At 71.2% G+C, this 42285-nt stretch carries 34 protein-coding genes and 2 tRNA genes (1 of these 36 cut by a window edge); 21 read left to right on the forward strand and 15 right to left on the reverse strand.

All coding sequences use genetic code 11. The features are described 5' to 3' along the window. Window positions 1-701: the 5' portion of a YncE family protein gene (locus AC07EG_RS32460; protein WP_478257049.1), read on the reverse strand. It extends 295 nt beyond the left edge of the window; 701 of the gene's 996 nt are visible here — the first part of the coding sequence; its start codon is at window positions 699-701; the stop codon falls past the left edge of the window. Between the two features lie 96 nt (window positions 702-797). Next, a complete protein-coding gene (locus AC07EG_RS32465; RefSeq protein WP_478257050.1) occupies window positions 798-1763 on the reverse strand; it encodes an aldo/keto reductase in 966 nt (321 codons plus the stop codon). Between the two features lie 85 nt (window positions 1764-1848). On the opposite strand from AC07EG_RS32465, the gene AC07EG_RS32470 reads away from it, so the two are divergent. Genes AC07EG_RS32470 through AC07EG_RS32485 form a run of 4 tightly spaced genes read left to right on the forward strand, consistent with a single transcriptional unit; the run spans window position 1849 to window position 6530 of the window. Beyond that, window positions 1849-2898: an LLM class F420-dependent oxidoreductase gene (locus AC07EG_RS32470; RefSeq protein WP_478257051.1), complete on the forward strand. Its 1050-nt coding sequence runs from the start codon at window positions 1849-1851 to the stop codon at window positions 2896-2898. Window position 2899: 1 nt separating this feature from the next. Next, window positions 2900-3739 carry an undecaprenyl-diphosphate phosphatase gene (locus AC07EG_RS32475; protein ID WP_478257052.1) on the forward strand — a complete coding sequence of 280 codons (840 nt, stop codon included), beginning with the start codon at window positions 2900-2902 and terminating at the stop codon, window positions 3737-3739. 29 nt (window positions 3740-3768) lie between these two features. Further along, window positions 3769-4482, forward strand: a complete 714-nt coding sequence (locus tag AC07EG_RS32480; protein ID WP_478257053.1) for a histidine phosphatase family protein — start codon at window positions 3769-3771, stop codon at window positions 4480-4482. Beyond that, window positions 4479-6530 (forward strand): M3 family metallopeptidase, encoded by a 2052-nt coding sequence (locus AC07EG_RS32485; RefSeq protein ID WP_478257054.1) that lies wholly within the window; start codon window positions 4479-4481, stop codon window positions 6528-6530. The genes AC07EG_RS32480 and AC07EG_RS32485 overlap by 4 nt, the downstream gene beginning before the upstream one ends. A 164-nt stretch (window positions 6531-6694) precedes the next feature. Here AC07EG_RS32485 and AC07EG_RS32490 read toward each other — a convergent pair whose 3' ends face one another. The 6 genes from AC07EG_RS32490 to AC07EG_RS32515 all read right to left on the reverse strand — a co-directional run bounded on the left by AC07EG_RS32490 (window position 6695) and on the right by AC07EG_RS32515 (window position 19781). Further along, window positions 6695-7684 (reverse strand): malate dehydrogenase, encoded by a 990-nt coding sequence (locus AC07EG_RS32490; RefSeq protein ID WP_478257055.1) that lies wholly within the window; start codon window positions 7682-7684, stop codon window positions 6695-6697. A gap of 49 nt (window positions 7685-7733) precedes the next feature. Next, the gene (locus AC07EG_RS32495; protein ID WP_478257056.1) at window positions 7734-9848 is read right to left on the reverse strand and encodes an FUSC family protein; all 2115 of its coding nucleotides are present in this window, start codon (window positions 9846-9848) and stop codon (window positions 7734-7736) included. Further along, window positions 9830-13063 carry a GH92 family glycosyl hydrolase gene (locus tag AC07EG_RS32500; protein WP_478257057.1) on the reverse strand — a complete coding sequence of 1078 codons (3234 nt, stop codon included), beginning with the start codon at window positions 13061-13063 and terminating at the stop codon, window positions 9830-9832. Before AC07EG_RS32500 ends, AC07EG_RS32495 begins: the two co-directional genes overlap by 19 nt. A gap of 62 nt (window positions 13064-13125) precedes the next feature. After that, complete coding sequence (locus tag AC07EG_RS32505) at window positions 13126-17436, reverse strand: GH92 family glycosyl hydrolase (protein ID WP_478257058.1); 4311 nt, start codon at window positions 17434-17436, stop codon at window positions 13126-13128. Between the two features lie 217 nt (window positions 17437-17653). Then, window positions 17654-18961, reverse strand: coding sequence for a M20/M25/M40 family metallo-hydrolase (locus tag AC07EG_RS32510; protein WP_478257059.1), 1308 nt, complete (start codon window positions 18959-18961; stop codon window positions 17654-17656). Next, window positions 18954-19781, reverse strand: coding sequence for a M55 family metallopeptidase (locus tag AC07EG_RS32515; protein ID WP_478257060.1), 828 nt, complete (start codon window positions 19779-19781; stop codon window positions 18954-18956). The genes AC07EG_RS32510 and AC07EG_RS32515 overlap by 8 nt, the downstream gene beginning before the upstream one ends. Before the next feature lie 169 nt (window positions 19782-19950). On the opposite strand from AC07EG_RS32515, the gene AC07EG_RS32520 reads away from it, so the two are divergent. The 5 genes from AC07EG_RS32520 to mptB are packed head-to-tail and all read left to right on the forward strand — an operon-like array spanning window position 19951 to window position 26943. Next, window positions 19951-21780, forward strand: coding sequence for an ABC transporter substrate-binding protein (locus tag AC07EG_RS32520; RefSeq protein ID WP_478257061.1), 1830 nt, complete (start codon window positions 19951-19953; stop codon window positions 21778-21780). A 12-nt stretch (window positions 21781-21792) separates the two neighbouring features. After that, window positions 21793-22821, forward strand: a complete 1029-nt coding sequence (locus tag AC07EG_RS32525) for an ABC transporter permease (protein ID WP_478257062.1) — start codon at window positions 21793-21795, stop codon at window positions 22819-22821. Then, a complete protein-coding gene (locus tag AC07EG_RS32530; RefSeq protein WP_478257063.1) occupies window positions 22818-23732 on the forward strand; it encodes an ABC transporter permease in 915 nt (304 codons plus the stop codon). Before AC07EG_RS32525 ends, AC07EG_RS32530 begins: the two co-directional genes overlap by 4 nt. Further along, entirely contained in the window at window positions 23729-25408 is a 1680-nt protein-coding gene (locus AC07EG_RS32535) for a dipeptide ABC transporter ATP-binding protein (protein ID WP_478257064.1), read from the forward strand. Before AC07EG_RS32530 ends, AC07EG_RS32535 begins: the two co-directional genes overlap by 4 nt. A 14-nt stretch (window positions 25409-25422) precedes the next feature. Continuing rightward, window positions 25423-26943, forward strand: coding sequence for a polyprenol phosphomannose-dependent alpha 1,6 mannosyltransferase MptB (mptB, locus tag AC07EG_RS32540; protein WP_478257065.1), 1521 nt, complete (start codon window positions 25423-25425; stop codon window positions 26941-26943). Between the two features lie 103 nt (window positions 26944-27046). On the opposite strand, the gene AC07EG_RS32545 is transcribed toward mptB, so the two are convergent. Together AC07EG_RS32545 and AC07EG_RS32550 are read right to left on the reverse strand one after the other, a co-directional pair. Next, window positions 27047-27454 carry a TIGR03668 family PPOX class F420-dependent oxidoreductase gene (locus AC07EG_RS32545; RefSeq protein ID WP_478257066.1) on the reverse strand — a complete coding sequence of 136 codons (408 nt, stop codon included), beginning with the start codon at window positions 27452-27454 and terminating at the stop codon, window positions 27047-27049. After that, window positions 27438-28034, reverse strand: a complete 597-nt coding sequence (locus AC07EG_RS32550; protein WP_478257067.1) for a pyridoxamine 5'-phosphate oxidase family protein — start codon at window positions 28032-28034, stop codon at window positions 27438-27440. Before AC07EG_RS32550 ends, AC07EG_RS32545 begins: the two co-directional genes overlap by 17 nt. A 124-nt stretch (window positions 28035-28158) precedes the next feature. On the opposite strand from AC07EG_RS32550, the gene AC07EG_RS32555 reads away from it, so the two are divergent. Continuing rightward, window positions 28159-28944, forward strand: coding sequence for a squalene cyclase (locus tag AC07EG_RS32555; protein WP_478257068.1), 786 nt, complete (start codon window positions 28159-28161; stop codon window positions 28942-28944). 10 nt (window positions 28945-28954) lie between these two features. Here AC07EG_RS32555 and AC07EG_RS32560 read toward each other — a convergent pair whose 3' ends face one another. Further along, a complete protein-coding gene (locus AC07EG_RS32560; RefSeq protein WP_478257069.1) occupies window positions 28955-29863 on the reverse strand; it encodes a S66 peptidase family protein in 909 nt (302 codons plus the stop codon). Next, window positions 29860-31809, reverse strand: a complete 1950-nt coding sequence (locus AC07EG_RS32565) for a prolyl oligopeptidase family serine peptidase (RefSeq protein ID WP_478257070.1) — start codon at window positions 31807-31809, stop codon at window positions 29860-29862. Before AC07EG_RS32565 ends, AC07EG_RS32560 begins: the two co-directional genes overlap by 4 nt. A 161-nt stretch (window positions 31810-31970) precedes the next feature. On the opposite strand from AC07EG_RS32565, the gene AC07EG_RS32570 reads away from it, so the two are divergent. Continuing rightward, on the forward strand, window positions 31971-32546 hold the full coding sequence (locus AC07EG_RS32570; RefSeq protein WP_478257104.1) for a DUF3090 domain-containing protein: 576 nt from the start codon (window positions 31971-31973) through the stop codon (window positions 32544-32546). Continuing rightward, window positions 32530-33348 (forward strand): SCO1664 family protein, encoded by an 819-nt coding sequence (locus tag AC07EG_RS32575; RefSeq protein WP_478257071.1) that lies wholly within the window; start codon window positions 32530-32532, stop codon window positions 33346-33348. Before AC07EG_RS32570 ends, AC07EG_RS32575 begins: the two co-directional genes overlap by 17 nt. Window positions 33349-33597: 249 nt before the next feature. Here the strand turns inward: AC07EG_RS32575 and AC07EG_RS32580 are convergent, their stop codons facing one another. Further along, window positions 33598-34401, reverse strand: coding sequence for an SDR family NAD(P)-dependent oxidoreductase (locus AC07EG_RS32580; protein WP_478257072.1), 804 nt, complete (start codon window positions 34399-34401; stop codon window positions 33598-33600). 87 nt (window positions 34402-34488) lie between these two features. Here AC07EG_RS32580 and AC07EG_RS32585 point away from each other — a divergent pair, with 87 nt between their 5' ends. From AC07EG_RS32585 to AC07EG_RS32600, 4 genes are all read left to right on the forward strand, one after another. Then, window positions 34489-35022, forward strand: coding sequence for a TetR/AcrR family transcriptional regulator (locus tag AC07EG_RS32585; RefSeq protein WP_478257105.1), 534 nt, complete (start codon window positions 34489-34491; stop codon window positions 35020-35022). A gap of 51 nt (window positions 35023-35073) precedes the next feature. Next, window positions 35074-35877 carry a DUF3097 domain-containing protein gene (locus AC07EG_RS32590; protein ID WP_478257073.1) on the forward strand — a complete coding sequence of 268 codons (804 nt, stop codon included), beginning with the start codon at window positions 35074-35076 and terminating at the stop codon, window positions 35875-35877. Between the two features lie 76 nt (window positions 35878-35953). Then, on the forward strand, window positions 35954-36382 hold the full coding sequence (locus AC07EG_RS32595) for an NfeD family protein (protein ID WP_478257074.1): 429 nt from the start codon (window positions 35954-35956) through the stop codon (window positions 36380-36382). A 146-nt stretch (window positions 36383-36528) separates the two neighbouring features. Next, window positions 36529-37839, forward strand: coding sequence for an SPFH domain-containing protein (locus tag AC07EG_RS32600; RefSeq protein ID WP_478257106.1), 1311 nt, complete (start codon window positions 36529-36531; stop codon window positions 37837-37839). A 46-nt stretch (window positions 37840-37885) separates the two neighbouring features. On the opposite strand, the gene AC07EG_RS32605 is transcribed toward AC07EG_RS32600, so the two are convergent. After that, entirely contained in the window at window positions 37886-38641 is a 756-nt protein-coding gene (locus AC07EG_RS32605) for an SGNH/GDSL hydrolase family protein (RefSeq protein ID WP_478257075.1), read from the reverse strand. Window positions 38642-38856: 215 nt separating this feature from the next. Here AC07EG_RS32605 and AC07EG_RS32610 point away from each other — a divergent pair. Further along, a tRNA-Arg gene (locus tag AC07EG_RS32610) sits at window positions 38857-38929 on the forward strand. Window positions 38930-38943: 14 nt separating this feature from the next. Further along, window positions 38944-39015 (forward strand) — tRNA-Arg (locus AC07EG_RS32615). A gap of 13 nt (window positions 39016-39028) precedes the next feature. Here the strand turns inward: AC07EG_RS32615 and AC07EG_RS32620 are convergent. Beyond that, on the reverse strand, window positions 39029-39547 hold the full coding sequence (locus tag AC07EG_RS32620; protein ID WP_478257076.1) for a CGNR zinc finger domain-containing protein: 519 nt from the start codon (window positions 39545-39547) through the stop codon (window positions 39029-39031). Between the two features lie 312 nt (window positions 39548-39859). On the opposite strand from AC07EG_RS32620, the gene AC07EG_RS32625 reads away from it, so the two are divergent. From AC07EG_RS32625 to AC07EG_RS32635, 3 genes are read left to right on the forward strand one after another with little or no spacing between them, the layout of a single operon-like run. After that, complete coding sequence (locus AC07EG_RS32625; protein ID WP_478257077.1) at window positions 39860-40051, forward strand: hypothetical protein; 192 nt, start codon at window positions 39860-39862, stop codon at window positions 40049-40051. Between the two features lie 34 nt (window positions 40052-40085). Further along, window positions 40086-41639 (forward strand): MFS transporter, encoded by a 1554-nt coding sequence (locus tag AC07EG_RS32630; protein WP_478257078.1) that lies wholly within the window; start codon window positions 40086-40088, stop codon window positions 41637-41639. 28 nt (window positions 41640-41667) lie between these two features. Beyond that, window positions 41668-42264 carry an NADPH-dependent FMN reductase gene (locus tag AC07EG_RS32635; RefSeq protein ID WP_478257079.1) on the forward strand — a complete coding sequence of 199 codons (597 nt, stop codon included), beginning with the start codon at window positions 41668-41670 and terminating at the stop codon, window positions 42262-42264. Window positions 42265-42285: the final 21 nt, after the last annotated feature.

Below are 42285 nucleotides of genomic sequence, written 5' to 3' on the forward strand. Positions count from 1 at the left end.
TCGGTGACCAGCACCCGCCCGTAGCGGTCGGTCACCGCGTTCGTGGCGCCGTCACCGGCCCGCAAGCCCTCCTTGACCGCGCCCGCCGCGAGGTCCACCTCGAACAACGCGGTGCGCAGCCGATCCAGCACCACCGTGGTGCCGCCCGCGTCGAGCACGTCGTCGGCGCTGTAGAGCTGGCCGGTCGCGGTCTGGCTGACCCGGTCGCCGTCGAGCACCTCGACCGCCTTGCGATCGCGGACCGCGACCAGGGTCTGGTCCCCGCGCGGTTCGGCGGCGGCGGGCTGCCCGGCGACCGGGACCGTGGTGACCGCGCCGTCGGCCGGGTTCACCCTGGCCAGCGCGCTCGCGCCGGGCAGGGTGGCGAGCAGCCGGTCACCGGCGGGGGTGAGCTGCTCGGCGGGCGCGGGCAGGGCCACCGCACGCGGCGCCTCGGTGAGGTCGGCGAGGTCGTACAACTGCAGCGACGGCGGCTCGGCCAGCGCGACGGCGAGCACCCCGCCGACCACGGCCGTGGCGGCCACCGGAGCCGAGGGCAGCACCCGCCCGGCCGGTTCGGCACCGCGGGCGGGGGAGGGGGCGGCGGTCGCGGCCACCGGGTTCGCCACCAGCTGCAGGTCGTCGGACTGGTCGCTCCCCGTGGCGCAGCCGCTCAACACCAGCGTGACGACCAGGGGCGAAGCGACAAGCAACCGGCGCAAACCGAATCCTCCCGACACAGAGTTCAACACGTCCAGCATCCCGTAAGAACCACGGCACGTCACGCGCCTGTCACCTAACAGACACCTCGAGGCGAATCAGTGCGGCCATCGCTCCGGGTAACCGGTCTCGATCGAGCTGACGTCGTCGAGCGCGGACCGGATGGCCGGCGGCAGGGTGAGCCCCTCGGCGCTCAGCGAGCCGGAGAGCTGACCGGTGTCGCGGGCCCCGACCACCGGCGCCACCACCCCCGGCCGGTCCCGCACCCAGGCCAGCGCGACGGCCAGCGGTGAGGTGCCCAGCCCCTCGGCCGCGGTCACCACGGCCTGCACGATCCGCGCGGCCCGATCGGTGCGGTGCTGCTCGACGTAACCGGCGTAGGCCGGGGAGGCACCGCGGGAGTCGGCGGGCGTGCCGGTGCGGTACTTGCCGGTCAGCACCCCGCGCCCGAGCGGCGCCCACGGCAGGACGCCGATGCCGTGGTGCTGCGCCGCGGGCATGACCTCCCGCTCGATGCCGCGCTGCAGCAGCGAGTACTCCATCTGCGTGGAGACCAGCCGGACCCCCGACGGCCGCGCGGCCGCGGTGGCCAGCTGCCAGCCCGAGTAGTTCGACACCCCGGTGTAGCGGACCTTGCCGCTGCCGACCGCGTACTCCAGTGCGGACAGGGTCTCCTCGATCGGCACCGCGGAGTCCCAGGCGTGCAGCTGCCACAGGTCGATGTGGTCGACGCCGAGCCGGCGCAGCGAGCCGTCGAGCGCGGTGAGCAGCGCCCCGCGCGAGGCGCCGCCGCCGAACGGCCCGTCACCGCGGCGGGCGACCGCCTTGGTGGCCAGCACGACGTCGGTGCGCGGCACCAGGTCACCGAGGAGGGAGCCGAGCACCCGTTCGCTCTCGCCGTCGCCGTAGATGTCGGCGGTGTCCACCAGCGTGCCACCCGCGTCCACGAAGGCCACCAGCTGGTTGGCGGCTTCCTCCGCGTCCGTGCCGCTGCCCCACGACATGGTGCCCAGGCCCATCCTGGACACTCTCAGGCCGGACGCACCGAGCTGCCGGTTCTCCATTCGCGCAGCCTAGCCAACCGGGCGCCGCGGACCTTTACGAAGGCGCGTGTCGCGGTGATCATCCCCCGGTTTAGGGTCGGGCCCCGTGCGCTTGGGACTGAACCTCGGATATTGGGGCGCCGGCAACGACGCGGCCAACCTCACACTCGCCAAACACGCCGACGAACTGGGCTACGCCGTGGTCTGGGCCGCCGAAGCCTACGGCTCGGACGCCCCGACCGTGCTGGCCTGGATCGCCGCGCAGACCTCCCGGATCGACGTCGGCAGCGCGGTGCTGCAGATCCCGGCGCGGACGCCGGCCACCACCGCGATGACCGCCGCCACCCTGGACACGCTCTCCGGTGGCCGGTTCCGGCTCGGCCTCGGCGTGTCCGGGCCGCAGGTGTCCGAAGGCTGGCACGGGGTGCGCTTCGCCTCGCCGCTGGGCCGGACCCGCGAGTACGTCGACATCGTGCGGGCGGCGCTGCGCCGCGAGCGCGTCCGGTACGACGGCGAGCACTTCCGGCTGCCCCTGCCGGACGGGCCGGGCAAGGCGCTGGCGCTGACCGTGCACCCGGTGCGCGAGCACATCCCCGTCTACCTGGCCGCGATCGGCCCGAAGAACCTGGAGCTGACCGGGGAGATCGCCGACGGGTGGCTGCCGGTGTTCTTCTCCCCGGCCCACGCCGAGGAGCACCTGGAGCACCTGCGGGCCGGTGCGGAGAAGGCCGGGCGCTCGCTCGCCGACCTGGACATCGCGCCGACCGTGCCGCTGGTGGTCGGCGACGACTGGACCGCCTGCGCCGACGCCGTGCGCTCGTACGCCGCGCTCTACCTCGGCGGCATGGGCAGCCGGGACAAGAACTTCTACAACCAGCTGGCCCGCCGGATGGGTTACCGGGCCGAGGCGGCCGAGGTCCAGGAGAAGTACCTGGCCAAGGACTACGCCGGGGCGATGGCCGCGGTGCCGCTGGAGTTCCTCGACGCCACCGCGCTGCTGGGCCGAAAGGAGCGCATCGCCGAGAAGATGGCCGCGTTCGCCGAAGCCGGGGTGACCACGCTCACCGTGGCGCCGTACGACGCCGACGCCGACGCCGACGCCCGGCGGCACGCGCTGGACGTGGCCGCCGAAGCGGTCGAGCTGGCGGGGAGCTGACGTGGGCTGGTTCGAAGCACTGGTGCTCGGCCTGGTCCAGGGCCTGACCGAGTTCCTCCCGATCTCCTCGAGCGCGCACCTGCGGGTCACCGCCGCGCTGGCGGGCTGGGACGACCCCGGCGCCGCGTTCACCGCGGTCACCCAGATCGGCACCGAGCTGGCGGTGGTGCTGTTCTTCGCGAAGAAGATCGGCCGGATCCTCACCGGCTGGTTCTACTCGCTGTACAAGCCGGAGTGGCGCGACGACCCGGACGCCCGGCTCGGCTGGCTGATCATCGTCGGCACGCTGCCGATCGGCGTGCTCGGCCTGCTGCTGCAGGACCAGATCGACAGCTCCTTCCGCGACCTGCGGATCACCGCGACCATGCTGATCGTCTTCGGCGTGGTCCTGTGGCTGGCCGACACCTACGGCAAGAACGAGCGCACGCTGGACCACCTGACCGTGAAGCACGGGCTCGCCTTCGGCTTCGCGCAGGCACTGGCGCTGATCCCGGGCGTGTCGCGCTCGGGTGGCACCACCAGCGCCGGGCGGCTGATGGGGTACCAGCGCCCGGAAGCGGCGGAGTACTCGTTCCTGCTCGCGCTGCCCGCGGTGTTCACCTCCGGCCTGTTCAAGCTGAAGGACGTCGGCGGGGAGAACAGCCCCGAATGGGGACCGACCATCCTGGCCACCCTGGTCGCCTTCGGCGTGGGCTACGTGGTGATCGCCTGGCTGATGAGCTACATCAAGAAGCGCAGCTTCCTGCCGTTCGTGGTCTACCGGATCGTGCTGGGCCTGGTGCTGTTCGGGCTGGTCTTCGGCGGGGTGCTCGACCCCAACGCGGGTCCGGCCGGGCACTGACTGGCACTGACGTCCTCTAGGCTGGCGCCGTGGGCACTGTGATCCTCCTGCGGCACGGCCGCTCGACCGCGAACGGCTCGGGTGTGCTGGCCGGGCGCACCCCGAAGGTCGGCCTGGACGAAACCGGCCGGGCGCAGGCCGGGGCGCTGGCCGCGCGCCTGGCCGGGGTGCCGCTGTCCGGGCTGGTCGTCTCGCCGATGCTGCGCTGCAAGCAGACCGTGGCGCCGCTGGCCGCCGCGCAGGGGCTGGACCGGGTGGTCGACGCCCGGTTGTCCGAAGTGGACTACGGCGAGTGGACCGGGCGGGCGATCAAGGACCTGGTGTCCGAACCGCTGTGGCGGGTGGTGCAGGCGCACCCGTCGGCCGCGGTGTTCCCCGGCGGGGAGGGCCTGGCCGCGATGCAGGCCAGGGCGGTCGAGGCGGTGCGCGAACACGACGCCCGGATCACCGCGGCTCACGGCGACCACGCGGTCTGGCTGCTGTGCAGCCACGGCGACGTGCTCAAGTCGCTCATCGCCGACGCGCTCGGGCAGCACCTGGACTCGTTCCAGCGGATCGTGGTCGACCCGGGGTCGATCTCGGTGATCACCTACACCGAGACGCGCCCGTTCGTGGTCAAGGTCAACGACAACGGCGGTGACCTGAGCGGACTCGTGCCGCCGAAGCCGAAGCGGGGTAAGAAGGGTAAGAAGTCCTCCGATGCCGTCATCGGGGGCTCGACTGGTCGAAAGGGCCGCGCATGATCTCTCCGGACAACCCGTTCGCCGGTCCCAGCGAGCTGCCCTACGGCCTGCCGCCGTTCGACCGGATCGACGCCGAGCACTACCGCCCCGGGTTCGAGGCGGGCATCGCCGAGCACGTGGCCGAGGTGACCGCGATCGCGGACAACCCGGAACCGCCGACCTTCGACAACACCGTGGTCGCGCTGGAGCGGGCCGGGGAGCTGCTGGGCCGGGTGATGCTGGTGTTCGCCAACCTGACCTCGTCGGACACCACCCCGGAACTGCAGCGGATGCAGGCCGAGTTCGCGCCGAAGCTGTCCGCCCACCGCGACGCGATCCACCTGAACAAGAAGCTGTTCGCGCGCATCACCGAGCTGTTCGAGAAGCGGGACTCGCTCGACCTCGACCCGGAATCGGCCTGGCTGCTGGAGCGCTACCACGTCGACTTCGTGCGCGCGGGCGCCGCGCTGGGCGAGGCCGAGCAGGACCGGCTGCGGGCGCTGAACGAGGAGCTGTCCACGCTGAGCACCCGGTTCCAGGAGAACCTGCTCGCCGAGGGCAACGACCTCGCCGTGGTGGTGGACACCGCCGAGGAACTGGCCGGGCTGTCGGCGGACAACGTCGCCGCGGCCGCGGAAGCCGCGACGGCACGGGGGCTCGACGGCAAGTACCTGCTCAAGCTCAGCCTGCCCACCCAGCAGCCCGCGCTGGCGTCGCTGGAGAACCGGTCGGTGCGGGAGCGGCTGCACCGGGCGTCGGTGTCGCGGGGCAAGCGCGGCAACGAGCACGACAACTCCGAGCTGATCGTGAAGATCGCGCACCTGCGTGCCGAGCGGGCCGCGCTGATGGGCTACCCCAACCACGCCGCGTACATCATCTCGGACGAGACCGCGCGCACCGCGGAGGCCGCGCAGGGCCTGCTGGAGCGGCTCGCGCCGGCGGCGGTGACCAACGCCAGCGCCGAGGCGCTGGAGCTGCAGCAGCAGATCGACGCCGAGGGCGGCGAGTTCTCGCTGGAGCCGTGGGACTGGGCGTTCTACGCGGAGAAGGTGCGCAAGGCGCGGTTCGACATCGACGAAGCCGCGCTGCGGCCGTACTTCGAGCTGGAACGCGTGCTCGTCGACGGGGTGTTCTTCGCCGCGTCGAAGCTGTACGGGCTGAGCTTCACCGAACGGCACGACCTGCCGAAGTACCACCCCGAGGTGCGGATCTTCGAGGTCTTCGACGCCGACGGCAGCGGACTGGGCCTGTTCCTCGGCGACTACTACGCGCGGGACTCCAAGCGCGGCGGCGCGTGGATGAACAGCTTCGTCGAGCAGGCGGGGTTGCGTGGCGAGCGGTCGGTGGTGGTGAACAACCTGAACATCATCCGCCCGCCGGAGGGCGAGCCGACGCTGCTCACCTTCGACGAGGTGGTGACCGCCTTCCACGAGTTCGGGCACGCGCTGCACGGGCTGCTCTCCGACGTGCGGTACCCGAAGTTCTCCGGGCCGAACGTGCCGCGTGACTTCGTGGAGTACCCGTCGCAGGTCAACGAGATGTGGATGCTGTGGCCGGAGGTGCTGGCCAACTACGCCAAGCACCACCGCACCGGGGAGCCGCTGCCGCAGCACCTGGTGGACAAGCTGCTGGAGTCGCAGCAGTACGGCGAGGGGCACGCGACCACGGAGTACCTCGCGGCTTCGCTGCTGGACCAGGCGTGGCACTCGATCGGCGCCGAGGACCGCATCACCGACGCGGCGGCGTTCGAGGCGGAGGCGCTGCGGAAGGCCGGGGTGGCGCTGCCGACCGTGCCGCCGCGGTACCAGAGTTCGTACTTCGCACACGTGTTCAGCGGCGGGTACAGCGCGGGGTACTACTCCTACATCTGGAGCGAGGTGCTCGACGCGGAGAGCGTGGAGTGGTTCAAGGAGAACGGCGGCCTGACCCGGGCCAACGGCGACCACTTCCGCCGGGAACTGCTGGGCCGGGGCGGCAGCATCGACCCGATGACCGCCTTCCGCAACTTCCGCGGGCGGGACCCGGAAATCGACCCGCTGCTCAAGCGGCGGGGCCTCACCGGCGCCTGACCACGGGCTGGCCCACGGTCGCGAACCCGGGGTTTCGGGTTCGCGAACGTGAGGGCCTGCCTGCGGAGGTGAGTCGCCCGCCCGCGGGCGTGAGCCGCACGTTGACGTAGCCGAATCAGGAGGTGGGGCAACGCAGGCGAGCGCTGCCCCCACCTCCTGGCGACTCAGATGAGGCCGAGCTTCTTGACCGCTTCCCGCTCCTCGGTGAGTTCCTGGACCGAGGCGTCGATGCGGGCACGGGAGAACTCGTCGATCTCCAGGCCCTGGACGATGGAGTACTTGCCGTCGCGGGCGGTGACCGGGAACGACGAGATCAGGCCCTCCGGCACGCCGTAGGACCCGTCCGAGACGACCGCGGCCGAGGTCCAGTCACCCTCCGGGGTGCCGTTGACCCAGGTGTAGACGTGGTCGATGGCGGCCGAGGCAGCCGAAGCGGCGGAGGAGGCACCGCGTGCCTCGATGATCGCCGCGCCGCGCTTGGCGACGGTGGGGATGAAGGTGTCGGCGAGCCACGCCTGGTCGTTGACCGCCTCGGCGGCGTTCTTGCCCGCCACCTCGGCGTGGAAGATGTCCGGGTACTGGGTGGCCGAGTGGTTGCCCCAGATCGCCAGCTTCTTGATCTCCGAGACCGGCACGCCCAGCTTCTTCGACAGCTGCGCCAGCGCGCGGTTGTGGTCGAGGCGGGTCATCGCGGTGAAGCGCTCGGCCGGTACGTCCGGCGCGTGCGCCTGGGCGATCAGCGCGTTGGTGTTGGCCGGGTTGCCCACCACCAGCACCTTGATGTCGTCGGCGGCACCGGCGTTGATCGCCTCGCCCTGCGGCTTGAAGATGCCGCCGTTGGCCTCGAGCAGGTCACCGCGCTCCATGCCCTTGGTGCGCGGGCGGGCGCCGACCAGCAGCGCCACGTTCGCCCCGGCGAAGGCCTGCTTGGCGTCGTCGAAGATGTCCGTGCCGGCGAGCAGCGGGAACGCGCCGTCCTCCAGCTCCAGCGCGGTGCCCTCGGCCGCCTTCACCGCCTGCGGGATCTCCAGCAGCCGCAGTCGCACCGGGGTGTCCGGGCCGAGCAGCTGACCGGACGCGATGCGGAACAGCAGCGCGTAACCGATCTGGCCGGCCGCGCCGGTGACGGTGACGTTGACAGGGGCTTGGGTCATCACGATTCTCCTGCAGACAGCGTTGGCTCATGGCTTTGTGCGAGCGATGTTATCCCTCTGGGTAACCGGCGTCCGGGTGCGTCTGGTCACGCCGCACGCCGAAGGTGTTCCCGAGCGCCACCAGCTCGGCGTCGAGCTGGTCCAGACTGGACAGCAGCGACCGCTGGGTGGCGTCGCCGTCGCACTCGCCGGGTGGCAGGCCGGTCTCCCGGTTCAGCCGCCGCCGGTCCGCGGACGCGGGGTCGCCCACCACCGCCAGCAGGGTGTCCACCTTGCCGGTGATCCCGGCCAGCACCTCGGGCAACCGGTCGTCGGCGGCGAACATGCCCGGCTGGGCGCGGGCGGCCACGTGCCGGGCCCGGAAGGCGATCGACTCGAGCGTGCCCTGCACGTGCCAGCCGAGGTCGCGCCGCGCGGTGCTGACGTTGACCGGGTGGACCAGCGGTTCGATGGTCCGGCGCACCTGGTCGACGTCGCGGTCGAGGGTCCGGGACAGCTCGATGATGTTGTGATTCTCACGTCCGGACAGCAGTTCGCCCGCGCGCTCGACGAACACCCGCAGGTCCTCCAGCGTGGTGGCGATGTCGTCGAGCATGACCGACCGCGTGCGCACCGGCACGATCACCACCGCGGCCAGCATGCCCGCCACCGCGCCGACCGCGGTCTCGGCGAGCCGGATCCACAGCACCTCGAAGCTGAACGTGCCGAGCAGGCTGTAGAGCAGGCCCAGCATGCTGGTGATGAAGAAGGCCATGACCGCCTGCGACACGCGCGAGAAGTAGACCATGCCGAACACGCAGACCAGCAGCAGCGCCACGGTGGCCGGGGCGTCACCGGCCACCAGCAGCGCCGCCAGCACCCCGCCGAAGATGCCGACGAGGGTGCCCGCCAGCCGCCGCACGCCCTTGACGAAGGTGGCCCCGGCGGTGGCGGAACCCAGGAACACCACAAAAACGGTGAGCACCGCCCAGTACCACCGCTGCGGGGAGACCAGTTCCCCGCCGAGCACGGCCAGCCCGCCGCCGACCACGGCCTGGATGGCGCCCCTGGTCTGGTTGTCGTAGGCGAAGACCGGCTTGCGCTCGGGTGCCTCGTCCCCGGGTTCGTCCCCCGGCGGCAGTTCGTCGTGCTCGGCGACCCGCTGCGCGTTGACGTCGGCGATGGCCAGTTCGGCGATGGCGTGCCGCAGTTCGTCACCCGGCCGGGCGTGCTCGCCGAGCCTGCTGCCGGCCACCAGCATCCGGCTGAACTCGGCCGAATCGCTGATCACCGGCAGCTCACGGGGATCGCGCCCGATCAGCGAGCCGAACCGGCGCAACGCGGCGGCGAGGTCGGCCCTGGTCGCCGCGTCGAGGTCCTCGGCCGCGGTGCGGCGCAGGGTGATCACCAGCCATTCGACGGCCAGCTCCACCTCGATGGCCCGGCGGCGCAGCACCCCCACCGCGCGCTCGTCCACCACGTCCGGCGCGACGTCCTCGACCATCAGCACGCATTCGTGCATCCGGTTCGCGGCGGTCCGCAGCTGCTTGTCGTTGCGGTTGCCCGACTCCAGGTACGCCTGCGCGACCCGGACCACCGCCGCCAGCCGGGCGCGGAAGGCCCGGCGCACCCGCAGCAGTTCCTTCGCCGGGCGGCGGGGGAAGACCACCAGCCGGATGAAGGTGTTCGACGCGATCCCGGCGACCAGCGCCCCCAGCAGCGCGGGCACCTGCCCGAGGTGGGTCTGCAGGAACATGGCGAAGAAGAACAGGAAGAAGGACGCCGAGCCGAGCGCGATGCCGCGGGCGCCCCAGCGCTGCGCGTAGACCGCGACGAAGATCAGCAGCACGAAGACCACGCTGTCCAGCGGCGGCAGCGCGGCGCCGAGGCTGGCCAGGGTGAGCGAAGCCGCGCCGGTGACGAACACCAGCAGCAGCGTGACCAGGTCCTTCCCGGTGGTGTCCTCGTGCACGGTGAACGCGCTCATCATCGCCGCGATCGCGCCGACCATCACCACCGTCAGCGGCTGCCCGAACGGCAGCAGCACCAGCACGGCCAGCACGATGCCGAAGATCGCGGACAGCGCCAGGCGCAGCCGGCCGAAGCCGGGGTCGGAGGCGACGAACCGATCTCGTGCGGCCTCGGCCAGCCCGGTGAAGCGGAGGATCATGCGAGCAGTTCCCATTGGGCCAGGCTGATCCGCCGGTCCGTGCCCGCGGTGACCCGCAGCCGGTAGTGGCGGCAGGCAGCGGGTTCGGCGAGGGAGAACGGCCGGGTCTGGCGGCGCCAGCGGAACACCTGCGCGTGCCGTTCGTCGAGCGTTCTCCAGTTCTCGCCGTCCTCGGAACCCTCCAGCACCCACGACGACGGATCGCCCTCGCCGAGCGCGGAGGTCAGCGTGTAGAGCCGGACCGGCCGCGGGGCACCGTCCACGGTGAACACCACGGTCGGTGTGGCGGTGCCGAAGTTGACCTGCGTTCGGCTGGTGTCGTCGAACAGCTGGGAGACGTCGTTGTCGGGCGAACTGCCGTGCCCAGGCAGGTCGGCCAGCGGGGTGGCGGGCAGGTCGCCGGTGGTGATCGACGGCGGCAGGTCGTCCTCGCCGGTGCCCCAGTCGCCGGGTTCCCCGGCCAGGTCGAAGTCCAGCACCGCGCCACCCGCCAGCGTGGCGTGCGGGAGGTGCGTCTTCGAGTACGGCTCGCCGTTGACCTTCAGCCCCCGGACGTACGCGGTGGCCGCCGTGTTGCCCGGTGCGTTGATCACCAGCCGCTCGCCGTTCTCCAGGTGCACGGTGACCCTGGTGAACAGCGGCGCGCCGAGCGCGTAGGACGGGCTGCCTATGGCCAGCGGGTAGAGCCCCAGCGCGGCGAACAGGTACCAGGCCGACATCTCGCCGTTGTCCTCGTCGCCGGGATAACCCTGGCCGATCTCGCTGCCCAGGTAGCAGCGCAGCAGCACCTCCCGCACCACCGCCTGCGCCTTCGCCGGGGCCCCGGCGTGCAGGTACATCCACGGGATGTGGTGCGAGGGCTGGTTGGAGTGCCCGTACTGGCCGAGCCGGACGTCCCTGGCCTCGGTCATCTCGTGGATGACACCGCCGTAGGAACCCGGCTTGAGGCCGGTTTCCGGGGTGGCGAAGAAGGTGTCCAGTTTGGACTCCAGTTTCTTGCGGCCACCGAACAGGTTCGCCAGGCCCGCGCCGTCGTGCGGCACGGTGAAGGCCGTGTTCCAGCCGTTGGTCTCGGTGTGGTCGAAGCCCCACAGCGTGGGGTCGTGCTGCTCGGGGCTCCAGCGCCAGCCACCACCGGCGTCGCGGCCCTGGAAGAAGCCGATGCGCTTGTCGAAGTGGTGGACGTAGTGCAGCGCGCGGCTGGTGAAGTACCGCGCGTTGTCCAGGAACTCCGCACGGCGCGGATCGTCCTCGGCGGCCGCTTCGTGCAGTGCCCGTGACAGGTTCGCGATGCCGAAGTCGCTGATGCAGCCCTCCAGCGCCCACGACAGACCCTCCGGTGTGGACACCGGCGTGTACCCGAGGAAGATCGACTCGTCGAGGCCCTTGCGGCCGACGCTCTTGTTCGGGGGCGTCACCGTGGCGTTCTTCAGCGCGGCGTCGTAGGCGGCGAGCACGTCGAAGTTGTGCACCCCCTTGAGGTAGGCGTCGGCGAAGGCGACGTCGGAGCTGGTGCCGGTCATCAGGTTCGCGTAACCGGGGGAGGACCACCGCGAGATCCAGCCGCCTTCGCGGTACTGCTGCACGAAACCCTCGGCGAGCTGCCCGCAGCGTTCCGGGCTGAACAACGCGTACGCGGGCCAGGTGGTGCGGTAGGTGTCCCAGAAGCCGTTGTTCACCACCATCGGCCCGTCGAGCACCTTCGCCCCGGTCCGCCGTCCGGTGCTGAGCCCGGTGCCGCGCACCACCGGGCTGGCGTGCCGGTACGCCGGTGCGGCCGCGGTACCGGTGTTCTCGTGCGCCGAGTTCGGGTACAGGTACAGCCGGTACAGGTTCGAGTAGAACGTGGTCAGCTGGTCCTCGCTGGCGCCTTCGACCTCGAAGCGGTTCAGGATCTTCCGCCACTCTTCGCGGGCGTGGTCGCGCACGGTCTCGAACGCGGTGCCGTCCGGGATCTCCTGCTCGAGGTTGTGCTGGGCCTGCCGGAGGCTGATCAGCGAAGTGGCTATCCGCAGGGTGACCGCCTCCTGCTCGCCGACGTCGAAGCTCAGGTGCCCGGTGACCACGCGCCACAGCGGGTTCCGCACCTTCTTCGCCGCCTTCACCGGCCGGTCGACCCTGCCGTAGACGTACATGCGCCGCGCGCCGACGGACAACCTGCTGCGGACCCAGGTGTGGCCGGTGACCGTGCCGTTGGTGCGCAGTCGCAGACCGCCCCGGTTGCCGGCGTTGTCGAAGATCAGGTGCGCCTCCCCGGCCGGGAAGGTGAACCGCAGCATCGCCGCGTGGTCGGCGGGGGCGATCTCGCCGGTGATGCCGTTGTCGAACCGCACGCGGTAGTGGAACGGCCGGTCGAGTTCGTTCGCGTGGTCGAAGGCGAGCGCTCTGGCCTGGCGGTCGACGGTCAGCTCCCCGGTGCGCGGCATCACCTGGAAGGTGTGCCGGTCGCCCATCCACGGGCTCGGCTGGTGGCTCAGCCCGAACGCCTCCAGCGCCGGCCGGTTCGCGCCGTTGTTGCGCCGGTGGTACTCGTACACCCAGGTGGTCGACCGCGCGTCGGTGACCGGGGTCCAGAAGTTGAAGCCGTGCGGCAGCGCGGTCGCCGGGACGTTGTTGCCGCGTGAGCGGTTGTTCGACGAGTGCGTGCCGCGGGTGGTGCGCACCCGGTCGACCGGTTCCAGCTCGGCCGGTTCGCGTTCGCTGATCCGCACGTCGTCGAGCCAGCCGGAGACCTCGTCCCCGCCTTCGGGCACCTCGGTGGTCAGCAGGATCGCCTTGGCGCGCTTGCCCGCGGCCGCCGCGAGCGAGCAGCGGACGTGGTTCCACTGGTCCAGGTACAGCCGCTTCGCCAGGCCCTGCCCCTTCGCGGTGACCTCGAAACCGTGCTGGTCGGGCACGGCCAGCGAGGCGAGCGTGGTGCCGTCGTCGAACTCGATGTCGACCGCGACGAAGGTGCTGCGCCACGCCGGATCCGCTTCGGGGAACACCACATAGGACAGTTCGCTGCGTTCGGTGATGGCGACGTCGGTGTGGAACAGCCCGGTGCGGGCCTGCCCGGTCACCCCGGTGCGGTAGCCGAGCGCGTGCAGGCCGGAGAAACCCACCCCCGGCTTGGCCGCCGGCGGGTTCGCCGGGCCGCCGCCGACGTGCACGCGGAGCCGGTCGCCGGTGCCGGGCGCGGGGTCGCCGGGCTCGAAGGACGAGAAGAACTCGGTCGGCTGCTCGGGCATGGGGCACACGTTAACGGGCGGCGCCCGGGTTCACCCGGACGCCGCCCCCGTCGTGCCGCTGGTTACAGCCCCGCGCACTGGCCGGCGACGGCGCCGCGCACGGTGTTGACCAGCGCGTTGTTCACCGGCTGGGTGTTGCCGCCGCAGCTGAGCGGGCCCTGCACGGTGTTCGCCGCCACCAGCACCGACGGGCCGGTGTTGCTGTTGAGCGCCACCGGGCCGTACACCGTCGTGTGCTCCAGCGCGACCACGCCGGTGGCACCGGTGATCGAGATCGGCCCGGTCACCTCGGTGCCGAGGAACCGCACCGAACCGGCGCCGGACGCCGAGATCGGGCCGCTGATCGAACCGCCGTCGACCACCAGCGAAGCACCGCCGGCCACGGTCACCGGACCCCGGACGGTGGCACCGTCCACGCAGGTCACACCGCTGGTCACGGCCAGCGCACCCGAGTGCTCACCGGTCACGGTGCTGGTGCACACCGGATCGGGCTGCCCGAGCAGTTCGACCTCGGCCAGCCCGGCGCCACCGTCGCCGGTCGCGGTGATCTTCAGCCGGTAGTGGGGGTAGTGACCGGGGTTGGCCGCCTTGAACGCCCGCGTGTGCTGGCGCCACTGGAACGACTGGTCGGTGCGCTGGTCCACCACGGCCCAGCGCTGCCCGTCGTAGGAGCCCTCGAGCACCCAGCTCTTCGGGTCACCGGCCCCCTTCGGCGAGGTCAGCGTGTAGAAGGTGACCGCCTCGTCGTCCGAGTTCAGCTGGTACCGCACCCAGGAACCCGGCTTCGTCTCCGAGCCCGAGGTGTTGTCGAACAACGTGTTCACCTCACCCGATTCGGCGGTCGCGGTGCCCTTGCCCGGCCCGGTCAGATCGTGCAGCGGGGTGGCCGGTGCCGTGCCCTGGGTGATCGACGACGGCGCGTCGTCCGGCCCGGTGCCCCAGGCCGAGGGCTGCGGGCCCATGGTGAAGTCGAGCGTGCCGCCGTTGGCCAGCAGGTCGTGCGGCAGCGAGGTGGACGTGTGCTCCACGCCGTTGACCTTCAGCCCCTGCACGTAGACGTTCTCCGCGTTGTTCTGCGGCGCGTTGACCACCAGCTTCTTGCCGTTCTCCAGGTTGACCGTGGCCTTGGTGAACAGCGGTGAGCCGATGGCGTAGTCCGCCTTGCCCATCTGCAGCGGGTAGAAGCCCAGCGCGCTGAAGACGTACCAGGCCGACATCTCGCCGTTGTCCTCGTCGCCCGCGTACCCCTGGCCGAGCTCGCCGCCCAGGTACAGCCGCGAGAGCACCTCGCGCACCTTCTCCTGGGTCTTGTACGGCTGGCCGGCGTAGTCGTACATGTACGGGATGTGGTGCGAGGGCTGGTTCGAATGCCCGTACTGGCCCATCCGCACGTCCCTGGCCTCACGCATCTCGTGGATCACGCCGCCGTAGGACCCCGGGAAGGTCGCCGTTTCGGGGGTGGCCCAGAACTCGTCGAGCTTCTTGGCCAGGCCCTGCTTGCCGCCGTAGAGGTTGGCCAGGCCGTTGCCGTCGTGCGGCACGGTGAAGGCCATGTTCCAGGCGTTGGTCTCGGTGTAGTCGTGACCCCATTCGCGGGGTTCGTACTCACTCGCCGGGACCCGCCACTGCCCGGTGGGCGTCTTGCCCTGGAAGAAGCCGACGTTCGGGTCGAAGGTGTTGACGTAGTTCTGCGCGCGGTTGAGGAAGTACTCGTGGTTCTCCAGGTACTCCTGCTTGCGCGGGTCGTCGGCCGCGGCTTCGTCGTGCAGCTTCTTCGACATGTTTGCGATGCCGAAGTCGTTGACGTAGCCCTCGATGCCCCACGACATGCCCTCGCCGGTGGCCGTCGAGGTGTAGCCGAGGAAGATCGACGTGTCCAGGCCCTTGCGGCCCACGCTCGCGTTCGGCGGGGTCACGGAGGCGTTCTTCAGCGCCGCGTCGTAGGCGGACTCGACGTCGAAGTTCTCCACGCCCTTGAGGTAGGCGTCGGCGAAGGCGACGTCGGAGCTGGTGCCGGTCATCAGGTTCGCGTAACCGGGGGAGGACCAGCGGGAGATCCAGCCGCGGTCGCGGTACTGCTGGGTGAAGCCGTCGACCATCTTCCCGGCCATGGTCGGGGTGAGCAGCGCGTAGGCGGGCCAGGTGGTGCGGTAGGTGTCCCAGAAGCCGTTGTTGACGAAGATCTCGCCGTCGACCAGCTTCGACCCGGTGTGCGTCGGGGTGTCCTCGCCGGTCTTGGGTGCGACCGGGCTGGCGTACTGGAGCTTCGGCTGCTCCTTCGTGCCCACGTTCTCGTAGCCCGAGTTCGGGTAGAGGAACAGGCGGTACAGGTTCGAGTAGAGCGTCTGCAGCTGGTCGGCGCTGGCGCCTTCGACCTGGATGACGTTCAGCTTCTCGTCCCAGGCCGCCTGTGCCGCGTCCCGCACGGACTCCAGCGTGGCACCGGCCGCGATCTCCTGCTCCAGGTTCTTCTTGGCCTGGTCCACGCTGATCAGCGAGGTGGCGATGCGCATCTGCACGGTGTTCGAGCCGCCGGTGTCGAAGCGCAGGTAGCCCCGCACGTTGTCGCGGCCCTCACCGGGCAGCTTGTCCCCGGCGGTGACCGGCTTGTCGAACTCGGCGTAGACGAACAACCGGCCCGCACCCGCCGAGAGCCCGCTCTTGACGTCGGAGTACCCGCTGAGCGCGCCGGCCGCCTTGTCCAGGGTCAGGCCGCCGTTGTTGTTCACGTTGTCGAAGATCAGGTTCGCGTCGGCGCCGGGGAAGGTGAACCGGAACATCGCCGCGTGGTCGGCAGGCGCCAGTTCGGTCTTGATCCCGTTTTCGAACCGGACGCCGTAGAAGTGGGCCTTGGCCTCCTCGTTCTCGTGCTTGAACGGCAGTTCGCGGGCGTCCCGGTTGGCGTCGGGCACCCCCGCCGCCAGCGACGGCTGGACCTGGAAGGTCTGCCGGTCACCCATCCACGGGCTCGGCTCGTGGCTGACGCTGAACGCCTGCGTGGTCGGCAGGTTCTGGGCGTTGTTGCCCTCGTGGTAGCGGTAGAGCCAGCTGGTCGAACCGGCGTCGGTCACCGGGGTCCAGAAGTTGAAGCCGTGCGGGACCGCGGTGGCCGGGAAGTTGTTGCCGCGGGAGAAGGCCGAGTTCGCGTGCGTGCCGCGGGTGGTCAGCACGTGCTCGCTGGGCCGGGCGTCCGCCGGGGGAGCGGGGGTGCCCGCGCCGAGCCGGATGTCGTCGAGCCAGCCCTGCAGCGGCGCGGGCCCGGCCGGGTTGTCGTAGCCGACCAGGATCCGGTCGACCACCTTGCCCCTGGCCACCGTGCCGATCGAGGAGCGGATCGAGTTCCACTGGTTGGTCGACAGCGACTTGGCCGCGCCCTGACCGGCGGGGGAGAGGGTGAACCCGTACTGGTCGACGGCGCCGAGGTCGCTGAGGTAGCTGCCGTCGGTGAAGGCCAGGTCGACCGCGACGTTGGTGCTCGGGTACCGCAGGTCGTCGCCGGAGAACTCCGGGAAGACCTTGTAGGACAGCTCGGTGGCGTCTCCGACCGGCACGTCGACGTCGAAGATCTTGTTGTAGGAGTAGCCGCGGCCCTCGACGGTGTGCGTGCCGGAGTAGCGGAACGCGCGGAGTCCGGAGTAGCCCACGCGCGACTTGTTGGTGTAACCGCCGGTGGGGCCGCCGTCGGGGAAGCTGCGCATGTTGGGCAGCGGCGGCGGGACCGGTTCGTCGTTGGCCAGCAGCAACTCGGCGAGCTGGAGCAGCGGGCCGCCGTTGTTCCCGGTGACGTCGAGCCGGAAGTACCGGAAGGTGGCCGGGGCGGTCAGGCGGTACTCCTTGGCCTGGAACCGCGCGGTGAACTCCTGGCCGGTCTGGCTGTCGAGCTCGGTCCAGGTGGTGCCGTCGGCCGAGCCCAGCAGCTCCCAGTCCCGCGGGTCGCGCTCCTCGAAGTCGTTCGCCGAGGTCAGGCCGTAGCGGGTGATGGTGACCGGTTCGGTCATCGACAGCTGCGCCCAGGTGGCGGGCTGCTTGGACAGCCACTTCGACTCGGCCTTGCCGTCGGCCAGGTTCGGCGCGATCTCGCCGCCCTCGGGGTTCTCGCTGCCCGCCGTGGCCTCGGCCAGCTTGCCGCGGACGTCACCGGGGACGGCGGTGCCGTTGGCGCCGTTGACCCCGTGGGCCTTGGGCAGGCCCCCGGGGCCGGTGTCCACCGTGTCGGTCCAGGTCGGGACGGGCTCACCGGGTTCGAACGAGGAGTAGAACTCGGGCGGGGGCGCGGGCGCGGCGAGCGCGGGGGAGGGCACCGCGGTCAGGCCCGCCGACAGCACGACGGCGGACAGCAGCGCGCAGACCGGTGGTCGGACGCTTCGGGGCATCTTTGCTCCAGGTTCCGGGGCGGGGATCGCAGGGGAGCGCCGCTCCAGCGGCGCCCAGTCAAGTAAGCGCGCCGTGACATCGTTGTCAAGAGGCGGCTCGATTCCCGTCCGGAACCAGGCAGGCACTATGCGGTGTATAACGACCTATACGTCACCGCTTTTTGACGCAACCAACTCGACCGAAGGGACCAAAACCGCTACGGACGACTCGGGCAGCTCAGCAGTGGGTGAAGAAGTGGTCCAGCACCCGGGTGCCGAAGAGCAGGCCGTCCACCGGGACGCGCTCGTCCACGCCGTGTGCCATGGCGCGGTAGTGGAAGCCCTCGGGCAGCCACAGCGGGGCGAACCCGTAGCACTGGACGCCGAGCTTGGCGAAGGCCTTGGCGTCGGTGCCGCCGCCCATGCAGTAGGGCACCACGACCGCGTCCGGGTCCTGCGCCCGCAGCGCGCCCGCCATGGCGTCGAACCACGGCGAGTCCACCGGCGCCTCGACCGCGGGCTGGTGCGCGACGAACTCCCTGGCGACGTCCGGTCCGAGCAGTTCGTCCACTTTGGCCAGCAGTTCGGCTTCGGTGCCGGGCAGCGTGCGGGTGTCCACCTGGGCGTGCGCCACGCTGGGGATCACGTTCACCTTGTAGCCGGCGTCGAGCACGGTCGGGGTGGTGCTGTTGCGCACGGTCGATTCGACCAGTGCGGCCGCCGGGCCCAGCCGGGCCAGCGTCCCATCCACATCAGACAGGTCCACCGGCACGTCGAGCGCCTTCCCGGTCTGCTCGATGAAGGCGCGCACCGCCGGGGTCAGGTGCACCGGCCACTGGTGCACGGCGATCCGGTGCAGCGCGCCGACCAGCCGGACGACGGCGTTCTCGTGGTTGCGCCGCGAACCGTGGCCCGCCCGGCCGCGGGCGGTCAGCCGCAGGTGGGCGGTGCCGCGCTCGGCCGCGCCGACGGGGTAGAGGCGCACCGTGCGGCCGTCGGCCGCGGGCACGTGGTAGGTGTAGCCGCCGGATTCGCTGATCGCCGCGGCGCAACCGTCGAAAAGGGACGGGTGGCGCTCGACCAGCCAGTGCGCGCCGTAGTCGCCGCGGTCCTCCTCGTCGGCGACGAAGGCGAGCACGATGTCCCGGCGGGGTTTCCGGCCCTCCCTGGCGAAGGTGTCCAATACGGACAGCACCATCGCGCAGAAGTCCTTCATGTCCGTGGCGCCGCGGCCCCAGAGGAAGCCGTCGCGCACCTCGCCGGAGAACGGCGGCACGGACCAGTCGGCGGCGTCGGCGGGCACCACGTCGAGGTGGCCCTGCACCAGCAGTGGCGGCAGCGACCGGTCGCTGCCTTCGACGCGGGCGACGACGTTGGCCCGCCCCGGTGCCGATTCGAGGATCCCCGGTTCCAGGCCCGCGTCGGTGAGCAGGCCCGCTACGTACTCGGCGGCCGCGCGTTCCCCTTCGGAGTCGCCGCCGCCGCGGTTCGTCGTGTCGAACCGCACCAGTGTCGAGAGCACCGACACCACGTCCAACTCAGCCATATTTCCCCTGCACCGCGCCCGCGGCGATCGCGGTGACCACCTTGAACGCCTTCATCGCTTCGGTCATGTCCGGCGCGTCGAAGCCCACCCGGCGGACCCCGACCTGTTCCACCGTAGGGATGACCGCGGTCGCCTGCGCGAGGTGGCTCGCGTCGAACTCGACCTCGATCCGGTGGCCCCGCGGTGACGGCTCGCCGCGACCGGCCCGGCTCATCGCCCGCTGCGCGGCTTCGGCCTGCAGTTCGGCGGTGCGGGCCGGGGGCAGGCAGATGGCCGCGTACCGGCTCACGCATTCCTTGACGGCCACCAGTTCCGCGCCGGGGGCGTAGTCGGCGGCGTCCTCGCAGGTCTTGTCGTCGCCGGTGACCAGCAGCACCGGTACGCCGTACTCGGCGGCGAGCGCGGCGTTGAGCCTGCCCTCGCTGGCGTGCGTGCCGTCGAGCCACACGCCGGTGATCTGGTTCTCCAGGTAGGTGTGGGAAAGCACGCCGTCGGCCCCGGCGCCGGCGTGGTAGCCGAGGAACACCACGCCGTCCACACCGCTGTCGATGCCCTGCATCATCGACAGCGGCTTGTGCCTGCCGGTGAGCATGCGCGCGCGGGGATCGAGGTCCTCCAGCAGCAGGTTCCGCTGCGACGAGTGCGCTTCGTTGACCAGCAGGCCGGTGGCGCCACCGGCGGCCAGCCCGGCGGCGACGGCGTTGACGTCCCCGGTGAACAGTCGCCGGAATCGTTGCCACTGCTCGGTTCCGGGGACCACGTCGTCGGTCCAGGTGACCCCCGTGGCACCCTCCATGTCGGCCGAGATCATGATCCGCATGGGGTTCAACCTAGTGGTCGCCGCAAGTGACGTTCGTCATCGCCACCACCTGCTTGGGTAACGGCTTGGCATGAACGAACGGCAATCGTTGACTTCGGGTGGCCGCGAATGGTTACTTTTCGGCTTCCGGGGACGGGGCTGTGAGCAAGGACGATTGGGGACCGCGAGAATGCGTGCAGTGAGAAGTACCTGGCGGCGGCGCGCGGCCGCGCTCGGCGCCGCCGCGCTGGTGGTGGCCGCGCCGGTGCTGGCCACCGGGCCGGCGCAGGCGCAGCAGCCGACCGTGCTGCGAGTGGCTTTGGTCCAGGCCATCGACCACCTGAACCCGTTCACCGCGAGCTTCGCCTCCACCGCGATGCTGGGCCGGATCTCGTGGGAGTTCCTCACCCTGCCCTCGGCCGAGGACAACCTGCCCACGGCCGGGCTGGCCGAGTCGTGGACGCCGTCGGCGGACGGGCTGACCTGGACGTTCAAGATCCGGGACACGAAGTGGTCCGACGGCACGCCGCTGACCGCGAAGGACGCGGCGTTCACCTTCAACCGGATGATGAGCGACCCGGCCGCGCGTGAGGCGAACGGCACCTTCGTCGAGCAGTTCCAGACGGTGACCGCCACCGACGACCGGACGCTGACCATCACGCTGAAGAAGCCGCAGGCGTCGATGACCGCGCTGGACGTGCCGATCGTGCCGGAGCACATCTGGTCGAGCGTGACCGACATGGCTTCGCCGGAGACCGACACGGTGGCCAAGGTCGGGGTGGGTTCCGGGCCGTTCACCATCACCGAGTACCAGACCAACCAGCTGGTCCGGATGAAGGCGAACCCGAACTACTGGCGGGGTGCGCCGAAGGTGGACGAGCTGCAGTTCGTCCGGTTCGACAACGCCGACGCCGCGGTGAACGCGCTGATCAACGGTGAGGTGGACCTGATCAACCGGCTCACCCCGACGCAGTTCGACTCGCTCAACGGCAAGCCGGGCATCACCACGAACAAGGCGGTGGGCCGCCGGTACGACGAGCTGCTGATCAACCCGGGTGCGCAGAACTTCGACCGGCAGCCGATCGGGGACGGGCACCCGGCGCTCAAGGACGTGCGGGTGCGCAAGGCGATCGCCCGGGCGATCGACCCGGCCACCATCATCGACAAGGTGCTCGGCGGGTACGGCGAGGCGCCGGGCGGCATCGTGCCGGCGATGTTCAAGACCTACCACTACGAGCCGGGGCCGGCCGAGAAGTACACCTTCGACCTGGCCGCCGCGAACGCGGCGCTGGACCAGGCGGGCTACCCGAGGGGCGCGGACGGGGTCCGCGTCGGGCCGGACGGGCGCCGGCTGGAGCTGCGCTTCACCGGGCACGCCACCCGCGACTACGACCAGCGCGTGGTCAAGTACGTCTCGGGCTGGCTGGGTGAGATCGGCATCAAGGTGATCGAGAAGCTGGTCTCGGACAACGAGGTGGACGAGTCCACTTCGGCGGGCAACTACGACCTGGCGCTTTCGGGCTGGGGCACGAACCCGGACCCGGACTACATCCTGGCCAAGCAGACCTGCGCGGTGCTGCCCGCGACGGCGGGCAGCACGAGCAGCAACGCCTTCTTCTGCGACGCCGAGTACGACCGGCTGTACGCGTTGCAGGCCGCGGAGACCGACATCACCAAGCGCGCCGAGTACGCGAAGCAGGCGCAGGCCCGCTACTACGACCAGGTGCCCAGTGTGGTGCTGGACTACAAGAGCGCGCTGGAGGCGTACCGCTCGGACAAGTTCTCGTCGTTGACCAAGCAGCCCGTGGCCGATGGCGCGCTGATGGAGCAGAGCGGGTACTGGAGCTTCTACGGTGCCGTGCCCGCCGGTGAGGACGCGGCGGCGGCCGGTGAGTCGGGTGGCCTGCCGACCGGGGCGTGGATCGCCATCGGTGCCGGTGCGGTGCTCGTGGTGGTGCTGATCGGCGTGGTGGTGTCGCGGCGCGGCGGGTCGGCGGGCGCCGACGACGACAAGGAATAGGAGCGAGGTGCGTTGACCGGAGCGGTCTCGACGGCCACGGGCACCGAACTGCCCGACCCGGACGAACGACGCGGGGGTACCGGGACCCTCCGGTTCCTCGCGGGCAAGATCGGTGCCGGGCTGGTCAGCCTGCTGCTGGTGGTGGTGCTGGGGTTCCTGTTGTTCCGGATGATCCCCGGTGACCCGGTCACCACGATGACCAGGGACCGGCCCACCAGCCCGCAGCAGCTGGCCGAGCTGCGCGCGCGGCTCGGGGTGGACAAGCCGATGCTGCAGCAGTTCTTCGACTACTTCGGCGGGCTGCTACGCGGTGACCTCGGTACCTCCTACATCTACAACCGGCCGGTGGCGGGCATGATCGGCGAGCGGGTGTGGCCGACCATCCTGCTGGTGGGCACCGCCACCGTGCTGGCGGTGGTGCTGGGGCTGTGGCTGGGCGTGCGGGCGGCGTGGAAGCGCGGCAGTTCGTTCGACCGGGTGCAGACCGGGGTGGCGCTGACGCTGTGGTCGGTGCCGCAGTTCTGGCTGGGCCTGATGCTGCTGATCGCCACGCAGGGGTTGTTCCCGAGCCGGGGGATGACCTCGCCGGACACGCCGCCGGGTTTCTTCAGCGAGCTGCTCGACGTGGCGCACCACCTGACGCTGCCGTGCCTGACCCTGCTGGCGGTGATCTACGCGCAGTACATGCTGGTGATGCGGTCGTCGCTGCTGGAGGAGATGAACGCGGACTACCTCACCACGGCCCGCGCGAAGGGCCTGCGCGACGACCTGGTGCGCCGCAGGCACGCGGTGCCGAACGCGTTGCTGCCCACGGTGACCCTGGTGTTCCTGCAGTTCGGGCTGGTGGTGTCGGGCACGGTCACGGTGGAGGCCGTGTTCTCGTGGCCGGGGCTCGGGTTGCTCACGTTCGAGGCGCTGCGCGGGCCGGACCTGCCGCTGCTGCAAGGGGTGTTCTTGATCTTGGCTGGTTCGGTGGTCGTGATGAACCTGTTCGCCGAGGTGCTCTACCGGGTGCTCGACCCGCGGGTGCGTGCGTCGTGACCGAGTCTCAGCAGACGACGCGGTCGGCGCGGGCGATCGCCTGGCAGCGGCGGGCGGCCGCGGCGGGCGGGGTGTGGCGCGAGTTCGCGAAAAACCGCGGTGGGCTGGCCGGGCTGGCGCTGCTCGTCCTGGTCGTGGTGCTGGCCGTGCTGGCGCCGGTGATCACCGATCCGGCGGGGCTGGACGTGACCAAGGCGCCGGGCAGGCCGTTGCAGCCGCCGAGCGGGGAGTACCTGCTCGGCACCGATGTGGACGGTCGCTCGGTGCTGCTGCTGACCTTCTGGGGTGCGCGGGTGTCGTTGCTGGTGGGGCTGGCGGCGACGGTGCTGTCGGTGCTGATCGGCACGATCGTCGGCATCGCGGCCGGGCACTTCGGCCGGTGGGTGGCGCGGATCCTGTTGCCGTTCACCGACTTCTTCCTGGTGCTGCCCTCGCTGGTGCTGGCGATCGCGTTGTCCAGCGTGCTGCCGAGGGGGATCCCGACGATCATCGTGGCGGTCGGGGTGACCTCGTGGCCGACGACCGCGCGGCTGGTGCGGGCGCAGACGCTGACCGTGGAGAGCCGTCCGTACATCGAGCGGTCGAAGGCGCTGGGCGGCGGGCACCTGCACGTGATCGGCAAGCACGTGCTGCCCGCGGTGATGCCGCTGGTGCTGGCGAACACCACGCTGGTGGTGGGTGGTTCGATCATCGCCGAGTCCACCCTGTCCTTCCTCGGGCTGGGTGACCCGAACAACGTTTCGTGGGGTTCGATGCTGCAGACCGCGCTCAGTTCCGGTGCGGTGAGCGGGGGTGCCTGGTGGTACCTGCTGCCGCCGGGGCTGGCCATCGTGGCGATCGTGCTGTGCTTCACGCTGGTGGGCCGCGCGCTGGAGACCGTGCTCAACCCGCGGCTGAGGGGGGACCGATGAGCGCGCTGCTGGAGATCAAGGACCTCAACGTCACCTATCCGGCGACCGGGGAGGACGTGCACGCGGTGCGCGACGTCAGCCTGCGGCTGGAGCCGGGGGACACCGTCGGGGTGGCGGGGGAGTCCGGTTCGGGCAAGTCGACGGTGGCGATGAGCGTGCTGCGCCTGCTGCCGAAGTCGGCGAAGATCACCGGCGAGATCCGGCTCGACGGCGAGGACGTCACCACGATGAAGTGGGGACGGCTGAGGGCGGTGCGCTGGTCGTCGGCGTCGATCGTGTTCCAGGGGGCGATGCACGCGCTGAACCCGGTGCGGCGGATCGGGGAGCAGATCGCCGAGCCGATCCGGCTGCACCCGGCCGACGGCGGCCCGCTGGGTGACGCGGCGGTGCGCGAGCGGGTCGAGGAGCTGCTCACGCAGGTGGACCTGCCGGTGAGCCGGGCCGGGGCGTACCCGCACGAGCTGTCCGGCGGGCAGAAGCAGCGGGTGATGATCGCGATGGCGCTGGCCTGCCGCCCGCGGCTGATCATCGCCGACGAGCCGACCACCGCGCTGGACGTGATCGTGCAGGCCCAGGTGCTGGACCTGCTGCGGGGGCTGGTCGCCGAGCAGGGCATCGGGCTGATCATGATCAGCCACGACCTGTCGGTGCTGGCGGCGACCTGCGCGCGGATCGCGGTGATGTACGACGGGCAGATCGTCGAGGAGGGCGCGGGCAGGCAGGTGATGGCCGCGCCGCGGCACGCGCACACCCGGGCGCTGGCTTCGGCCTTCCCCACGGTGGGTGATCCGGTGTCGCGGTTCGCCCCGGCGACGGCGGGTGCGCTGCCGCCGGAGCCGGAGTCGCCGGTGGACACGGGGGAGGGGCCGCTGCTGGCGGCCGAGGACCTGCACGTGCGGTTCCGCGACCGCGAGGGCAAGGCGATCAACGCGGTCAACGGGGTGGACCTGGAGGTCCGGCGCAACGAGATCATCGCGCTGGTCGGCCAGTCCGGTTCGGGCAAGACCACGCTGGCCCGCACGCTGATGGGGTTGCAGAAGCCGACTTCGGGGCGGGTGCTGTTCGAGGGCCGGCCGGTGCCGATGACCAGCGCCGGCCTGCGGGCGTACCGGCGGCAGGTGCAGCTGGTGCTGCAGGACCCGACGAGTGCGCTGAACCCCCGTCACAGCGTGTACGAGGCGGTCGCCGAGGGCCCGCGGATCCACGGGCTGGCCGAGGGTGAGCGGGAGATCGTCACCAAGGCGCTGGAGGCGGCCGAACTGCGGCCGGCGGAGCGGTTCATGCAGCGGCTGCCGCACGAGCTGTCCGGTGGCCAGCGCCAGCGCGTGGTGATCGCCGGGGCGCTCGCGCTGGACCCGAAGGTGGTGGTCGCCGACGAGCCGGTGGCCTCGCTCGACGCGTCGGTGCGCGGGGAGATCCTGGCGCTGCTGCTGCGGTTGCGGCGGGAACTGGGGCTGGCCGGGCTGGTGATCACGCACGACCTGGGGCTGGCGTGGAACATCGCCGACCGGGTGGCCGTGATGTACCGCGGTGAGCTGGTCGAGGTGGGCACGGTGGAGGAGGTGCTGCTCTCCCCGCGGCACGACTACACCAAGTCGCTGCTGGCCGCGCTGCCCGGCGGCACGGTGACCCCGGAAGGCGCTGGCGCTGGGTCCGCCGGGGAACGCGGTGTGTAATCTCCTTTGGTGACATGCCGACCACCACAGACCCCGCCGCCGGAGCCGACGCGCTGACCCTCGCGCCGTCGCGCTTCCCGTACCGCACGATCGCGATGGGCACCATCGGCTCGACGCTGCTGATGCTCGCCGCGCTGGGGGCGGGCGGCATCCTGATCCGGGATCCGGTGCTCGGTCACGGTCCGCTGTCGTTCATCCGCTACGGGCACGGCCGGGCACTGGCCACGGCGCTGCTGTACTTCGGCTTCGGCCTGGTGGTGTGGGCGTGGGTGCGGCTGGGCCGGTACGTGCTGGACGGCCGGGTGGGTGCCCGGCCGGTGGTGGTCGCCGCGGCCTGCTGGATGGGGCCGCTGCTGGTCTCGCCGCCGCTGTTCACCCGTGACGTGTTCTCCTACCTCGGGCAGGGCGCGCAGCTGCTCCACGGCAAGGACCCGTACGCCTTCGGCCCGGCCGAGCTGGACGTGCTGCCGGACGTGGTGGTGAACGTGCACCAGCTGTGGCAGACCACGCCGGCGCCGTACGGGCCGTTGTTCCTGCTGGTGTCGAAGTGGGTGGTCGGGCTCACCGGGAACAACATGATCCTCGGGGTGATCCTCACCCGGCTGGTGATCATGGTCGGCCTGGCCGGGGTGCTGTGGTCGATCCCGCGGCTGGTCAAGCACCTCGGCGGGCGGCTGCCGGTCACCCTGTGGCTGGCGGTGGCCAGCCCGATGACGGTGGTCCACCTGGTCGGCGGCCCGCACAACGACCTGCTGATGCTGGGTTTCCTGACCACCGGTGTGCTGGCCATGCTGGAACGCCGTCCGGTGCTGTCGGTGGTGCTGGTCACCGTGGGCATGCTGATCAAGCCGACGGCGGCGGTGGCGCTGCCGTTCCTGGTGTGGATGTGGGCCGCGCAGCTGCCCGGCGGTGGGCCGGTGAAGCGGTTCTTCCGCGCGGTGCTGCCCGCGCTCGGGGTGTTCGTCCCGGTGTTCGTGGTGGGGACCTGGGTTTCGCTGGGTTCGATGAACATCGGCTGGTTCACCGGGATGAGCGCGCCGCAGCTGATCGCGAACTGGCTGAACTTCCCGACCGGGATCGGTGAGGTCTTCTACACCATGGCGCACATCGTGGTGGACGTGCCGCCGTCACCGTTCGTCACGGTGTTCCGGCTGGCGGCCTGGGTGGTGCTGGCGGTGTTCGTGGTGCGGCAGTGGTGGCTGGCCCGCGACGGCGGGAACCAGGCCGTGCTGCGGGCCGCGGCCGCGTTGCTGGCTGTGGCGATCCTCGCGCCGCCGACCCTGCCGTGGTACCTGACCTGGGGTTTTGTCCTGGCTTCGGCGTTTTCGTGGGAGCGCAAGCACCTGGCCGGGGTGGTGGGGGTGTCGGTGTTCCTGGTGCTCGTCTACTACCCGACGGGGGAGCAGGCGCTCTACGACTGGTGGTTCATCGGGGGAGTGCTGGCGGCCAGCGTCTACGCGGCGGCGTCCCTGCTCAAGCCGGACCCGCTGGGCCTGATCGCGGCCTGGCGGAAGCCGGATTCCCTGGATCGCTGAAGAATCCATCGCCGGTGGTCACGGACGGTCACCATTCAAGTGTATAACGACCTATACGCCACCGCTTGAGGCAAAAATTTTGGCTCGGCTACAAAAAACCAGCTCAGACGAAGGACCAGCCTGTCCAGCGGGTGACCGTGGTCGACACGATCGGCCCGGCCGGGGGAGTGTCCCGGTACTGCGGGTACTTCTCACACAGGGCGGCGAGTGCGGTGGGGTGGTCGTCGAGCACGGTGGCGCGGCCGTCGGCGCGGGCCCACCAGAGCCGGGTCCAGTCGTCGGCGTAGTGGTCGGCCAGGAAGCTGACCGCCGGGTTCGCCGCGATGTGCCGCAGTCGCGCCAGGTCGGTGGTGCGCTTGGGTTTGTGGTCGACGGCGAAGCAGATCTCGCCGCCGACCACGGCGAAGGTGACCGGGACCAGGTGCGGGGTGCCGTGTCCGGTGACCGTGCCGAGCCGGGCCACCCGCGCCGCGGTGAACCGGGCGCGGGCGTCCTCAGTGGACAGGCGCATCGCCGGTCCGGTCCGGCAGGGGCAGCGGGAGCGCGGGCAGGCCGTCGATGCTGGCGACGTTGGTCTTCTTGCCCTGGCAGTACGCGTTGAACTCGGCGTCGGTCTTGCGGCCGAAGTACTCGGCGTGCAGGGTGCGTTCTTCGCGGTAGTCCAGGAAGGGCACGGCGAAGCCGCAGCTGTCGCTGATCTTGTCGACGGCCACCAGGATGACCGCGCGCAGGCCGGGGCCGTCGGCGTCGCCGAAGCGGGTCACCAGTTCGGGGAAGCGGGGGTCGTCGCGGAAGACGGGTTCGCCGCGGCCGTGCACGCGCAGGACCTTGGGCGGGCCGGTGAAGGCGCACCACATCAGCGTGATGCGGCCGTTTTCGCGCAGGTGGGCGATGGTTTCGGCGTGGCTGCCGCCGAAGTCGAGGTAGGCGATGGTGTGCTCGTCGAGCACGGTCAGGGTGCCCGCGCGGCCCTTGGGTGAGAGGTTGACGTGGCCGTCGCCGCTCAGGGGTGCGCTGGCCACGAAGAAGACCGGCTGTGCGTCGATGAAGGCCCGGAGGCGGTCGTCGAGGCGGTGGTATTCCTTGCCCATGCCGCCGAGTATGCCGTTAGGGTCCGCTCATGGTGGGTGCTGCGTTGATCTCCTGGCTTTGTGCTGCGGATCCGGCGTTGCGCTGGCAGGTCGAACGGGACGTCGCGGGTGAGCCGCCCGAGGTGTGGGAGGCGACCAGGGCGCGGGTCGCGACCGAGGGGTTCGGGCGCGGCTGCTGGCGAGGCAGGACCCGGGTGGTCAGTGGGCGGGTGGTGCGTACTTCCCGGCGGGGTACGACCCGGCTGGGGAGGAGGGGCAGCCGTGGACGGCGGAGTTGCTGGCGGAGCACGCTCGCTGGGAGTGCGACGGTCTGCCGTGCTGGGGTGGTGAGGTGGACTGCTGCGTCAACGGGTGGGCGTTGGCGAACGGGGTGTGGCTGGGTGCCGATGTCGCGGGGATCGCCGATTGGTTCGTCGGGCACCAGCTGGGTGATGGGGGGTGGAACTGCTGGTGGGTCGAGGGGGCGACGCGGTCGCCGGTCCATTCGACGTTGAATTCGCTGAAGGGGTTGCTCGCGTACGAGGTGGCGACCGGTGGCACGGAGGGGTCGCGGGCGGCGCGGCGGGCTGGTGAGGAGTACCTGTTGGGGCGTGGGTTGTTCCGGCGGTTGTCCACCGGGGAGTCGATCGGGCCGTGGGTGAGCCGGTTCACCTGTCCGTTCCGGTGGCGTTGTGACGTGCTCAACGCGGCTGAGTACTTGCGGGTGGCGTCGGGGCACGACGGGGTGCCGCCGGATCCGCGGCTGGCGGGGGCGGTGGGGTTGATCCGGGCGGCGCGGCAGCCGGATGGGCGGTGGTTGCAGGGTGGGCGGTATCCGGGGCGGGTGTGGTTCGAGGTGGGGGCGGGTGAGCCGTCGAAGTGGCTGACGTTGTCGGGGACGCGGGTGCTGGTGTGGTGGGAGGCCGGTTAGGGCGGGTGTTTCAGGACAGTGCGGGTTGGGTGAGGGTGAGGGTGCCCGCGTCGGTGTCGAGTTGGGCGGGGAGGCCGAGGGCGATGGTGGGTGAGTCGGGGACGTGGCCGATGCCGGCGTTCCAGAGCACGGGGACGCCGAGTGGGCCGAGGCGGTCGAGCATGAGGGCTTTGACGGCGTCGGGTGGGCCGCAGTCTGCCCAGGAGCCGAGCACGATGCCGTGCACGCCGTCGAACCAGCCTGAGCGCAGGAGTTGGGTGAGGATGCGGTCGAGTCGGTAGACGCTTTCGGTGACGTCTTCGAGCAGGGCGATGGCGCCGGTGGCCGGTCGGTGTTCGGGGGCGCCGATGCTGGAGACCAGGAGGCTGGCGTTGCCGCCGACGAGTACGCCGGTGGCGTGGCCGGGGATGAGTGGTTCGGCGCCGGGGCGGGCGAGGTCGAGTGCGGTGGTGGGGTGGAAGAGGGTGCGGTGGAGGTGGTCGGCGGCGGCGGGGGTGAGCAGGGTGCTGCCGACCATGGGGGCGAACAGGGTGGTGAGGCCGAGGTGGGTGCCGACGGCTTCGTGGAGTGCGGTGATGTCGCTGGAGCCGGTGAGGATCTTGGGTTCGGCTCGGCGGAGGGTGTGCCAGTCGATGAGGTCGAGGATGCGCATGCTGCCGTAGCCGCCGCGGGCGGCGAAGACGGCGCGGGTGGCGGGGTCGAGCCAGGCTTGGGTGAAGTCGGCGGCGCGGTCTTCGTCGGGGGCGGCGAGGTAGGGGACGGTGGGGTGGACGCCGCGGGTGTGGGGGCCTTCGCGGACGTCGAGGCCCCAGGTTTTGAGGGTGCGGTGGGCGGTGTCGAGCAGTTCGTCGGGGACGGGGCCGGCGGGGGCGATGAGGGCGACGCGGTCGCCGGGCTTCAGGTGGGGTGGGCGGGTCACGGGCGCAGGTCCACGGGGGTGGTGCCGGGGGTGTCGAAGCCGAAGACCTGGCCGTAGAAGGCGAGTTCGGCTTCGAGGGCGGCGGTGATGGTTTCGGCTTTGCGGAAGCCGTGTTGTTCGCCGTCGAAGGTGAGGTAGGCGTGGGGGATGTCGGTGCCGCGGAGGGCGGCGACGAAGCGGTCGGCTTGTTCGGGTGGGCAGATCTGGTCGTCGAGGCCCTGGAGGAAGAGGAGGGGGCCGGCCAGGGTGGCGGTGTTGTTGATGGGTGAGCGGTCGTGGTAGCGGTCGGCGGTTTCGGGGAGGGGGCCGATGAGGCCGTCGAGGTAGTGGGATTCGAAGTCGTGGGTTTCGCCGCCGTCGGCGGTCCAGCGGTGGAGGTCGAGGATGGGGTATTTGACGGTGGCGGCGCGGAAGGTGCGTTGGGTGGTCATGGCCAGGGCGGAGGTGTAGCCGCCGGCGCTGCCGCCGCGGATGGCGAGGCGGTGGGGGTCGGCGGTGCCTTCGTCGGCGAGTTGGGTGGCGACGGCGACGCAGTCGGTGACGTCGACGATGCCCCATTGTTCGCGGAGTCGTTCGCGGTAGCGCCTGCCGTAGCCGGTGGAGCCGCCGTAGTTGACGGCGACGACGCCGATGCCGCGGCTGGTGAAGTAGGTGAAGTCGAGGTCGAGGACGGGGTGGTTGCGGCCGGTGGGGCCGCCGTGGACGTGGATGAGGTAGGGCGGGAGTTGGTCGTGGGGGCCGGTGTGGTCGGGGTTGGTGGGTGGGTAGAGGTAGGCGGGGATGGGTTCGCCGTCGGGGGCGGTGAAGACGCGTTCTCGGGGGGTGGGGAGGTAGCGGGGGTCGGGGAGGTGGTGGGGGGAGGGGGTTTGGCCGGGGTGGGGGGTGAGGTCGGTGAGGGTGCCGGTGGTGAGGTCGGCGTGGCGGACGGCGGTTTCCCGGCGGGGGCCGGTGGCGAGGCCGGCGATGCCGTTGCCGTGGGGGGCGATGGTGGGGGCCCAGGTGGTTTCGGGGTCGATGGTGCGGACTTGGCGGGTGTGTTCGTCGAGCAGGGCGAGGTGGCCGGAGTTGAGCACGGCGTGTTTGCCGTGGCCGAGTGGGGTGAACCAGGTGAGGCCGAGTTTCCAGAGTGCGCCGCCGAGTTCTTCGGTGACGGGGGCGAGGTTGTGGGTGGTGCCGTCGAGGTGGATGCGGTGGAGGTTCCACCAGCCGTCGGGGTCGAGCAGGGCGAGCAGGGTGGTGGGGGTTTCCCAGTGGAGTTGGCAGACGGCGGTGCCGGGGCCGCCGGCGAGGACGCGGTGGGGGCCGAAGGTGCCGTCGGGGTGGATTTCGGCGAGGCAGAGTTCGGTGGTGTCCCAGGGCATGTGGGGGTGGTTCCAGCCGAGCCAGGCGGCGTGGGTGCCGTCGGGGGCGAGGTGGGGGGCGGTGAGGAAGTGGTGGCTGGTGGTGAGTTGGCGTGGGGGTTGGCCGGTGAGGGGGATGGAGACGAGGTCGCGGGTGATGTCGGTGCGGCGGGGGCCGGTGCTGGTTTCGCGGACGGCCCAGATTTCGCCGGGGCGGCCGGGGCGGAGGTCGCTGTATCGGGTGCCCTGTGGGGTGTGGGGTTCGGGGGTGAGGGGGGTGACTTGGCCGGTGGCGGGGTCGCGGAGGTGGACGCGCTGGTCGTCCCAGTGGGTGAAGGCGATCTTGCCGTCGATGGCGAGCCAGGGTTTGCCGCCGTATTCGTGGACGCGGTTGCGGGCGTTCCAGGGGGCGGGGAGGAGTTCTTCGACGGTGCCGTCGGGGCCGGCTTTGACCAGTGCGACGCGCCCGTTTTCGGTGGGGCGGGCTTCGGCCCACCAGATTTCGCCGTCGACGGCGTCGAGCCACTGGGGTTGGTGGCCGGCGGTGGCGACGTCGGTGGCGGTGATGGGGGATGGCCAGGCTCCGTATGGCGCGATCTCGGGCATCGCGCGAGTTTAGTCACTCTTTGGAGGTGTTCGCGATCTTGTGGTGAAGGGTTTCGGCTGGGTGGGGGAAAGGTCGGGTTTTGGGGTGGCTTGTTCGCCTGGGGCGAAACTCGGGGCGGCGGATGCCGATGATCGGCGGGTGGCTTAGGGTCGTGGTTGTCATGGCTCGTGTAATCCACGTCTTCCGTCAGCCCGACCGGTTCGTCGCCGGGACCGTCGGGGAACCCGGTGACCGCACTTTTTACCTGCAGGCGTCCGAGGATGTGCGCACGATCAGTGTGACCATCGAGAAGCAGCAGGTGGCGGTGCTCGCGGAGCGGCTCGGTTCGCTGCTCGACGAGGTCGCCACGCGCTTCGGTGCCGAGGTGCCGGCGGAGACGCCGGATGAGCTGGTCGATGCGGAGCCGTTGGCGGTGCCGGTGGAGGAGGAGTTCCGGGTCGGCACGATGGGGCTCGGGTGGGATGCCGAGAGCAGTGCGGTGGTGATCGAGCTGCTGGCGGTGACCGAGGGGGAGGTCGACGAGACGGTGGTGCTCGATGACACCGAGGAGGGTCCGGACGCGGTGCGGGTGTTCTTGAGCCCGGTGGCGGCTCGGGCGTTCGCCGAGCGGGCGGACCGGGTGGTCAATGCGGGGCGGAAGCCGTGTCCGTTGTGTGGGGAGCCGCTGGATCCGGAGGGGCACATCTGTCCCCGGCAGAACGGGTACCGGCGTGACGTGGATGTCATCGAGGAGTGAGTTGGCCGATTCGTCTTCCGGTCCCGCGGCGAGGGAGTTGATCGCGCGGGGGCGGATCGCGGTGGAGGGGCGGCTGGTCGACGCGTCGAACGTGACTTTGTTCTGCTCGGTGGAGCTGGACGGGGTCGAGGCGAACGCGGTGTACAAGCCGGTTTCGGGTGAGCGTCCGTTGTGGGATTTCCCGGATGGCACGCTGGCGGGGCGTGAGGTGGCGACGGCGTTGGTGGCCGAGCACACGGGGTTGGGGCGGGTGCCGCCGACGGTGTTGCGGGAGGGTCCGTTCGGGTTGGGGATGGTCCAGTTGTGGATCGAGACCGATGAGGACGCGGAGTTGATCGATGTGCGGTCGCCGTCGGAGGTGCCTGCGGGGTGGCGGGTGGTGTTGCACGCGCACGATCGGCTGGGGGAGCCGGCGGTGCTGGCGCACGCGGATCACCCGGGGATGCGGGAGCTGGCGGCGTTGGACGTGGTGGTGAACAACACCGATCGCAAGGGTGGGCACGTGCTGGCGGGGGTGGATGGCCGGGTGTACGGGGTGGATCACGGGATTTGCCTGCACGCGGAGCCGAAGTTGCGCACGGTGTTGTGGGGTTGGGTCGGTGACGAGCTGGGTGGGGAGATCGCGGAGAAGCTGGCTGCGGTGCCGTCGTTGCTGGAGGGGGCGCTGGGGGCGGAGTTGGCGGAGCACCTGACGCGGGCGGAGGTCGCGGCGGTCGGGACGCGGGCGGCGAAGTTGCTGGCGGACGGGGTGTTCCCGCAGCCGGGTGAGGATTGGCGTGCGGTGCCCTGGCCGTTGTTCTAGGGCGTGTCTGGTGCTGCTCCGGTCCGGGTGATCGGGTCGAACGCGGGTTCGCGGGTTTCCGGTATCGCCCGGTGGGCTTGATCGGCCGCTGGGTGCGCTGCTCAGGGGTCGGCTGCGGTTGGGCCGGCGTCTGTTGAGCGTCTTGTGCGGCTGGAGCCGGGTCGCCGGCGGCCGAGAGTTCGTCGGGTTTTTCTTGGATGGGCCGATCAGGCGCTGCCCCTCACTGGAACGCCTGATCGGGGGGGTGGGTCAGCTTTTGCGCTGGGGGAGTTCGGCGAGGAGCTGGTCGGTGAGGGTGGCGAGTCGTTGGGCGTCGGTGAGGGTGTGGTCGTCGATGTGGACCGGGAGTGGTTTGCGGCCCTGGTAGGCGGTCAGTGCTTCGGTGGGTGGGTGGTCGATGAGGTTGTCGATGGGTTCGATGGCGCGTTCGGGGCTGGTGCCGGCGAGGCGGGCGAGCAGGGTGACCAGGTGGCGGCGGAGGCCGGTGAGTGAGCCCTGGTGGCTGGTGCGGACGAAGCCGGGGTTGAGCAGGACGTGGGGGACGGGGTTGCCGGTGCGGGCGGCGGCGCGCAGGAAGGTGGCGCGGCGGCTTTGGTGGTTGGCGGCTTTCCAGGTGTAGCCGTGTTCGAACTGGGGGTCGGTCCAGTTGATCGCGTCGGCGGGGGCGCCGGGCACGGTGGTGTCGATGATGACCGGGTTGGGGGCGGCGCGCAGGTTGTCGTGGAGTCCGTCGGCGAGCAGGTGGCGGCTGAGGTGGTAGAGGGCGAAGTTGTGTTCGAGGCCTTCGGCGGTGGTGGTGCGGGGGAATTGGGCGTAGGCGGCGGCGAGCACGAGGGCGTCGATGACTGGGTGGCGGTGGCGGAGTTCGGTGAGGACGCGTTGGTTTTCGCTGATCAGGGTGAGGTCGGCGGGGAGGAATTCGCCGCCGCCGAGGGTGTCGAACTTGGTGCGGTTGCGGCCGATGACGACGACGGTGTCGCCGGCGGCGAGTCGTTTGCGGGCCAGTGCGCGGCCGAGGCCGTCGGTGCCGCCGGTGATGACGATGGTTTTCACGGGGGTCCTCCCAGGTGCTTTCCGGAACAACGGTTCCGGATCGTACGGAACGGAACCGTGGTTCCGCAACGCTAGGATGGCCGCGTGATGCGCAGGGATGCCGCGCGCAACCGGGAGCTGGTGCTCGCGGCCGCGGCCAAGGAGTTCGACGAGCGGGGCCTGGACGCCGAGATCCGGGACATCGCCAAGGCGGCCGGGGTGGGCGTGGGCACGGTGTACCGGCACTTCCCGACCAAGGACGACCTCGTCGGTGCGGTGCTGGCGAAGGATCTGGGGGAGTGGCCCGTCATCGTCGAGCGGGCGCTGGCCGCCGAGGACGCCTGGAGCGGGCTCGCCGGTTTCCTCGAGCAGACGCTGGCGACGATGGCGCGGCACAAGGCGGTGCTCGACGGGGTGACCAGTGCCGAGGCCTCTGCCGCGGCGGAGGCGTGCCGGGCGCACCTGGCCGGGGCGGTCGAGCCGATCGTGCGCCGGGCGCACGCCGAGGGCAGCCTGCGCCCGGAGGTGACCGCGGCGGATCTGGGCCTGCAGCTCCTGGCGCTGGGCCGGATCGTGGAGCTGGAGCCGTCGGGGTGGCGGCGGCAGCTGGGTTTTGTGCTCGACGGGCTGCGGGCGCGCTGATCCGGCGTGGCGTCCCCCGCTGGGGTGCGCGGCTGGCTACCGTTGCCCGGCGTGCGCTCCCATTCCTATGACGACGTTCTCGCCGGGCCGCGCAAGCGGGTGATCCCGGAGGTGCCCGCCGAGCCGGGGCTGGTGGTGGAGGAGCCGGGTGGCTTCTGCGGTGCGGTGGTCCGGCTCGAGCACGGCACCGTGGTGCTGGAGGACCGCCACGGCAGGCACCGCGTGTTCCCGCTGAGCCGGGCGGGGTTCCTGCTGGAGGGCAAGCCGGTCACGCTGGTGCCCGCGAAGGCCGCCCCGGCCAGGCCCGTGGCTTCGGCGTCGGGTTCGGTGAAGGTGGCCGGGTTGCGGGCCCGCACCGCGCGTGACTCGCGCATCTGGGTCGAGGGCAAGCACGACGCCGAACTGGTCGAACGGGTGTGGGGGCACGACCTGCGGGTGGAGGGCGTGGTGGTCGAGCCGCTGGACGGGGTCGACGTGCTGGCCGGGCGGATCGAGGAGTTCGGCACCGGCCCGCAGCGGCGCCTGGGGGTGCTGGTGGACCACCTGGTGGCCGGCAGCAAGGAATCCCGCTTGGTGGAAGCGATCCGCGACGAGCACGTGCTCGTCACCGGTCACCCCTACGTCGATGTCTGGCAGGCGGTGAAACCGGCGTCGGTGGGCATCCGGGCCTGGCCGGTGGTGCCCCGGGGGCGGCCCTGGAAGGAGGGCGTCTGCCAGGCGCTGGGCTGGGGTGAGCCGTTCCAGGGGTGGGCGCGGGTGCTGGCCGGGGTGCGCAGCTACCGCGATCTGGAAACGCCGCTGATCGGTGCGGTGGAGCGGCTGATCGACTTCGTCGCGCCACCGCCGGAAGGGTGAATCCGCCACATCACGCGTAGGTCACGTCCAGTCGCTCACTCAGTGTGAAGCCGATCTATCTGCCACCATGTAGGCCATGGCAGCACTCATCTGGTTCGTGGCCGGGTTGGCGCTCATCGCCGCGGAGGTTCTGTCCGGGGATTTCATGCTGCTCATGATCGGGATCGGCGGTCTGCTCGGTGCCGGTTCCGCGCTGCTGACCGACAACGTCTACGTCCAGGTCGCGGTGTTCGCGGTCGCCTCGATCGGCCTGGTCGGCGTGGTGCGCCCGGCGCTCAAGCGCCGTTTCCTGTCCGGGCCGGACCACCGGACCAACGCCGACGCGCTGATCGGCGCCAAGGCCGTCGTGTTGTCCACTGTGGACATCGAAAGCGGGCAGGTGAAGCTGGGCGGGGACGTGTGGTCGGCCCGCTGCTTCACCGAGGGCCAGGTGCTCGAGCCGGGGACCAGGGTCACCGTGGTGGAGATCGCCGGGGCCACCGCGGTCGTGTCGGCTGAGCTGTGACCGGCGGCGTCGCTAAGGTGAGCCGCGCGGCACCGGGCTGAGCGCCGCACCGAACGAAACAAGGGGAGACGAACTTGTCAACCGCAGCGTTAATCGTCGTCGCGATCGTCGTGCTGCTGGTGATCGTCACCGTCGCGAAGGCGATCATGGTGGTCCCGCAGGCTCAATCCGCGGTGATCGAGCGACTGGGCCGGTTCCGCACCGTGGCCTCGCCCGGGCTGAACTTCCTGGTCCCGTTCCTGGACAAGGTGCGGGCCCGGATCGACCTGCGTGAACAGGTGGTCTCCTTCCCGCCGCAGCCGGTGATCACCCAGGACAACCTGACCGTGTCCATCGACACGGTGGTCTACTTCCAGGTCACCGACTCCCGGGCGGCGGTCTACGAGATCTCGAACTACATCGTCGGTGTCGAGCAGCTGACCACCACCACGCTGCGGAACCTGGTCGGTGGCATGAGCCTGGAAGAGACGCTGACCTCGCGCGACCAGATCAACGGCCAGCTGCGCGGTGTGCTCGACGAGGCCACCGGCCGGTGGGGCATCCGGGTGGCGCGGGTGGAGCTCAAGGCGATCGACCCGCCGCCGTCCATTCAGGACTCGATGGAAAAGCAGATGCGCGCCGACCGGGAGAAGCGCGCGATGATCCTGACCGCCGAAGGGCAGCGGGAGTCGGCGATCAAGACCGCGGAAGGGCAGAAGCAGAGCCAGATCCTGGCGGCCGAGGGGGCCAAGCAGGCGGCGATCCTGGCCGCCGAGGCCGAGCGGCAGTCGCGGATCCTGCGGGCCCAGGGTGAACGCGCCGCCCGCTACCTGCAGGCGCAGGGGCAGGCCAAGGCGATCGAGAAGGTGTTCGCCGCGATCAAGGCCGGGCGCCCGACGCCGGAGGTGCTGGCCTACCAGTACCTGCAGACCCTGCCGCAGATGGCGCAGGGCGACGCGAACAAGGTGTGGCTGGTGCCCAGCGACTACGGCAAGGCGCTCGAGGGCTTCGCCCGCTCGCTCGGTGCCCCCGGGGACGACGGGGTGTTCCGCTACGAGCCGCCGGCCTACGACGACGTGGAGAAGCCTTCGGTCGAGGACGACGAGGTGGCCGCCTGGTTCGACACCTCCACCGACCCGAAGGTCGCCGAAGCGGTCCGCGCCGCCGAAGCCGTGGCCCGGCAGGAGGTGCCCAGCCCGCTGACCGCGCCGCGCACCACCCCGCCGGCGCTGGCCGCGCTGCGCGGGGAGAACGAGCCCGCGGCCCAGCCGGAGCCCACCGAGCGGCAGCAGCCGCCGGAGCGGCCCGCGCCCGCCCAGCTGCCGCAGCCGCAACAACCGCAGCAGCCGCAGGCCCGGCCGTTCCCGCAGGCGCAGCCGCCGTACCAGCAGTCGCCGGGGCAGAACCCGCCGAGCGGGCCGTTCCCCGGTCAGGGGCCCGGCACCGGCCCGTACTCGGGCCCGCCGCGCCAGCAGTGACCAACAACGAGGGTGGCTCCCCCGGCGGGAGCCACCCTCGTTGTTTTCAGCAGGGGCCGAGTTCGGGGCGCTTGGGCCGCAGGCCGTCCCCGGAGGATTCGCCCCGCAGCCGCCTGCCCACCCACGGCAGCGCGTGCTCACGCGCCCACTTCAGGTTTTCGCGGCGGCGGGCCCGGGCGGTGGCCGTTTCCGCCGGGGTGAGCCGGGCGCCTTCGAGCGGGTGCGCGGTGCCCAGCGCGTCCAGCACCGCGATCGCCACCTCCTGGTGCCCCAGGGAGTTCAGGTGCAGCCGGTCGGCGGCCCACAGGCGCCGGTCACGCAGCTGGCGCATCGACCACATGTCCACCAGCAGCGTGCCGTGGCGGGCGGAGATCTCGCGGACGAACTCGTTGTAGATCGCGACCCGGCCGCGCATCCGGCGGAACAACGCGTCTTCGACGCCGTCCACGCCGGTGAACAGCACCACCACCGCCCCCGAGGCGGTCAGCCGCGCCACCGCCTCGTCGTAGTGGGTCATCAGCGCGTCGATGTCGACCCGGGGCCGCAGCAGGTCGTTGCCGCCGGCGTAGAGGGTGACCAGGTCGGGCTTGAGTGCCAGGGCCGGTTCGAGTTGCTCGGCCAGGATCGGCCGGAGCAACCGGCCGCGCACCGCGAGGTTGGCGTAGCGGAACTCCTCGTCCGCGGCCGCCAGCACCGCGGCGACCCGATCAGCCCACCCGCGCACCCCGTTCGGTGCCGCCGGATCGTCGTCCCCGACCCCTTCGGTGAAGGAGTCCCCCACTGCAACTAAGCGCTTGCTCACCCGACCATGGTGCCATCCCGCCCGGAAAACCCGTTGCCCCGGGTGCGGCCACCGGGCGAAGATGGAACACACCGGACGAGGAGGAGGGAGCAGGCCATGACCACCACGCGACGGCGAGTCGGGCGCGGTTCCCGAGCCGTCCGGGGCTGAGTTCCCGGTCTTCGCGAAACCGCCCACCGGAGTCCCGGCCGGGGCGGTTTCCTGGTTTCACCACTACCCCCGTAGCTCAGCGGAAAGAGCACGTGACTACGAATCACGGGGTCGCAGGTTCAATTCCTGCCGGGGGTGCCCACCACGTTCCGGCCTCTGTGGTCCAGCGGATACGACACCGGCTTCCGGAGCCGGAGACCCGGGTTCGACTCCTGGCAGGGGCACTGGCGAACGCGCTCAACCGGCGCGGTGGCGGTCGCGGTGATCGGCGACGTGCACCCGGGTGGCGCACCTGGTGGTGCAGAAGCGGCGCCTGCCGTTGCGGGAGGTGTCGACGTAGACGGTGGCGCAGCCCGGGCGGGCGCAGGTGCCCAGCCGCCCGGGTTCCTCGCAGACCAGGTGCGCCAGCCCGCCCGCGGTGTAGGCCTGCAACCGCCGCAGCGTGCCCGAGTCCTCGCTGGCGTAGTGCAGGTGCGCGGGCAGCCCGTCGTGGCGGGAGATGAACGGGCGGCACGCCGAATCCGCCAGCAGCCCGTTGACCAGCTCCACTCGTTCGTCCACATCGGACTCGGTGAAGACCGGGCGCAGGCGGTCGCCCCAGCGGGCCGCCGCGGTGGCTTCGGCGGCGCTCAGGCGGCTCAGGCTCATGCCGCACGCGCGCATCATCGCCACCAGTTCCGCGGCCGGGGCGTGCCCGAGGTTGACCAGCCCGGCGGCGACCTGCGCCGCCGGACCACCGTAAGGGTTGAAGTGCACTGACTCATTACAGCACGGTGGGGGCATGCACGCCGAACCATGTCCTCGCTGCGGCTGGCCTGCCGAGGAAACCGCCCCCTCCTCCCGCCACCACACCGGCGACGGCACATTGAGCTACCGGCGCTGCGTCTGCGGCAGCTGGCTGGTCCGCCTCGACGGGCGCCTGGTCGGCGCCACCCGGGAACGCCGGCTGGTGAGAGCGCCCGGGCGGTAGCGGCCCCGGCCGCCCCTAGCCGTCCGTGCCGGGCTGGGTCCGGCGGGCGTAGGCGCGGGCCGCCCGGGCCCGGGATCCTGGCGGCGGGTGAGCCCGCCGTGGCGGTCGCGGTGGCGCTGGTGCTGCTGGGCCCGGGCTGGAACTTCGGCTTGCTCAGCGGGACCGCGATGGTCACCGGCGCCGTTGCGCCGGGGCGCCGAGCGAAGGTGCAGGGCATGGTGGACGTCGCCATCGCGGTCTCCGGCGCCGCCGGTGGCCTGGCCTCGGGAGGCGTTCCCGGAAAAGGTTGACCTCGACTATGGTTTAGGTTCTACCTTCGGCCGCATGACACCGAACGAGCACGCGCCGCCCAGGGCGGGCAGGCGGGAGTGGCTGGGACTGGCCGCGCTCGCCCTGCCCACCCTGCTCATCGCACTGGACATGAACGTGCTGGGCCTGGCCGTCCCGGCGCTGAGCGCGGATCTCCGGCCCACCGGCACCCAGCTGCTGTGGATCAACGACATCTACGGCTTCCTGATCGCCGGTTTCCTGATCACCATGGGCACCCTCGGCGACCGGATCGGCCGCCGGCGGCTGCTGCTGATCGGCGCCGCCGCCTTCGGCGCGGCCTCGGCCGTGGCCGCGTTCTCCGTCAGCGCCGAAATGCTGATCGCCGCGCGCGCGGTGCTCGGCGTCGCCGGGGCCACCCTGATGCCCTCGACCATGTCGCTGATCCGCAACCTCTTCCACGACCCCGCCCAGCGCACCGTGGCGATCTCGGTGTGGATGACCAGTTTCACCGCCGGCAGCGCACTGGGGCCGCTGCTCGGCGCGGTGCTGCTGGAGAACTTCTGGTGGGGCTCGGTGTTCCTGCTCGGCGTGCCGGTCATGTTGCTGTTGCTGGTGCTCGGCCCGATCCTGCTGCCGGAAAGCCGCAACGAGGGCGCGCACCGCGTCGACCCGCCCAGCGTGGCGCTGTCGCTGACCGGCATGCTGGCCACCGTCTACGGGCTCAAGAAGTTCGCCGAATCCGGGTTCGGCTGGACCGCGGCGGCCGCGTTCGCCGGCGGGCTGGCCATCGGCTACACCTTCGTCCGCCGTCAGCGCACCCTGCGTGAACCCCTGCTCGACCTCGGGTTGTTCGCCGACCGCGGGTTCACCACCTCGATCACCGTGCAGACCCTGGCGGTCTTCGGCGTCGCCGGCGGGTTCTTCTTCGTCGCCCAGTACCTGCAGCTGGTGCTCGGGCTGTCTCCGCTGGAAGCCGGGCTGTGGACCGTTCCGTCCACGGTGGCCGGTGTGGTGGGCACCATGCTCGCGCCCGTCATCGTCCGGCGGGTCCCGGCACCGCACGTGCTCGGCGGTGGCCTGCTGCTCGCCGTCGCCGGTTTTGTGCTGCTCACCTTCACCGGGCCCGCCTCGGGCATCGCCGCGGTGGTCACCGGGTTCGCGTTGCTCTCCTTCGGGTTCGGTCCCGCGATGACGGTCACCACCGACCTGATCATGGCCTCGGCCCCGCCCGAGCGCACCGGTGCCGCTTCCGCGCTGTCCGAGACCGGCAGCGAGCTCGGCATGGCGCTGGGCGTCGCGCTGCTGGGCAGCGTCGGCACCGCGGTCTACCGCGCCGGCGTCACCGAGGGCACCCCGGCGGGCGTCCCGCCCGAACTGGCCACCGTCGCCCACGACACGCTCGGCGGCGCGGTCACCGTGGCCGCCGAACTGCCCCGGGGCACCGGCGAGCGGCTGCTCGAAGTCGCCAGGAGCGCGTTCACCGACGGCTTCCACGTCAACTCCTGGATCAGCGCGGTGCTCACCACCGGCCTGGCCGTGCTCGCCGTGGTCCTGCTCCGCCACCTCCGGCCCGCCACCGAAACCCCGGAACAAGCCCGTGTCCCCTGACCCGATCCCTTCACCGGAAGGTGCCGCCGTGTCCGAGCGCTTCGCCATCGCCGTCCTCGTCGCCAGCGTCCGGGAAGGGCGGTTCGCCCCGGTGGTGGCCGACTGGTTCACCGCGCAGGCCGCCCGTCACCCGCAGCTCACCCTCGACGTGGTCGACCTCGCCGAGATCCCGTTCCCCGGCCCGGGACTGTCCGCGCGCCTGGCTGCCGCGGACGGGTTCGTGGTGATCACCCCGGAGTACAACCACAGCTTCCCCGGCCCGCTGAAGATCGCCCTGGACTCCGTCGGGACCGAACTGCGCGGCAAACCGGTCGCGTTCGTCAGCTACGGCGGGCTCTCCGGCGGGCTGCGCGCGGTCGAGGCGCTGCGGGTGGTGCTGGCCGAACTGCACGCGGTCACCGTGCGCGAAACCGTCAGCTTCCACGGCGCCGGCGCGCAGTTCACCCCTGACGGCGAGCCCAAGGACGCCAAGGCGGTCAACGACGCCGCCGCGGTCCTGCTCGGGCAGCTGGTGTGGTGGGGGGGGGGGGGGGGGGGGGGCCCCCCCCCCCCCCCCCCCCCCACCCCCCCCCACCCCCCCCCCCCCCCTACCCCCTCGAACAGCCAGTTGAGGCCCAAATCTTAGGAGTTCTCCACGGCCTCGCGC

It is taken from the genome of Amycolatopsis sp. NPDC045836, assembly GCF_056431745.1.

What these genes read in the sequence shown, in the direction of transcription:
- AC07EG_RS32465 (WP_478257050.1), bottom strand. Translation starts at nt 1,763, where the DNA reads ATGGAGAACCGGCAGCTCGGTGCGTCCGGCCTGAGAGTGTCCAGGATG.
- AC07EG_RS32485 (WP_478257054.1), top strand. Translation starts at nt 4,479, where the DNA reads ATGATCTCTCCGGACAACCCGTTCGCCGGTCCCAGCGAGCTGCCCTAC.
- AC07EG_RS32490 (WP_478257055.1), bottom strand. Translation starts at nt 7,684, where the DNA reads ATGACCCAAGCCCCTGTCAACGTCACCGTCACCGGCGCGGCCGGCCAG.
- AC07EG_RS32495 (WP_478257056.1), bottom strand. Translation starts at nt 9,848, where the DNA reads ATGGGAACTGCTCGCATGATCCTCCGCTTCACCGGGCTGGCCGAGGCC.
- AC07EG_RS32500 (WP_478257057.1), bottom strand. Translation starts at nt 13,063, where the DNA reads ATGCCCGAGCAGCCGACCGAGTTCTTCTCGTCCTTCGAGCCCGGCGAC.
- AC07EG_RS32505 (WP_478257058.1), bottom strand. Translation starts at nt 17,436, where the DNA reads ATGCCCCGAAGCGTCCGACCACCGGTCTGCGCGCTGCTGTCCGCCGTC.
- AC07EG_RS32510 (WP_478257059.1), bottom strand. Translation starts at nt 18,961, where the DNA reads ATGGCTGAGTTGGACGTGGTGTCGGTGCTCTCGACACTGGTGCGGTTC.
- AC07EG_RS32515 (WP_478257060.1), bottom strand. Translation starts at nt 19,781, where the DNA reads ATGCGGATCATGATCTCGGCCGACATGGAGGGTGCCACGGGGGTCACC.
- AC07EG_RS32520 (WP_478257061.1), top strand. Translation starts at nt 19,951, where the DNA reads ATGCGTGCAGTGAGAAGTACCTGGCGGCGGCGCGCGGCCGCGCTCGGC.
- AC07EG_RS32535 (WP_478257064.1), top strand. Translation starts at nt 23,729, where the DNA reads ATGAGCGCGCTGCTGGAGATCAAGGACCTCAACGTCACCTATCCGGCG.
- mptB (WP_478257065.1), top strand. Translation starts at nt 25,423, where the DNA reads ATGCCGACCACCACAGACCCCGCCGCCGGAGCCGACGCGCTGACCCTC.
- AC07EG_RS32545 (WP_478257066.1), bottom strand. Translation starts at nt 27,454, where the DNA reads ATGCGCCTGTCCACTGAGGACGCCCGCGCCCGGTTCACCGCGGCGCGG.
- AC07EG_RS32550 (WP_478257067.1), bottom strand. Translation starts at nt 28,034, where the DNA reads ATGGGCAAGGAATACCACCGCCTCGACGACCGCCTCCGGGCCTTCATC.
- AC07EG_RS32565 (WP_478257070.1), bottom strand. Translation starts at nt 31,809, where the DNA reads ATGCCCGAGATCGCGCCATACGGAGCCTGGCCATCCCCCATCACCGCC.
- AC07EG_RS32570 (WP_478257104.1), top strand. Translation starts at nt 31,971, where the DNA reads ATGGCTCGTGTAATCCACGTCTTCCGTCAGCCCGACCGGTTCGTCGCC.
- AC07EG_RS32575 (WP_478257071.1), top strand. Translation starts at nt 32,530, where the DNA reads ATGTCATCGAGGAGTGAGTTGGCCGATTCGTCTTCCGGTCCCGCGGCG.
- AC07EG_RS32585 (WP_478257105.1), top strand. Translation starts at nt 34,489, where the DNA reads ATGCGCAGGGATGCCGCGCGCAACCGGGAGCTGGTGCTCGCGGCCGCG.
- AC07EG_RS32595 (WP_478257074.1), top strand. Translation starts at nt 35,954, where the DNA reads ATGGCAGCACTCATCTGGTTCGTGGCCGGGTTGGCGCTCATCGCCGCG.
- AC07EG_RS32600 (WP_478257106.1), top strand. Translation starts at nt 36,529, where the DNA reads ATGGTGGTCCCGCAGGCTCAATCCGCGGTGATCGAGCGACTGGGCCGG.
- AC07EG_RS32630 (WP_478257078.1), top strand. Translation starts at nt 40,086, where the DNA reads ATGACACCGAACGAGCACGCGCCGCCCAGGGCGGGCAGGCGGGAGTGG.